The sequence below is a fragment of the Jeotgalibaca sp. A127 genome, assembly GCF_052266745.1.
Taxonomy (GTDB): domain Bacteria; phylum Bacillota; class Bacilli; order Lactobacillales; family Aerococcaceae; genus Jeotgalibaca.
Genome location: NZ_JBQPRC010000013.1, coordinates 1 through 43,287 on the forward strand (window position 1 = coordinate 1; position 43,287 = coordinate 43,287).

The window sequence follows — 43,287 nt, forward strand, 5'->3', positions numbered from 1 at the left end:
CCCAAAACATGATGAAGAACCGGAAACTTTCCCGCTCCATCGCGGACGCCAGCTGGGCGATAATCAAGTCCATGCTGGCATACAAGTGCGCGTGGTATGGAAAGAACCTGGTCCTGGTTAACGCGTCTTACACGAGCCAGGATTGTTCTGCCTGCGGGCGTCCGGACGGAAAGAAGCCGCTCCACATCCGCGAATGGACCTGTCCGGGATGCCACGCGCATCACGACCGGGATATCAATGCTGCAAGGAATATCCTTGCCAAAGCGTCCGCCGGACGGTAAACGGCACGAGCCGGGGACTGGCTCTGGTCAAGAGACGTACCCGCTGCCCGTTGGAAACCCATCGGGTAAGGCAGCGTTGTTCCCAGAAGCTCGGGCATTCATGCCCGAGTAGTTCACGTTTATGTTTGGTAGCGACAAAAAGGCTCCAGTTTTGATTAAAAGATTGCGCGTGGTTATAATGGCATTGAGAAAGCGGTTGCTCGTCTGGTAAGTGAGAAGGGTGAGTATGGTGAATGATAAAAAGATAATTTTTCATATTCAGCTGTGGTTTCTATTGTTGGTTCTATTGGGGGCTTGTGGCCCAACTCAAAACGAAGCCGAATCTTCTGAAGTGGTTATTTCTGAAGAAATGACTGCCATTCCGATGAATGAAGAAGTAACGGTCGCGAAGATGATGGTATTGGTTTCATCTGCTTATTCTACCAATATATTCATCAATAGGGAGTTTGGAATGGCAGGTCAACCACTGGAAGAAGTCATTGATGGTACTTATCTTTTCATGAATGTGAAAGTGACCAATTATTCTGATTCAGAGCTTGAATTATCACAGAGATTTGGGGTCTTAGGGGTCCCTGAGGATGGTTATATTTGGCCAAAGTTCGCTGACATGACGGAGCAGGTAAATAAAAATGATGTAACTTATCATCTGGATGAAGAATTTTATGATAAAGATATGACACTGGGAGCAGGGAAAACAAAAGAAGTGCAGCTGTTTATTGCCTTATCAACGCGCGCGTATCCCGTCTCTCTAGTTCTATTTGACCCCGAGAGTGGGGAACCGATAGAAATGATAGAAATCATCTCTACAGAAGAATGGTATGTCATAAGTAACATGGAAGCCCAAGAATTGATTGAAGAACGTTTCCCTAGCAGTCGTATTGTGGCGAAGGAAATAATGGGTTATCAGTTCGAGGACGAAGCGGAAGGTGGTTTCTATTATCCTTTCGAAGTCACCACTGACGGAAATGTGTCCTATTACTTCGTCAAACGCGATACGAGCGAAATCTATTCTGCAACGTTTGATGAAAGATATGCTGATTATCCAGCTGTTCCGGGAGAAATTGTTAAGTGACAGATTAAGAGGATAGTCTCTAAGGAGGGAGTGGAAGAGATGGGCGAAAATCCGAAAGAAGTTGAAACATTACACCTTATTCTCTTGGCTTTGGTATTCGTCGCTTATGTTGTATCTGCCATTAACCCTTTAGATCGTTTCGCCTGGATTGGACAGACAATTGGTGCTGTATTACTCATCGTATTTATGGTTATTCTTTATCCTCGGTTCCGCTTTTCGAATTTCGCCTATATAATGGTTGTTCTGTATGTATTGTTATTGTTTTATGGTGCGCACTATACCTACTCCCTCAATCCCTTGTTTAATCAATTGAAAGAACAGTTTGGATGGCAACGAAATTATTTCGACCGCGTTGGTCATTTTTCTCAAGGGTTCGTACCCGCTTTTTTATTTAAAGAATTGTACTTAAAAGGTGGCTACGTGAAACGAGGAAAGATGGCAACCTTCATCGTCATCATTTCATGTTTAGGCTTGAGTGCCGCTTACGAATTGGGAGAATTTGCATTGGTTAAAATTTTAAATGTACCGGTTGATGCTGTCATGGGAACGCAGGGGGATATTTTCGACAGTCATTGGGATATGGTTTGGGCTTTGATTGGAGCGAGTTTGGCAACGATTGTATTGGGGAACTTCCATAATAAAAAAATGAAAATGTGATTGAAAGAGGGATGAATAAATGAAAGAGCCTGCCAAGAAACTTCAGCTCCGTTCCAATTTAGGATGGTTTTGTTCGATGCCACTTCCAGGCGAAGAAGTTGAACAGCAATTAATTCGTGAATCTATTGGGATTCCTAGTCGGTTTGTTTTTGGTGGCGGAACGCCTTCAGACCAGATTGAACGTGTATATCTGGAATTCGATGATGAGACTGTGATGATTGATCGCAAAGGTGGCAGCTTGGAGTATGCCAAGCGGAAGAATTCACAGAAGTTTTTTTATCATCTGTATCAAGATTCAAATGAGGTAAGTAAATTGCTAGATGCTTTGGGACTGTCGAATGTGCCTAAGGATAGTGCAGAAAATTCCTGTAAGTTGACGATCGACTATTATGCTGAAAACCAGCGTATGATTAAAGGACATCTCGAAGGTGAGAACTGGTTTTCTTTTTTGGAAAAAATAAAAGACTTCATTGTCTCCCAGGAAGGCAACCAAGTGTTGTTTAAGTGAATTCAGCTCATTCTGTGATGGTTAAAAGCGATAAGGAGTGTTTCAAATGGCAGAAAAAATAAAAGTAGCAACGATGGTCGATGCACCTATGAAAACTGTTTGGGAAACATGGAATGATCCCAAGCATATCGTAAAGTGGAATCAAGCATCCGAAGATTGGCATACCACCGAAGCTAAAAACGATTTGCGTAACGGAGGGAAATTCCTTTCCAGAATGGAAGCAAAAGATGGTAGCGTAGGCTTTGATTTTGAAGGGATTTACGATGAAATAATTGAACATAAAAAAATCAGTTATACGATGCCGGATAAGCGACAAGTTGAGATTCGTTTTAGTGAAGCAGACGGTAAGGTAAAAATCGAAGAATGGTTTGACGCTGAAGACGAGAACCCCGTGGAAATGCAAAAAGCCGGGTGGCAAGCAATCATGGATAGTTACACCCATTATACTGAAAGCATATAAAAAAGCGCAGCGCAGCGCTTTTTTATAGTTGCGTATTAGAGCTTGTGTTCTTTTTTCCAATCTACCTCAAAGTAATCATTACCTTGTTGGATGAAGATAGGATAATTGGTCCGGTAAATACTTCCCTCTGAATCCTGTTCCAAGTACATGACAAAATTCTTGGGATAAAGTGAAATTAACTTAGAAAAGACATGATCTTGATCAATAATGATTGTTTGAATTTCTTGATCACTTTCAAACCAGTCTGTTTTCAGATGGAAGTAAGCACCAGGAGCAATTTTCGTTTCATAACAGCAAATAGTCAATACCGATTGAGTCATAATAAACCATCCTCTCCAATTATTTATCATTTTCCGCACAACTCCCTAAAAAATCAAAAAAGTTGTGGACTGTTTCTGCTTACGCTCACTCTGAATCATGTTGGCTTCCCCAACCGAATTTTAATTGGTAGGGATTCAAGTTAATTATATCACATGAATGTCATGAGGATACATATCTATCTCATCATTACGCGGAATGTAAAGAAGGAGCTACAAATGATGGAAACCAAAAGACGATTGCTTGTATTGGCGGTAATGGAGCTTGTTTTGATGACACTCGCCGTACTGTATGACTTTCTCATGCCAACTATTGTTGTTTCGGCGATTGGGGCTCTCTTCATCTTCCTAAGAAAAGAAAAATTCGCGAATATGGGCTTCAAAAGGCAGCAGGACTTTCCCAAAATGTTGCTTGGTATTTTTGGGATGGCATTCGGTTGGTCATTCGTGAATTTCGGATTCTTTCTTCCCGTATTGAACAAGGTTTGGAGGGTGTCATAACTACATTTATCGATGCACTGTTCTTCAGTTACATCCGGTATAAGTATGATAATCTGTGGGTAGCTGTTTTGGCACATGGATTTTTGAATTCAAACGGCATCATTACTTTCTTTTTCACCGGACCGCTCTACGGACTATGGTGAATTAATTAGAGAAATGCTGGATTTACTCAGTGTGGAATGGCTACTTTTCTGTACATAAAGGCTTGACTAAAGGTAAAAAAATGTATAATAAACCCAAAGACAGATGGAGGTAATTTATGAACTGGAGTAAAATGAAACAACAATTGGAGGGTTTCCTCTATCCGGCCTTAGCGGGCAGAGTGGCATATATCGCCACCAGCTACCGCTATACACCGGAAAAAGCTGGTCAGTGCTACCTCACTGTTGATAAGAAGAAAGTGTTCAACATGAAAGATGCAACAACCGGGATTCGTTGGTTCCAATCAGAGCAAGAGATAAAAGGCGATTCTAACCTAAACATTCCTGTCAGTCAGGATGATATTGAAAAGGTCAGAAAAGATATGGGTGAAAAAGTACCCGAGGAACGTCTGGTCGTGATTGCCAAAGACCGTAAATTGCAGAGTTATGCAAAAGAAATGATTGCAGCCCAGACAGCTTTAAGCAAAGCTGATTTCAATACGGTTGCGAATACTTTCTTGACGCGGTCCATTGAAGAGAGTCTTGCGAGCCAGGATATTCTGTTAAATGTTTTGGCTTTGGTTGACAGGCGTGTCGGAAAAAAACGAATTTTGGACATGGAGAATAAGATGAAACTGAAACATCCTATCGTACAGTACTTTTATAAGCTTCGCCGCAATGCGCTTTAGAAAATATTTGTTTAAGAGAGTCATCCTAGCAGTTCCGATAGGGTGGCTCTTTTTCGAGTGGAGTAAGTGTCTGTATGGTATAATAAACATGTGAAAGTAAGCGGTTGCAACAGTGTGCAGATTAGGATAAAGTGTTGAATGAAAATAAATAGGAAAAGAGAAGATCACATGGAAAAAGTATTGTTTATAATAGCGCCAGATGACTTTCAGGATGAAGAGTTGTTCTGGACACAACAGGAACTGAAGGATTGCGGTTATGAGACATGGATAGCCAGCCACAAAGCGGACACCTGCAGAGGTGTGAATGGCGGCATCGCTCAGTCGGATATGGTGTTGGAGGATGTCGATACCAATGATTTCGAAGCCGTCATTTTTGTTGGCGGAAAAGGCAGCCGCGTATTTTTCTCTGACCCTCATGCCTATAAAATCGCCCAAGCCATGCATGGACTGGGAAAAACAATTGCGGCTATTTCCATTGCTCCGGTTATTTTAGCTAATGCGGGTATCTTGAAGAAAAGATATGCGACCGTTTCAGAGAGCGAAAGTAAGACGCTTGAAAGCAAGGGAGTCCATTATTCGAATGAAGGAGTTGTCGTGGATGGGAACATCGTTACAGCGGCTGGTCTTAGAAATGCGAAAGAATTTGGGCAAAAAGTATGTGAACGATTGAGTAAACGTGACTAGCAACGGGCCTTGCTAGATAAAGGCCTAAGGGGGCGAGAAAATGCTGACAAAAAGAATGAAGATTTGTGTTGCAACAGGTGCTATTTTGGGGATTATCTGTATCATCGGTGCCCAACTGCGTTCAGGGTTTGGCAGGGATGCTGGCTATTTGTTTGCCTTCTGGTATAACCGGTTGCTCATGAGCATCGTCATCGGATTGCCTATAGGGAAATTGGGTTTGCCCAAAGCCCTGGGTAGGGGTGCCTTTTTGGGAACCATGATTTCTTTCGCCTTTTACGGTACTACTGGATTCGATGATTTGGTCGGTTTCCTGGCTGGAATCGGCTACGGTATTATTATTGAGTACGTTGCGGAAAAATATGTTGCGTAGCTAGAAAGTAGGGATTACGAATGCGAAATAAAATAGGTAATAACAGTGTGGCATCTAAACCTAAACATCTACTCATTTTTTGGATGCTGCTACTGGTAGTTTTATTTTTGTCCGGTTGCGGCACCTCCAATTCCAGTGATGCGGAAAAATCCAGTATCGAAGAATTGGTAAAGGTGGAAGTGACCGAATACGAAGGCAAAGACCTATCTTCGATTGCTGATTTCAGGGAAAATTCTATCAAAGGACCTCAATATATTGATATAAGTACCTATAGACTGAAAATAGACGGATTGGTTGAGAAAACAACCGAATGGACCTATGAGGAAGTATTAGACAATAAGCCCTACAAGAAATTGGTGACGTTGAACTGCGTCGAAGGATGGAGCGTCGACATCCTCTGGGAAGGCGTCTTACTCCAGGATTTATTTGCTACGGTCGACGTCAAGGATAGCGCCAATACTGTCATCTTTCATTCCGAAGACGGCTACACCACTTCTTTACCCCTGCAAGCCATTCTGGACAGGGAGATGTTGCTTGCTTACAAAATGAATGATGTCGTTCTGCCTCCGGAAAGGGGATTTCCTTTCCAATTGGTTGCAGAGGATAAGTTGGGATATAAGTGGGCCAAATGGATTACGCGCATCGAACTATCGGATGATGTGAACTACAAGGGATATTGGGAACAACGTGGATTCGATAATGACGCAACAATCAATTGACAAAATGACAAACGTATAATTTTAAAAGGGGGAATTATGAAAATCCACAAATGGCGAAAGAAGAAAATGCTGATGGTGATATTAATGATCATGGGATTCGTTGCTGCTGGAGTGGGTGGATATATCATTTATAGTTCCTATAAAATCAATGAATTATCAAAGATGACTTTTGAGGAAATGCTTGATTTTACAGTCAAAAATAATAAAGACGCGATCATTACAGTAGGGATTATCCAGAACGGCAAAACGACCTATAAGGTGTACGGTGAAAATGGCATGGAATTACCCCAAGAGGAACATATTTATGAAATTGGGTCTGTTACCAAAACATTTACAACCTCCCTGCTTTTCAAATCGATAAGTGAAGGCAAGGTTAGTCTCGACGACTCCATAGATGAATACTTGGATCTCCCAGAGAAGTCCTATTACCCAACAATTAAAAGGCTAGTAACGCATACATCCGGCTATAAAGCATCCTATTTTGAAATGCCCATGGTAGCTAATTTTCTGCAAGGGAAAAATGATTTTAATGGGATTTCCGGGACCATGCTGATAAACAGACTCAGTAAAATCAATTTGAACGATTCGGATTATTCATACCGATATTCCAATTTTGGGATGGCAACTTTGGGAGCCGTGCTTGAACAGATACACGAAGAGGATTATACAGCATTAATGAATGCGTTTATCAGAGAAGATTTAAGACTTTCAAATACAAAAGTTTCAGAAAGCTCGGGTGATCTGGATAACTACTGGGAATGGTCAGAATCAGATGCCTACATTCCTGCCGGTGGAATCCTGTCGACTATCACGGATATGCTGGCGTATGTCCAGACCCAGTTGAGCAATCGTTTAACTTATTTGTCTTTGGCGCATGAACCGTTGACTGATATAAATGCTTCAAGTGAAATGTATCAAAAAATGGGAATACATATGGACGCAATAGGAGCGGGCTGGATGATTGATAATGGAAATAACATTATTTGGCATAATGGCGGAACGGGAAATTATAACAGCTATGTCGGATTTGATAAAGATAATCAAATAGGTGTAGTCATATTGTCAAATTTGCCACCAAACTATAGAATCCCGACAACTGTAATGGGTATTGAACTCCTGACCTCATTGCAAAACTGACTATCTCTGTAGCTTAAGGTTGTATATTTAGAACCTTAGAAGGAGACGAACAACATGACATATATAATCGAAATGGTGGAAACACAGGAACAACCGACATTGGTGCTGAAAAAAAATACTTCCGCTCAGGAATTGCCCAAAATATTGGGCGATTCCTTCATGGCTGTCCTGAATCATGTCTGGGAATTGGGTGAACAGCCAACTGGGCCAGCGTTCGTAGGTTATTTTAATTTGGACATGGCACACTTGCAGTTGGAAATTGGTTTCCCGGTTTCTAAAAATCTTCCGGGAAAGGGTGAAGTCCTTGCTGGGACGATTCCGTCTGGAAAACAAGTGACGTGTCTATATAAAGGCCCCTACATGCAGATGACATCTGCCTATCAAGAAATAGAGGACTGGATAGAGAAACATGGCTATACAACACTTGGTCCTGTGTACGAATTTTATTTAAATTCCCCGGAAGAAGTGCCGGAAGAGGAATTGCTGACAAAAATCGTTTTTTTGGTGATATAATTTATTCATTTGTTGGCTTACATTTGGATCTTGTTAAATATAGGCATGATGGCGCGTTATGACACAACGGGGTAACATTTAGGGAGTGGACAAATGGACAAAGAAATTATTGGTGGGGCTGATGGGGCAACAGAAATGTTTGTATCATCACCTGTTAATTGGTTTTTGATTGCGGGAATCGTAACGGTAGCTGTGGGTCTTATTTTATGGGTAGTCGGAAGGAATAAAAAATGAAGCGGGTTTATCTTGATCGAACCGCTCACTCAGGGGCGGTTGGAGTAATAGTACCGGATGCCCAAATTATTCCCGTAGGTACCACGATATATTACATGCCAATCGCACTGAAGAGTGAAGAATATGATAATTTTGCGGACAAATATGGTATCCATTTTATCTTCGCGGATGATATTCCGGAAATAGATTTCTATACGGTGCCACATATAGATATTTTTGCCACAGATGGAAAAGGTGGTTTCTTGGGAACAGTGGGAAATACGTCGGATTTAGAAAGTGATTCGCCTATCTGTTTTATTTCCAAAGAAAAGATTTGTTATTTGCTGTTTGAGAACGGTAGTGAATTTTTGGAAAAAGTTGAGAATTGGCAAAAGCAAATGAAATTATATGAGGGTATTAAATTTTATAACAACAGGACAGACGCTGAAGAAGAACTGGAGTTTATAAACTAAAAAGTATGGCAGAAAGGGTTCATCCCATCTGCCATACTTTTTTAGTTTAGATTTTCTTCACGAGTTCTGACTTCAAGTACATGCGGCCAAAGCCGTCAATTGTACACTCGATGTCATGACCATCAACAGGGTCTTCTAAAATACGGAGATTTGTTCCTCTAGTACCTTGTTTTAACTTGTTGGCACCTTTCAACTTTATCTCGCGCACAACAGAAACATTGTCACCATCAACTAATTCAGTACCATTTGCATCACGGACAATTTGTGCTTCTAAAGCAGCAGCTTGTTCTGCTTCCGTCCATTCATGACCACACATCGGACAAATCATCAATGTTCCGTCTGTATAGGTCAAATCACTGCCACACTCAGGGCAATTTGGCAAACCACTCATTCTTATTACCTCCCGTAACCTAATCCCAAAAGGGTCTAACTCCATTGTACCTCTTTCTAAAGTTTTCACAATCCCATATTTGGCACCTTGTAGAATGAAAGTTATAATAGATGGAAAAGGGGTTGAAGTAATGGACGGGAAAAATAGAAGTAATATTAAAGTAGGCACAAAAGTACGTGTTGTACAAAAACAAGATCAACGAACTGGCAAGCTAACGGAAGGGACTGTTGCACGTTTGTTGACAAAATCGCCTAATCATCCACACGGCATCAAGGTTATGCTGGAAGACGGGATAGTTGGAAGAGTGAAAGAGATTATTTAGCGTTACAAAAAATTATAAATGAAATTAAAGGAGTCTTTAAAAAAGGATGATAAATGACCTGATTATTCGAAAAGTAACACCAGAAGATTTGGCTATTGTTACAAAAGTAGAAAAGGAGTGTTTCCCTGAAGCGGAAGCTGCAACAAAAGAATCTTTTGCAGAACGGATAGCAACTTTTTCAGACAGCTTCTTTTTAGCGGAAATAGAGGGTGAAGTCATCGGTTTCATCAACGGAAATGTAACCGATGAAACAGTTATTGCCGATGAAATGTTTGAAGATGTCACATACCATAATCCTGAAGGGGCCTACCAGGCAATTTTTGGATTGGACGTTATTCCTAAACACCAAAAGCAAGGAATCGCGGCCCGGTTAATGAACCATCTAATTGAAACGGCACGTGAACAGGGAAGAAAAGGTGTCATCCTGACTTGTAAAGAGCGTTTGATTCCTTATTATTCGCGCTTTGGTTTCAAGAATATGGGACGCTCCGCTTCAACACATGGTGGCAGTGTTTGGTACGATATGCTATTGGAATACAAGGATTAAAAAAGCCTCCAACGGTTAGATTAAAACTAACTGTTGGAGGCCTAACTTTTCTTTCACTATAGACGCCGTCTCCGCCAATTTTTCTGGAAGATTGCTATCATTGCCACGGTTGATATTATCACTAAATCAATGTCGCGTCTATTGATAAGGGTTGCGGCAAGCGAATGAATGGTTCCACAAAAGACAAGCGCAAGAAATGAAAACAATGCGACACAATATTAAATACCGACATTGAAATGAAAGTATATGGGTGGTAAAATTAATGTCAGCAATTGCGTTGTGTTTTTTATTTACGTTTATATGTGATTTAAATCACAACTATTTTGCTGAACAATTTAATTACTGCTATGGGAACCGAAAAGTTCTTGATAGTCACATATATAGGAATGGATTGTGAGGTGCAAAGTGGGACAAGAAAGTAAAATCATCCGTTTGATGGGGACGGTGATTGAAGTAACGTTGGAACATGATGCTCCAGAGATTATTATTGCGAATGTTGAGCAAAAGCTAAAAATGTATGAGCATCGCTTTAGTGCAAATAATCCAGCTTCAGAGTTGGGGCAAGTAAACCAAGCAGCAGGGCTTCACCCTGTAAAAGTGCATCCAGATTTGTTCAAACTCGCACAAATAGGAAAGGAGCATAGTTGTGCTTCCGCCAGTAATTTGAACGTTGCCATAGGGCCTCTGGTACAAACGTGGCGCATTGGTTTCGCGGATGCAAAAGTTCCATCAGCAAAAGAAATACAGGAACTCTTGGCCATCACCGATCCAGAAAACATTGTTCTGGACGAAGAGGTGCAGACGATTTATCTATCAAAACCAGGGATGAAATTGGATCTCGGGGCTTTGGCGAAAGGGTACATCGCGGACCGAATCATAGAGTATTTGAAAGAAGAAGGCGTCACTTCGGCACTCATCAATCTCGGTGGCAACCTGGTAGTTTCGGGAAATGCTCCGCACCGCGAAGATGGTTATTGGCGCATTGGTATTCAGAATCCTGCCAAAACACGGGGGGATTCCCAAGTTGTTCTCAAGGTTTTAAATCAATCGGTGGTAACCTCGGGTATTTATGAACGTCACCTGGAAAAAGACAGTCGATCCTACCATCATATTTTGAATCCTGATACGGGATATCCCCTCGAAACGGAAATAGCCAGTCTAACCATCGTTTCCGATTTATCCATTGACGGTGAAATTTGGACGACACGATTATTTGGGAAACATGTTTCCGAAATAATGCAACAAATAGAATCATTACCCGGAATTGAAGGTTTGATTATCACTCAGACAGGCCAACTACTCCCATCCAGTGGTTTGAAAGAGATGTTAGCTTAAGGCGCAAGCGTCAGAAAGGATTGTATAAAGATGAAAAAATTAATCGGATTAGTAGGTACAAATTCAGATAAATCTACAAACCGTCAGTTATTACAATATATGAGCCGTCATTTCCAACATTTGGCAGAAATTGAATTGGTGGAAATAAAGGAATTTCCAATGTTCAATAAACCGGATAGCCAAGAACTGCCTACAATCGTCAAAGAAGTTGCTGCAAAAATCGAAGCTTCGGATGGGGTTATTATTAGCACACCGGAATATGACCATACCATTACAGCAGCACTTTCAAATGCCTTAGCTTGGTTGTCTTATGGTATTTATCCGTTTGTCGATAAAGCGGTCATGATTACCGGAGCATCATATGGGAAATTGGGATCTTCCCGTGCGCAACAACATTTGCGTCAAATCCTTGATTCTCCTGAGTTAAAAGCCCGTATTATGCCAAGTTCTGAGTTTTTGTTGGGCTATTCTTTACAAGCATTTGATGAAAATGGCGATTTGGTGGATGCAGAAAAAGCAGAACAATTAGAACGTATCTTTGATGATTTCTTGTTCTTTATATCCATTACCAGTCAATTGATGGAAGCGCACGCTGCAAATAAAAAAGAAGCTGAAAACTTCTCTTGGGATAAGAAATAGATAAGGAGAAACATCACTATGAAATTAATCGGTATTGTAGGATCAAACGCGGAATTTTCATATAACCGCCTTCTATTGGAATTCATTGCTAAAAAGTTTGGAAATTTATTTGAGTTGGAAGTTATGGAAATCAAGGATGTTCCACTTTTCAATCAAAGTGATGATCAAACAAACAACCCGGTCATTCAAAAATTCAATCAAAAAATTATGGCTGCAGATGGGGTTATCATCGCAACACCCGAACACAATCGGACAACGACTCCAGCTTTGAATAGCGTCATTGAGTGGTTGTCGTTTAAGATTCATCCAATGGACAAAAAACCCGTTTTAATCGTGGGAGCATCTTGGTATGACCAAGGTACTTCAAGAGCACAATTACACTTGCGCCAAATTTTGGAAGCACCTGGGGTTGGAGCATTTGTATTCCCGGGGAACGAGTTCCTCTTGGGAGAAGCAAAAGAAGCATTTGACGAAAATAACAATATCAAAGATGAAGGTACAGTTAAATTCTTGGGCACAACGCTTGAAAAATTTATTCGTTACGTAAATTTGATTAATGAGTTGGAAAAACCAGCTAAACCTGTAGCAAAACCAGAGGATCTATATGCAACAGGTAAAATTGATACAACCATCGAAGGCGTGGATATGTACGCGGAAGACTGGGTCGAACAAGCCGCAGCGAAAGTGAATGCGGTAGAAGGCAACACTTACGTGAAATTAGACCGTGGTATTTTGACCGTGGATCAACTGAATCACTTTTTGAATTCCATGCCAATGGAACTAACATTCGCGGACAGCAACAACCAATTCCTGTACTACAATCATACAAAACCAGCTGAAGAAATGCTGGCTTCTCGTACACCGGGGCAAGCAGGTAATCCTTTGGCAAAATGCCATCCAGAAAGTAAACATGGAAGCGTGCAATGGGTTATCCAACAATTACGTTCAGGTGCAACCGATGTAATACGCGTTAACGTACCAACACACGGACCGGACAAATATGTTGTCCATAACTATCAAGCAATCCGTGACTATGAAGGTAATTACGTTGGAATCAACGAGTATATTCACGACTTAAAACCAACGATTGACTGGTACTTAAAAACAACTGGTCAGGAACTTGTAGGTGGGAAAGCAGATGGTGTTTCAGGTGCATCCGCACATGACAACACAGCTGACAGCGTATCGGGTGCCACTGCACACGATGCCCACGCAGAAACAGCTGATAGCATCTCAGGTGCCTCTCAAACAAACCCGGTTGAAAAAATCGATAGCGTCTCAGGCGCTTCCGAGAAATATTAACACCCTTTTTGTGAAGAAGCCTATTTCTGTAGGCTTCTTCTTTTTTGGGTTAAAATAGGCTGTAAGGAGGGATACTATGAACGATGTTTATCAAGAATTTAAAGCAGCTATCATGAAAGACCCAGCCAATGCATCCTTTACCGAACAAAACATCGAACCATTATTTTCCGCACCCAAAAATGCCAAAATAGCCATTATCGGCCAAGCTCCAGGAATCAAGGCACAAACAACCGGTAAATTTTGGAACGACCAGAGCGGTGTCCGTTTACGTGAGTGGATGGGCGTAACGGATGAACAGTTTTACGAAACGGATCTCTTTGCGATATTGCCCATGGATTTCTATTATCCTGGCAAAGGAAAATCCGGCGACTTACCACCGCGTAAAGAATTCGGATCCAAGTGGCTTCCCAGGATTTTTGCAGAACTTCCTCATATTGAACTCGTTATCCTAGTTGGTAGCTATGCCCAGAAGTTTTACTTGAAAGAAACAAAATACCGAACATTAACGGAAACAGTCGCGCATTACCGCGAATATTTACCGGAATATTTTCCAATCGTGCATCCATCTCCGCTCAATGGTCGTTGGCTGAAGAATAATCCGTGGTTCGTTGAAGAAGTCGTGCCGGACTTAAAACAAACCGTAAAGAGCATAATCGATTAATAGAAAGCATATTAATTTCAATATCTTACAATTTTTTAAAAATTAGACTTGCATTAAAAAATATCTCGGGTATAATTTGGATAATTTAATCCTTTAACTTGCGTCCAGAGAGACGAAGAAGGCGAAACCGTTACGGAATCATGTTATCTATGAGGCCCCTTCTTTTTGCGCGCAAAGAGAAGGGGTCTTTTTCAGGAGGGAAAACATGGGAAAAGTAATCATGAACGAAACAGAAATGATGCGCGCTTTAACACGCTTGTCCTACGAAATCATAGAGAGAAACAAAGGCGTCCAGAATATCCTTTTGATGGGTATCGAAACACGGGGTATTCATTTGGCGCGTCGCCTTGCTGATAAAATCGCCCAAATTGAGGGAACCGTAGCAGTAGAAAGCCTGGATATCAAGCCTTACCGGGATGACTGGGAAGGTGAGTCCCCAAAGCCAGCTGTTTCCAAAGACCTTACTGGAAAAAAAGTAATTTTAGTAGATGATGTTTTATTTACCGGACGCTCCATTCGTGCCGCACTTGATGCTTGTATCGATCGCGGTCGTCCCACCGAAATTTCCTTAGCTGTGCTAGTAGATCGTGGGCATAGGGAATTACCGATTCGTCCAGACTACATCGGCAAAAATATTCCAACCTCCCGCAAAGAGCATGTGAGTGTTCACGTTGTGGAAGTGGAAGGATACGATTCAGTCGAAATTGAATAAGATAATTTTGTGATTTCACTTTAAGTGGTTCAGAGAGACCAGAAGCGAGAACACCTTCTTAAGGTGCGCTTGGTCTCTGGACCAGGCGCATTTTTATATAGATGTTCCAGGCAATAAACGTTGACACGATTTGGGAGGAAAAACATGAGAAATTTTTTATCGGTAGAACAATTCAACAACGATGAGGTTATGCACTTACTTGAACGTGCATGTGCATTCAAATCAGGCCAAGACATGTTCAAAAGTGGTGCGACTGTCGTCAACATGTTTTTCGAAAACAGTACCCGAACCAAACACAGCTTCGAGATGGCACAACATAAAATTGGCATGACGCCATTCAATTTCGATGTGGGCAGTTCTTCTGTCAAAAAAGGTGAAAGTTTGTACGACTCTGTTTTAACCATGCAAGCACTGGGGGTGGATATTGCGGTTATTCGCCATCCTGACAGTAACTACATGGATCAGCTCGTGAACCTCAAAATTCAAGTTGTAAATGCCGGTAGTGGGAATGGACAACACCCCTCGCAGTCATTTTTGGATATCATGACGATTTACGAAGAATTCGGTAGTTTCCAGGGTTTGAAAGTGGCCATTATTGGTGATATCGTCCACTCCCGAGTAGCAATGAGTAACATGACCTTGTTGAATCAGCTCGGAGCCCATGTCATTTTTGCCGGACCGATGGATTATTTTGATCCCACTTTTGAACGCTACGGGACGTTCATGACCATGGATGACGCCATACGGGAAGCCGACGTGGTGATGATGTTGCGCGTGCAACTTGAACGCCACGAAACGGAAGAATTGGAACGCTTTTCCAAAGCATCCTATCACGCTGAATACGGCTTGAATCGTGCACGCTATGAAACGATGAAAGACCATGCCATCATTATGCATCCTGCCCCGGTCAACCGCGATGTCGAACTGGATAGTGAACTTGTCGAATGTGAAAAAAGTCGCATTGTACAACAAATGAGCAATGGTGTGTATATGCGAATCGCGATTTTGGAATGGATATTGGAGGGACGTTACGAATGAAAATGATACTTAAAAATGGGCAACGCATCGTGAAGGACAACCAACTGGAACGGATTGATATTGCCATCGAAAATGGGAAAATTATTGAAATTGGCACGGACTTAACGGGCGATAAAATCATCCACTTGGATGGAAAACTGATTACTCCTGGCTTGGTTGATGTTCATGTTCATTTCCGTGAACCGGGTTTTACCGATAAAGAAACAATCAAAACGGGTGCGCAAGCTGCTGCACGTGGTGGTTATACAACCGTCTGTGCGATGCCGAATACCAACCCCGTTCCCGATACAAAAGAAAAAATCGAAGCCATTCGTGAAATTATTAAACGCGACGCCTGTATTGACGTGCAAACTTACGCCCCCATTACCCGTGGCCTCAAAAGTGATGAAATAGTAAGAATGGATGAAGTGGATGCTTTCGCATATACAAACGATGGCGTCGGTGTACAAGACACGGGTACCATGTTCTTGGCAATGACTCAGGCAGCCAAATATAACCGCCCAATCGTCGCACATACCGAAGAAGATAGTTTGTTATTTGGAGGGGTTATGCATGAAGGTTTCAAGAGCAGGGAACTGGGGCTTCCGGGTATCATGGGCATTGTCGAAAGTGCACAAATCGCCCGCGATATTCAACTGGCTAAAGAAACCGGTGTGCATTACCATGTTTGTCACGTTTCTTCCAAAGATTCCGTTGCCGCCATTCGCGAAGGCAAGCGTCAAGGCGTTCACGTAACGGCAGAAGTTGCCCCGCACCACCTGATTCTCAATGAAGGGCATATTCCAAGTGATGACGCTACTTATAAAATGAACCCTCCGTTGCGGAGTGAAGAGGACCAGCGGGCGCTTCTGGAAGGATTCCTTGATGGGACCATTGATATCATCGCAACGGATCACGCGCCCCATACTGAAGAAGAAAAAGAGGGTGGGTTCTTGCATGCACCGTTTGGCATCGTGGGTATCGAAACAGCTTTTGCCTTGCTTTACACGCATTTTGTTAAACCAGGTATTTTTACTTTGGAATTTTTGATCAATCGTATGAGTACCATTCCATCACGCATGTTTAACTTAAGACAATCCGACCTGCGCGTTGGCAGTGCGGCTGATTTGGCCGTTTTTGATTTGGATACGGCTTACACCATTGCAAAAAAAGATTACCTATCCAAATCTTCCAATACGCCCTTCAACGGCAAAACAGTACATGGCATGTGTGCCTTGACTCTATATGATGGTAAGGTGGTTTGGACAAATGCAAATTGAATGGTTGGAAGTAGTTACTAATAAAGAAGTTGCCCATAACATTTTCGAATTAACGCTAAAAGGGAAAATGGTAAGCAACATGAACCGTAGCGGCCAATTCTTGCACATCAAAATGAAGGACCCAAGTCTCGTGTTGAGACGTCCTATCTCCATCGCATCCATTGACGATGAAACTTGTACCTTACTTTACCGCGTTGTGGGAAAAGGAACACTGGAAATGACCGAGTGGCAACCAGGCGACTTGGTGGATACATTAGGCCCTTTGGGAAATGGGTTCCATCTTGATTTTTTGAAACGAGAGGAAGAAGTTTGCATTATTGGTGGGGGAATCGGGGTGGCGCCTTTGTATGAACTGGGCAAGGAAGTGCACGCACGCGGGAATAAAATCACGTTCATTCTCGGATTTGCAAATGCTGACGATATTTACTACCTCGAAGAATTTAAGCAGCTCGGTGCTGTTATTTTATGTACGGATGATGGCTCGGCAGGGTTAAAAGGCCATGTGGGGGTTGCGTTGGACCAAGTGAATCCAACAGCAGTTTTCGCATGCGGACCTACACCATTATTGCGATTGGTGCAAAGTCACTTCAGTCATCTGGAGCATGTCTATTTATCGCTTGAAGAGCGTATGGCGTGTGGCATTGGTGCTTGTTACGGTTGTGATACGAAAGATAAAAAGAAACGGGTTTGTTCAGATGGCCCGGTATTCCAAAAAGATGAGGTGATGGTATGAGTCGTTTAACAGTAACTTTACCAGGTCTAGAATTAAAAAACCCAATCATGCCTGCTTCAGGATGTTTTGGTTTTGGTGAAGAATATGGAAAGTTTTATGATTTAGGTCAGCTGGGTGCCGTGATTGCAAAAAGCGCGACATTAAATGAGCGGGTAGGGAATCCATTGCCGCGTATTGCCGAAACACCAAGTGGTATTTTGAATGCCATTGGTTTGAAGAATCCTGGTTTGGATGTTATTTTGTCAGAAAAATATAATTATTTGGATCAATTTGATGTACCCGTCATTGCGAACGTAGCTGGTTCAACTGAGGACGAATATATTGAAGTGTGCCGTCGTATCGGGGCAGCATCCAACGTGAAAGCAATTGAATTAAACATTTCTTGTCCAAACGTTAAAGAGGGCGGGGTGGCATTCGGAACCGATCCAGAAGTTGCTGCACGCTTGACCCGTGCATGTAAGGCCGTAACAGATTTACCGATTTACGTAAAATTAAGCCCGAATGTGACGGATATTGTGGTTATCGCGAAAGCAGTTGAAGCAGCGGGCGCCGATGCCATCTCCATGATCAATACCATTACGGGAATGGCTATTGATATCAAAACGGGAAAACCCATTCTAGGGAATGTGACCGGGGGATTATCTGGTCCCGGAATCAAGCCCATTGCACTGCGGATGATTTATCAAGTATCACGCGCGGTAGATATTCCAATTATCGGCATGGGTGGAGTTTCCAGCGTGGATGACGCTTTGGAGATGATAATGGCCGGCGCAACAGCCGTTGCGATTGGAACAGCGAATTTCTCCGATCCAATGATTTGCCCTAAAATTATCGAAGGTCTGGAACCACGTATGGATGAATTGGGCATCGAATCGATTCAGGCATTGGTTAATAAAGTACGGGAAAGCAGATAATAACAGTAAAAGCCAGGCGGCCGCCTGGCTTTTTTACAATAATTCTTTTACGAAAAACTCGGTTACTTTTTCCATCGTTTTGGTACGCACAAGATGCGCTTCTTCTTCGTCAAGGAAAGTGATGTTTGGTGTATCTTTCTGTTCCATCATGAATTCCGCAACGTGATCATAGGGAACGACTTTATCCTCGGTACCATGCCAAATAAGTAGGGGGCGACCGGCTAAGGTTTCGGGGTTTAGCGAAAGGTCATAGGCTGGAAGCCAGTTCACTAATTGGTCATAGTCCGCTGGCAAGTAACGACCGTACTCCGCTGCAAAATGTTTGATACGCTCTTTGTAGGCAACGGGTTTGGGAGAACCCATCACGCACGCGGCGGCCTTGATTTCGGGGTGATGGGTGAGTAGGGCACAGGTCGTCATACCTCCCATAGATGTACCACCAACCCCGATAACATCGCCAACCACACCAATTTTACGGAAGTGGTCAAGGATAAAACCGAACTCAAATAAATTTGATTGAATACTTTGCCAAAAAGTCAGGGATGGGATTTTGGATATGGGTTGCTTGCGATCCCCATGATTCATGGCATCGGGCAAGAGCACCCGAAACCCTTCGCGCGCCAGATAACGGGCTTGGGTTAGATTCAATTCTTTGGACGATTGCCAGCCATGATAATAAATGATCAACGGCAATTCTTTGTTGCGATTTGCATGTTCAACGACCTCCAGAATGGGAAGCGTTCCTAATACTCTTTTGCGAACAGTCATTTTCACTGCTTTCACCTCATGAATATAATAGCAAATGAAGCAGGCAGTGACTATTAAGTTGTTTGGGAATGCAACGGATGATTAATCGTCGTCATCATCATGATCATCGTCGTACTCATCATCAAAATCGTCATCGTCGAAATCATCGTCATCAGAATCATCGAAGTCGTCATCGTCAAAGTGTGAAGCATTGTAATGGTTAGATTCAGCATGGGAATCACTGACGTCGTCGCCTTCATTGCTGTCATCATTAAGGTGCGATTCACTAGAATGGTTTGATTCGTCATTCGAATCATCGTGTTCATTCACAACGTCCGTTTGTTTCACTTCTTCAACTGGAGGAGAAGTTACCGGAGCCTTCCAGCCTTGATTACTTACTACGTCGCGTACATCTTGAACGATATCACTCAAGAAATCGGTACTTGGTAGAATAGAGCCGCGTTCAAGTTCAATGGTAACCTTACGCGCTTTACCTTCAACTTCTTCTATGAAGTAACCCGCTTCACCAATGGTTGAGACAAGTTGCATGACCACATCACGTACTTCCAGACCTTCAAAGGCCGCTAATTGTTCCACGATTGTTGTACCATCATCATTTTTACCGGAAAGCGCGGTTACTTTGCCTTTTTCATCATAGTAAACCGCGACCTCTGGGTTAACACGTACGTAAAGGACGCCTGTCTTTTCAACCTGGGACTCAGAAACAGTAGCTACAGACTCACTTTCTGTAGTTGGGGATTCATTGGCGCATGCCGCCAAACCTCCTGCCACAAAAATAATGAGTAAAACCGCCGCAACTTTGTTAAGCCATTTATTAATCATCTTCTTCACTTCTCCTTTTCTATATAGGGTCTATATAGAGAGATTACGGATTAGTAATGGCAAAAGTGGGGTCGAGTTAAATTTTTTTTAATCGTCGTCCAAATCATCATCACTATCATCGTCCTCGGTATCATTATCGTCGTCCAAATCATCATCGCTTTCCGATTCCGGGGCAACGTATTCAGGTTCTTCAAAAACATTTCCACCATCGTTTAAGTCATCATCCAAATCGTCGCTTATATCATCCGCTTCATCCGATTCAACCGGCTGGGAAGGGATGGAAATATCGAATTCCATCGTTGATTCTGTTGTTGGAAGTATTGGTTCTTCTGGTTCCTGTTCTCGATTTTCTACGGTAATCTTGAAACGATGCTGGAAGTTTTGATCCAATTCAGCCATCAATCGATTTTCCGTTGCGTGTATCCATTTATCATCATCCCCAACCACAGTTAAATGAATTTCGTCGCCATTCGAAAGGAAGCCAAGTTCAAGCGCGCGTTCGGTCAATGCATTAGAAACTTCATCCACGTCGCGGCCGAACGTTTGAATATCCTTGACCAACACATCACCATCCGGATTCAAACCATCCAATCCAATCACGTTATCAAAACGGTTTACAGTCATTTCCACATCTGGGTTGATTTGCATCCTGACTGTTCCAATCGAATGGAAGAATAGCGGCCAAGAACCCACAAATAATAGGAAAACGCTCGCCACAGCGAACAGGATATGTTTCACTTGTCGGTTCATGGGAAGGGGTGTCACTTTCGTATCTCCTGCTTCAACAACGAAGTCAACTTTTTGCCCTACCTCGTAACCTAAGTTCGCGACTTTCAAAAAACGCCCCTCATTATCTAAAACGATTGCATAGCTACGCTGTATTTCCATTACGAGATAGCTCATTCCGGTTGCCCTCCTTTCGGAACAATTTGTTTCAAATGGCCCCTGATAATTTCAAAGCCATTCGTATAGGCTAATAGTATGGCAATCATATATCTCCTGTGCCTTTCTAGGGTTTTCTTGCTGACATCCGCACCGTGCGATAATTGTCGGATAGGTAGTTTTTTCGTCTCAATCAATGCCTCAAAAATCATAGGGTTTGCTTTCGCATATTCAAGAGCTTGATGACAAGCTTTCAAGGTACGCTTTTGCTTAGGGCAGTTGTCCGCGATGTCAGTTAAGTTCAAATCGTAAGCGTTCAATTCTTCCGCAAAATGGTCTATTTCGTTTTTCGCGACATTTCGTTGTGCGTACTCTGCCACATTGTTCTCGCTAAGGCCCGCTTTTTCCATCATGGTCCGGTCGTCATCATCATTGTTAGAATCATCCAACGGAATCAAGTTCATATGCCTTTTTTCGCGACGGCTGAAATCAATCAACCGATTGCGGATCGCGCGCGCCGCAAAGGGTAAAAACGCCCCTTTTCCTTTTTGATAAGCCACCGTCGCTTCATGAAAAGCAAACATTGCAATCGACAACTCGTCATCATAGCCTTCCCGAGCTGGGCGTTTGATGAATTTGGCTGTTTCCGATTTTATAAAAGGTAAATACTGGCTTAACAGTTCATCTGCGGCCGTATTGTCTTCTTTCGCTGCATAAACCTTCGCAACAATCTCATGTTCTTCACTCATCCTTAAAAGTCACCACCTCTACTCCCTATATAAATAGATTACGAAAATGGCTGTTCATTTTCGGGGTCGGGAGTCCTAATTTTATTTCTTCTATCATAACTTCTCAGCTAATTAGAAGCAAATTGAGTCGAATATAAGGAAAGTAGGAATTATAATCACTCATTTTCATTTATAATTCCGAGTATTTCTAAAAGTCGGAATTAAATAGGGGAAAAACAACTTTTACTTCCGATTTCGCATCATTTCTCTTTTCATTTAGTCACATGCTAAACTAGAGAGAGAATAATCAAAGTGGGGAGTTGGTGCCATGGAAATTAGGGAAGCTGCCAATCGCGATATCCCGGCAATTGTAGAAATGGCCAAAGTTTTGTTTGACGAATCAGACGGCGATATGCTTCAACAGGAATTCCAGCAATTCCTGCGCAATGAAAATGATGCTCTTTTCGTTGCTACCGTCAGTGGTATTTATGCGGGTTTCTTGCATATGTCGCTCCGGCATGAATACGTTGAAGGTGCGGTTCGTTATCCGGTTGGTTATATGGAGGGGATTTTTGTGGAACCAGAATTTCGCCACCAACATATTGCCCAAGCGCTAGCTGAGGTAGGGCAGACCTGGGCTTTGAAAAAAGGTTGTTACGAAATGGCTTCAGATGCCGAACTCACAAATACCGCGAGCCAAGCATTCCACCAAAAAATAGGTTTTCAGGAAGCCAATCGCACCGTCAACTATATTAAAACAATCAGAAACGGGGAATAAATCATGATTGAAACATTCATTCAAAATCTCTCTGAAGAGAGAAAAGGCCCCTTTAAGAAAATTCGCCAAACGATTCTAGAAAACTTACCTGAAGGATTCGAAGAAATTGAAGCGAATGGCATGCTCTCGTATGTCGTTCCTCATTCTATTTATCCAAAAGGCTACCATACTAATCCTGACCAGCCGTTACCTTTTATAAGTCTAGCTTCGCAAAAGAAACATATTGCGGTATATCACATGGGGCTTTACGGGTCGCCTGAACTGCTGAAATGGTTCGAGGAAGAATATAAAAAACAAGTTTCCACTAAATTGGATATGGGGAAATCATGTATCCGCTTGTCGAAAATGGAAGCTATTCCTTATGAACTTTTAGGAGAACTTTGTCAAAAGATGACACCACAAGAATTCGTTGCTCAGTATGAATCATTCATTAAGAAATAAGGAGCAAAACCATGCGCACTGAAAAAGAAATGTATGATCTTATCTTGGATTGTGCCAAGAGTGACGAACGCATCCGCCTCGTCACCTTGGAAGGATCGCGTACCAACCCGACCATTCCAGATGACGAATTTAAGGATTACGACATCTCTTATTTCGTAACGGATATGGATTCGTTCCAATCCGATGACATGTGGCTAGATTATTTTGGTCCCAGACTGATGCTTCAAAAACCAGAAGCCATGACGCTTTATCCACCCACCTTAGGCAACTGGTTTTCCTACCTCATACTTTTCGAAGATGGTAATAAGTTAGACCTGACATTGATTCCGATTGAAGAAAAAGACACCTACTTCACCAATAGCGATGGTTTAGTCGCTATTCTTTTAGACAAAGACGAAAACAATCCCGAAATCACACCAACCGACGAACAATACTGGATTCAGCCACCAACCTCAAAAACTTACGATGATTGCATTAATGAATTTTGGTGGGTCAGTACTTATGTTGCTAAAGGACTTGTCCGGGACGAAATCCTGTTTGCCATCGACCATCTGAACAGCATCATAAGGCCAGCTCTCCTGCAAATGATGGCTTGGGAAATCGGAAGTCGTCAGGGGTATACCTTTAGCCTTGGTAAAAATTATAAATTCATCGATAAACATTTACCCGCTGAACAATGGCAACAAATGCTTTCGACATATCAAACGCGCACCATCACTGAAACCTGGCAATCCTTATTCACGGTGCAAGAGCTGTTCCGAACCTACAGCCATAAAGTTGCAACGCAAAATAACTTTGTCTATCCCGATTATGATGAAAAAATCACCCCGTATATTCAATCGTTATTTATCAAATCTGATGTACAATAGAAATAACGATTGAGAAAGGGGCAAGATTAAATGACAGTAACAACTTTTGGCGAAGTGATGATGCGCCTAAAACCACCAACAAATGAAAGGATTTTACAAGCCCATTCCTACGAGGCAACTTACGGAGGGGCAGAAGCGAACGTCGCAACTTCCCTTGCACTCCTGGGTGACACTGTTTCATTTATAACCAAACTACCGAATAACTTACTTGGCGAAGCAGCCCTGTCAACACTGAGAAGATACGGCGTCGGCACACATAATATTATTCTCGGTGGCAACCGACTTGGTTTATATTTTTTTGAAAAAGGGGCAAGCGTTCGCGCTACAAATGTCGTTTACGACCGGGCAAACAGTGCGTTTGCTACAGCGACAGCTGACGAATTTGACTGGCCCACCTTACTGAAAGGCACCAAAGTTTTCTATTTCTCCGGCGTAACCGCAGCTGTTTCCAAAGAACTGGCTGAAGCGATTCTTTCTGCCTGTCATTATTGTCAGGAAAATGATATCCAAGTCGTATGTGATCTCAATTACCGCGGTAAAATGTGGACGCCGGAAGCATCCCAAGCTTTCATGAATGAAGCCATGCAATATGTGACCATTTGCCTGGCACATGATGAAGATTTCGAATCTTCCCTGGGAATCAAGGCTTTCGATGGCGACATGACACACGGCATTGCCCAAAAAGACCAATACGAAGCGGCAATGAAAGAAATTACTACCCGTTTCCCCAATTGTCACACTGTCGCAAGTGTCTTGCGGAATATTCATTCTGTCGAAGACAGTGAATGGATGGCCATGCTCTATCGAAACGGTACTTTCTATGAAACGAAAACGTATCAGATGCATATTATGGAAGGAGTTGCCTCGGGCGATGCTTTTGGTGCCGGCTTCGTTCACAGCTTGCTTCACAACTTCGATCCCCAAGAAACAGTGCAATATGCCCTGGCAGCTTGCGTGTTAAAACTGACGATTACGGGCGATTTAAACTTGGTTTCCGATGCTGAAATACGTGCCATAATGGGCGACGGTGACGCGAACGTCAAACGGTAATTTAAAGAATGGGAACTGGAAGAAATGAGGAAATATAATGAACAAAGATACACTATTCGAAACATTAAAAACCCGTTTTGAAGAAAACATGCATCGTCATGAAAATACGAAATGGGTGGATGTAAAAAAACATCTCGAAGCGAGCCCAGATGCAATTAAGTCCTTGATTGCGATGGAAGAGACCGGGGGCGAACCAGATATAGTCGGAGATGACTTCACCTTCGTTGATTGTGTCAAAGAAACACCGGCTGGCCGTCGCAACACGTGTTACGACCGTGCTGCCTGGGAAAAGCGTAAGAAGAATAAACCCGAAACGGATGCCATGACGATGGCGGAAGAAATGGGAATCGAAATGCTGACTGAAGAGGAGTATCGCAAACTTCAAACTTATGAAGAATTTGATGTAAAAACATCCACATGGGTTAAAACGCCAGAACACATTCGCAACAAAGGCGGGGCCATTTTCTGCGACCGCCGTTATGACACGGTCTTTACCTACCATAACGGGGCGGATTCCTACTACTCATCGCGCGGATTCCGCGGAAAAATAACCATTTAATAGGGGTGGGAAAAATGGTGTTTGATTTTAAAAAAGAATACAAAGATTTATATCAGGCGAAAAAGAAACCGACCATCGTGGATGTACCCGAAATACCGTACCTTGCTGTACGGGGCCAGGGTGATCCGAATGATGAAAAGGGCGAATACTCGCAAGCCGTTTCTGTTCTTTATGCGATTGCCTACACGATTCGCATGAGTCATAAGAGTGGAACAAACCTCCCGGGCTATTTCGAGTACGTGGTACCGCCCCTGGAGGGAATGTGGTGGTTGGCGGACGGATCCCCAGGGATGGATTACGGGAATAAAGGCGGACTTGCCTGGCTTTCCTTGATTCGCTTACCGGATTTCGTGACGCCCGAAATAGTTGAGTGGGCGAAAACGGAAGCGATCCAGAAAAAGAATGTCGATACATCCAAAGCAGAATTTTTGAAGATAACGGAAGGCTTGACCGTTCAAGTTCTTCATCAGGGGCCGTATGATGAAGAACCGGAAACGGTTGAGGCGATGCATGCATTCCTGGAAACGACCGAATACCAAATCGATTTGGGGCCAACCCGTCACCATCATGAAATTTATCTGAGTGACCCACGTAAAGCAGCACCCGAAAAAATGCGGACCATTATTCGGCATCCAATTAAAAAACGCTAAATTCTTATTCCAGAAACTACTCCAAATCGGGGTAGTTTTTTTATGTTGCTCTCACATTGAAATATATTGTTATTTTGTGTACAATCTATAATTGTTAAGATAATTACAAAAGAATGGGTGGAGCGATTGAAGAAAGAAACTGGAATGAAGCTACTATTGTTGCTAGCCAGTTTGGGGTTATTACTTTATTTATTTTTTAATCTTGATTTTAACACGCGAACGACGTCCTTAAATCAGGCTTGGGAAACCACAGCTGAAATGAATCAAATTAAGGATGAACGGCAAGAGCGAGCTGAAACCATAGAACTAGACATTTTTTTTAATGAACAACAACTTATTTTCGACAAGCAATCCCAAACCTATTTCTATCCTATAATTGGAGAGAGTGAAAATGCTGCAAATCCAAAAGTTAGTTCACAAGCACATAACGGGAATGATTATCGGATTTTATTTGAAGGCGAAGGAATCAGTCAGGAAACAATTGGACAAAATAAACAGCATAAGATTTTGGTGTATGGAGATGAGTGGTACCAAGAATTCAATTTGGTTGTGACTACCCTCCCTATTTTTTCGATTGATTTGGATGATCCGTTTATCAACAAGGGAATTGGGGATCATGATAAAGATGCGATGGTCACGCTCTACGATACCGACTCACAAGCAACACCATCACAAAGGAAAATCGTCTCCAAAGCCCAAGTACGCTACCGGGGAGCATCCAGTCGTATTTTTCCCCAAAAACAAATTCGGGTTTCTTTAAAAATCATGTCTCTTGGTAGAAACATCCGAAATAATCATCTCTCATTGCTGAACATGCGTGAAGATGATGACTGGATTTTGTACGCACCTTATAACGATCCGGAAAAAATGCGCAATACTCTATCGAACAATCTTTGGTACGACACAATGGCGGACAATAACCGCTTCGCCATCAAAAACGGGACACAAGGCCGTTTCGTTGAAGTGTTTATCAATGGCGATTACTGGGGAATCTATACTCTAATGCACCCGATTGATGCGAAACAACTGGAATTGGAAGAGAACGAGGATCCGCGCAAGACGGATTATTATTACCGGATGGTATCCAATCATCCGATTGATTACACGCAATTTGATGGTTCGGTAAAGGATAACGTCATTCTCCCCGTGGAATTGCGCTTCCCAGAGAAAAATACGGACCATAAAGCCAAATGGGACCCTGGCATTCGCCATTCCGTCCTGATGCGTCAGTTTTCGGAAGAATCGCAGGCATATCTGTATGAACAAACGGATATTGGTAACCAAATTGATTATTGGCTTTTTCTTACACTGACCCGAGCGGTTGATAACTACCGTAAAAACCGCAACTATATTGCAAAATATGATGGAGAACAGCATGTGGTACTGGAATCGCCTTGGGATTTGGATTTGACTTGGGGACACAATTGGTCTGGTGAAGAAGAATTGCGGGCTATATTTGTGGATCAAGTCAATCAATACACCATGTTTTATCCATCTTTTATTTCCAGCAATGTGGACCAAAACAACCAGGAAATAATCAGAATGATCGTCGAACGTTACACAGAATTACGTCAAGGTGGTTGGTCGGATGAAGCAATGGCGCAAAGGCTGGATGAAATGATTGCAGATATCTATGGATCCGGTGCGATTGAGAGAAACCATGATCGTTGGGAGCGTTCGGCTTACACAGGTAATCCTGAACCATTCAAAGACTATGTCTTACAACGGCTTCAAGGCATGGACCAATTCATTTATGAACAAATAGGAGGCAGTGAATGAGTCAAAATAATCAAAATGTCGTTTTACGAAACGAAATGAAATTTCTGTGTCACGACTCTACTCTGCAGATTATTCGGCAAAGGCTCCAGCCTCTCTTGCGTATGGATGATTACACCGATAAGACGGGCGGATTTTACCAAGTGAACAGCCTTTACTTCGATGACTACGACAATACTTGTTTTTATGATAATGAGTATAGCTTGGGCGAAAGACGGAAGTTTCGCGTACGGACTTACAATGACAATGGACAATTTATCAAATTAGAGAAGAAGGCGAAAGATAATAACTTGAGCCAAAAAACGAGCTGTACCGTCTCGGTAAGTGAATTCCAACAGTTATTCAGTGGGGACGTAGGTGCATTGTATTGGCAGGCGGATCGCGAGCTGTTGCAGGAATTTTGTCTGGAAGTCATGACAAAACTGTTCCAACCTAAAGTAATTGTCACTTACGAACGCACGGCATTTGTCGATTTTCCCGGCAACGTCCGTGTGACATTGGACCGAAATATAAGTGCTTCCTACCAAAAGGACCGTTTTTTGACGAATGATTATCTGAAAGTGCCGGTTTTAGATGCTGGAATGAATCTTCTGGAAATAAAATTTGACGAATTTTTGCCCCAATACATAAAACAAGCCATTCAAATGGATGGTTTAGAACAGACTACTTTTTCAAAATATTACATGGCACGATCAGCTGTACAAACTTTTGGAGGGAACAAATGGGACAACTAATAGAAATGCTTCAAAGAATAGAGGCAGGTTTCAATAACACGCAAATCACCACGGTATCAACGATTACCATGCTCAGCATGGTTGCAATCTTTTCTCTTTACGAATTTTTAGTCTACCGCTTTATCTCAAAACGCAGCTTCTATTCCAAACAATTTAACATGGCTCTCGCGGTTATTCCTTTCTTTATTGCAACCATTATCATGTCGTTGCAATCCAATTTGGTTATCACGCTGGGAACAATCGGAGCTTTAGCTATTATTCGGTTCCGGACCGCCATCAAAGATCCACTGGATATGGTTTACCTTTTTTGGTCTGTCCACACAGGAATTGTCTGTGGGACTGGGCTGTACGAAGTCGCTCTTTTAACGTCCATTTTCGTTACCATCTTTTTGATTATCCTGGATTTTGTACCACTCGGACGGGCGCCGTTTCTTCTAGTCTTGAATATGGCGGACATGGACCAGGAAACGGAAATTTTAACGACCGTAAAAAAATACGCACGTAATAGCAAAGTTCGATCACGTAATTTTTCTAAAAATGGTCTGGATATGATCATCGAATTACGAACAAAATCAGAAAGCCAACTAATCAAGGATATAACGGAAATCCCATCCGTTCGCAATGCAGCATTGGTTGCCCATGATGGTGAAAAAGAGTTCTAGACTTAAGAGTGGGAAAAAAGGCGTTTAGCCCCGAACCTTCTAACGCATACCATATCCGTAAGCTACTAAAGTAGCAACGGCTATGGCAACTGGAACGAATAAGCACAGGATGGTCGTAGACCATCTGAGCATTATTATGGAGGCACTGTGGGCTACTCCCAAGTGTATCATGCTTGTAAGCTGCTGAAGCAGCAACAACCATGACAAAGTGGCGTCGGAGCTGCCTTTTGAGCACGTTTGCGTTAAAGTTATTCTTAAATAGATAAAGGGCTGGGGGAAAACTCCCAGCCCTTTATTGAACGGAATTGTAACCCTTTTCATTATGCTTTGACAGACAGCTATCTAGAACGTATCATAGAAGCATCAGGACTTAAATTGATTAATCATAATACAGGAGGATCAAGCATGAAACCAGATGTAGTGTTAGATTTTCAATACCCCAATCCCATAAATTTCGTATGGCATGCGCTGACGGATTCGCAGATGCTGGAAAGATGGATATGGGAAAATGATTTTCGTGCGCAACAAGGTTACTCATTTCAATTTCATGCCAAGCCCAATGAACATTGGGATGGTATCGTGAAGGGTGAGGTTCTGGAAGTAGATGAACCAAACCGGTTGTCCTATACGTGGTCTAGCGCAGGTGAAAACACTATTGTTACATGGACTTTGCATTCTGGTCCGGAAGGAACAAAACTTCATCTGGAACAGTCGGGATTCAGTGAAGAAATCAAGGCCTATGAAGGCGCCTTACAGGGTGCAATTGATAGTTGGACGGCATTTGCCGAGAAACTACGTGAAGTTTTGAATTAAGGAGGGTATGATGGAACAATTTGATCACTTTCTAGAAGGGGTCGAAAATCCCAAAAATCGTGAAAAATTGAAAGAAATCCTTGAATGGACAAATGAAAAGTTCCCACAGCTGGAACCGATTGTTAAATGGAACCAGCCCATGTTTGCTGACCATGGTACTTATATCATCGGTTTTAGTGTTTCCCAAAAACACATCGCTGTTTCTCCCGAAGTTGCTGGGATGAAGCATTTTACCGAACAAATAAACCGAGCGGGTTACACGCAAACAAACAATATTTTCCGTATTGGTTGGAATGACCCCGTTGATTTCGAATTGCTCAAAGAAATGATTACCTTCAATATCATCGATAAGGCCGAAGCCACAAAGTTTTGGCGGTAAGAAAATGGATCGTGAGATTGACAAGTGCCACCATAAAGGAATAGAATGCTATTGACGGGAATGAAGTTCTCCCATGGCAAAATGCCAGAACCGCTTATTAATTTATAAGCTGATGACTTCTACGATTAAACATCGTAGGGGCATTGGCTTTTTTTGTTTTCTACGATTAAAGGAGAAGAGACATGTTATTTTCACTGGCAATTATATTTTTAGAAGGTAGTGTGTTAGGGAATGTTTTAGAGCGCTTTAAGTTACCACGTTTGATAGGAATGCTCTTGACGGGGGTTTTGATGGGGCCCTATGTAGGGAATATAATCGATCCGTCGATTTTGGACATTTCGGCTGACTTAAGACAAATCGCCTTGATTATTATTTTAACAAGGGCGGGGCTGAGTCTGGATATTAAAGATTTGAAGAAGGTAGGACGACCTGCCCTGTTGATGTGCTTTGTTCCAGCTACGTTCGAAATTATTGGGGTGATGGTATTGGCTCCGAAATTGTTGGGAATCAGCCTTTTACAAGCTGCCGTTTTAGGGACGGTCGTGGCTGCTGTTTCGCCCGCGGTGGTGGTGCCAAAAATGTTGGGCCTGATGGAAGCGGGATATGGTACCAAAAAAGGTATCCCGCAAATGGTGTTAGCAGGAGCGTCGGTTGATGATGTTTTTGTCATTGTACTTTTTACTGCCTTTACGGGATTGCTTGCAGGTGGTAGCGTACATGCGACGGATTTTCTGACGATTCCGGTTTCCATTGTATTGGGAATTATTGTCGGCGTTGTGACGGGTTATGTGTTAACAAAGGTATTTACCCACTTTCATATGCGTGACACTACGAAAGTAGGAATCATCTTATCAGTTGCCTTTTTAATGGTGAGTATGGAAAAAGCACTGGCCGGTATTGTTGGTTTTTCCGGATTGCTGGGGGTGATGGCAATGGGTGTTCTCATTCAACAACAAAAAAGCGAAGTGGCTGTGCGTCTTTCCAATAAGTTCTCCAAACTATGGGTAGGTGCGGAAGTTTTGCTATTTGTTTTAGTGGGTGCCACCGTCAATATCGACTATGCCGCAAAAGCTGGTCTAGTGGCGGTAGTCTTGGTGCTGGGTGCGCTCGTATTCCGGATGGCAGGAGTCTTTACGAGTTTACTGAATACCCAACTTTCTCCAAAAGAAAAAGTATTTACGGCCATTGCGTATATGCCAAAAGCAACCGTTCAAGCCGCAATTGGTGGCTTACCTTTAGCCATGGGACTTCCGGGTGGGGAAATCATTTTGACAGTTGCGGTCGTTGCGATCATGGTTACTGCTCCAATTGGTGCTTTGTTAATCGACAATAGCCATAAACGACTACTGACAAAATCGGTTTAGTTGCATATAATAAACGGTAAAAGTATAAGTAGGTGAAGCATGAACGAATCAATCACAATCAGGCCAGCAACAGCAGAAGATGCCAAGGATTTACTGGGAATTTATGCACCATACGTCTTGCAGACGGCGATAACGTTTGAATATGAAGTGCCGACCGTTGAAGAATTTTCAAATCGCATTACCCATACATTACAAAAGTATCCTTATATCGTGGCGGTAGAAAACAATGAAATCATCGGTTACGCCTATGCTTCGCCATACGGAACGCGGAAAGCCTTTGATTGGTCCGCAGAAGTCAGTATTTATCTGGATTCAAACCAACGTGGCAAAGGGTTGGGCGGGAAATTATATACAGCTCTTGAGGAAATGTTATATAAACAAAACATCATTAACGTATATGCCTGCATTGCGGAAACAGATGAAGAAAGTGACTATTTAAACCATGCCAGCCAACGTTTCCATACAAAACGTGGCTATAAAAAAGTCGCACATTTCAAAAAAGCCGGCCATAAATTTAAAGAGTGGTTCGATATTATTTGGATGGAAAAACAATTGCGTGACCATCCAGATGAAGCCCAATCAATCATTCCCTTTTCAAAATTATAATAAACAAAACTTCAGTGCTTCTAGCTGGAGTTTTTTTATTATCCAAACTTGACGGTGGTCAAGGTTTAACATTCCGCACCAGCCTATACTTATAAGTGTAAAGAGGAACAGGAAATGGAGTGAGAAATCATGATGAAAGCAATTATAACCTTGGAAAAAATGACGTGTCCTTCTTGCCTGCAAAAAATAACCGATGCATTTAGCAGCATAGAGGGTGTCAACGCAGATAGTGTCAAAGGTTTATTCAATTCCCGTAAAATCATGACTGTTTTCAATGAAAAACTTGTTGTGATTGAAGAAGTTGAACAAGCCATCGCAGACCTTGGTTACGCTGTAGTCGGTTCAACCTTAAAAAATGAGACGGAGGAATAAATCATGCAAAAAAAAATACTGAGTAGTAAAAATCAAATCACCATAATGAGTGGAATCTTGATCCTCGTAGGGGTGTTCGGACATTTTATTTTACATAATACCCTGGTGTTCAACACTTCCTTCATTATTGCATCCATCCTGGGAGTCGCACCGATTGCGATTCAAGCTTATCAAGCGTTAAAAGTGAAAGTCGTGAGTATCGATGTACTCGTTACGATTGCCGTTATTGGAGCGTTCTTGATTCAAAACTACGAAGAATCCGCAATTGTGACGTTCCTGTTTTTGTTCGGTGGTTATTTGGAACAACGCACCTTGAATCAAACGCGTTCCGCAATCAAGGAACTAACGGAAATGGCTCCGGAAAGTGCGTTGTTGTTAATGGATGATGGTGAGTTTGAGGAAGTTGAAGTAGATGATGTTGACGAAGGGGACATTCTGCTTGTAAAAACAGGCGCAAAAGTACCCGTTGACGGAACTGTATTGTCGGGCGAAGGGCATATCAATGAAGCAAGTATTACGGGTGAGTCGGTGCCGGTTACTAAAATGGAAGGATCCGGCGTGTTCGCAGGAACCATCCTGGAAAATGGGACCATTCAAATCCGGGCGGACAAAGTCGGGGAAGACACGACATTCGGGAAAATCATCGAATTAGTGGAAGAAGCCCAAGATTCCAAATCAGAAGCGGAACGTTTCATTGACCGTTTTTCTAAGTATTACACACCGGCTGTTTTGGTCATCGCATTTGTAGTGTGGTTTTTGACACGAAATGTGGAACTGGCCATTACGATTCTCGTGTTGGGTTGCCCGGGTGCCTTGGTTATTGGGGTACCGGTCTCTAACGTTGCTGGTATCGGGAATGGTGCCCGCCATGGGGTTCTTTTAAAAGGGAGCGAAGTAATTGGAGACTTCAGTAGAGTGGATGCAATCGTTTTTGATAAGACGGGTACGCTGACGGTCGGTAATCCGGAAGTGGCGGAAAAAGCGTTCTATGGTGAAAACGTGGATATTGCGTTAAGTTACTTGGCAAGTATCGAGAAAGAATCGGATCATCCGCTGGCCAAAGCGGTGTTGAATGAACTTGGTGTAGTTAAAACGTTGCCGGTTGAGGATACGAATGTCGTAAAAGGTGGTGGGATTGTCGCGACTGTGGCAGGTCACCGGGTTGCGGTCGGGAACGTCGCATTGATGGAAAAAGAAAGCGTTCTGTTTGATGCGAAGGCAAAAGAAGATGTCCACCTTTTTGAAAAAAATGGCAACTCCTTGGTTATGACGGCAGTGGATGGAGAGTTGAAGGTGTTGATGGGAATTCGCGACCAGGTACGGCCAGGCGTTAAAGCTGATTTACAAAAGTTGAAAAAACTGGGTGTTAAAAATTTGGTGGTGCTATCTGGGGATAACCAGGGGACGGTTGATTTGGTTGCCCAGGAACTTGAATTGACCGAGGCGCACGGACATATGTTACCGGAAGATAAAGCGGCATACATCTCGGAATTACAAGCAGCGGGTCAGATTGTCGCGTTCGTTGGGGATGGTGTGAATGATAGTCCATCGTTGGCGCTTGCTGATATTGGGATAGCGATGGGAAGCGGGACGGATGTGGCGATTGAGACATCCGATGTGGTGTTGATGAATTCTGATTTCAGCCGCTTGCCCCACGCCTTGGGGTTGACGAAAGTGACAGCTTCGAATATGAAACAGAACATTGGGATTGCGGTTGGTGTGGTTGCCGTTTTGTTGGCAAGTTTGTTGTTCAGTGAGTGGATGAATATGTCGATTGGGATGTTGGTGCATGAAGGAAGTATTTTGGTAGTAATCTTGAATGGTATGCGTTTGTTGAAATATGACTTAAGTCACTAGAACTTGACGGTGGTCAATTTTTTATAACGGGTTTGGGCTTACAATAGGAGTAACAAAAGAAAAGGGAGCGATAAAATTATGTATAAAGCAACGATTCAGCTAGAAAGTCTGGCTTGTCCATCATGTATGCAAAAAATCGAAAGTGCAGTAAAGGGCCTGGATGGTATCGAACAAAGTTCGGTGAAGGTGTTGTTTAATTCCAGCAAGGTAAAAACGGATTTTAATGAAGAAGTAGTGAAAATAGAAGAAATCGAAAAAGCGATCGAAGACTTGGGGTATCCAGTCATTAAGTCAAAAGTGAAAGCAGTTTAAATTTAGGGGGAAACGTCTGTGGCAAAAATTAACGAATATATTAATGATAATCATGAAAAATTGGATTTGTTTACGACCGCGATTACGCGTGCTCATGGTAAGAACCATCCGGAAGCGTTCGATGTGCGGGAGCTCTACTCGCGGCTTCAAGAAAAAGTTCAAGATGCAGGCGATGAGAAACCGGATTTAGATACGGAATTTGCGCAGTTGCGCGAAGTGACTAGCGACTACGCAGTTCCGGGTGATGTGTGTGGTACTTATGAAGCAGTATATAACATGTTGGAAGAGGCGGATAAAGTTTATTCGGATTGAGGATTGGTAGGGGGTGATTACTCAGAGGTAAAGAGGTTTTTGAGTAATCAGTTTCAGGGCTAAAGTGATTACTCAAAGGCCACTTTCTCCTTTGGGTAATCACTTTTTCCAAATAACGATTACTCAAAGCTGGAAATCAATGTGAGTAATCACCCCAGATACCAAAAATAGCGTATAATAAGGATGTAAGCAGTTACAAAAAGAGGAGGAGTAGACAGTGACAACAAATAAAACGCCGCAAGAAAAATACGAGGAAGAATTGAAGCAAGAAGAACACGACCATCATCACAACCCTACCCCAGGGGCGATGACAAATCATATTCTCGCCAATATCCACACGTTACATGTAAAATTGCACCAATATCACTGGTACGTAAAAGGCCCGCAATTCTTCGCGCTGCATGAAAAATTCGAAGAGCTTTATGATGAAAATGAAGAATGGTTCGATCGACTAGCTGAAGTTCTTCTTTCCAATGGTCAGAAGCCAATTTCCACAACCGAGCAATTCCTGAAATATACCTTGCTGAAAGAAGATGGGGCAGACAAATACCTCTCCGCTGAACGCATGGTCGAGAACCTGGTTGACGACTACCGTGCCACCAGAGACCTCACAACGCGCACCATTGCTATGGCTAATGAGGCGGGCGAAGATGTTTTGGAAGATGCGCTTATCGGCTACAAAGCCACAATCGATAAAACCATCTGGATGCTTCAAGCTTTTGTTGGCAAAGAAGCCCACGAAGATGATCCGGCTTTTGAAGACGAAGAAGATGACGAATAATCAACATACAAAAAGAGCTCCGGAATTTTTCCGGAGCTCTTTGTCACTATAGGCTCAAATCCAACTCAGGTCCAAACGGTACAACCCCGTTTGGATTAATTGTTTTATGACTGCGATAGTAGTGTTCTTTAATATGTTTGAAGTCCACTGTCTCCGCTACACCTGGGTAATTATACAACTCTTTTGTATAGCGCCACAAGTTTGGGTAGTCAGTCAAATTGCGGATGTTACATTTGAAGTGGCCATAATACACACTGTCAAAACGAATCAACGTTGTGAACAAGCGCCAGTCCGCCTCCGTAATTTTGTCGCCGACCAAATAAGACTGGCTTTCTAAAAGTTCTTCCAGCTCATCCAGAGTCCGGAAGACGTTTTGCACTTCTTCTTCATAAACTTCCTGCTTCGTCGCAAAACCGGCTTTGTAAACACCATTATTTACATTATCGTAAACTTTAGCATTGATAGCATCAATTTCGGGCAACAATTCTTCCGGTGAATAATCACCCGCGATTGCACCCAAGTGGTTAAATGCCGAGTTCAGCATCCGCATAATTTCTGAAGACTCATTATTGACGATTTTATTGGTCTGTTTGTCGTATAATACAGGTACCGTTACGCGACCAGAATAATGTGGATCCACATGTGTATATACTTGGTGCAAGTAGTCCGCATTCAACACCGGATCCGCAATCACGCCTTCGTCTGGCTCAAACGTCCAGCCATTTTCAACCATCAACGGGTTCACAATCGACACCGAAATCATATCTTTCAAACCCTTGATGCTGCGCAAAATCATTACCCGACTTGCCCATGGACAAGCCAAGGAAATATACAAATGATAACGTCCCGCTTCCGCTTTGAAGCCCGCTTCACCCGTTGGACCCGCGCTCCCATCCGGTGTAATCCAGCTGCGGAATTGCGAATCTTTCCGCACAAACCGACCACCTGTGCTCTTTGTATCGTACCACTTATCGTGCCACTGTCCATCAACCAATAATCCCATGCCATTCATCCTTTCTGCTGCTCAATGTAATCATTATATCAAACTAAACCTGAACGGAGGTATTATATGAACCGCAACATCACCATAACCGGCGTCGGCAAAGCCAGCGTCAAACCCGACCTCATCGTCATCACCATGAATCTCGAAACCATCGATTACGAATACGAAAAAACGATGCAGTTAGCGACCACCGCCATTTCTAAATTGAACGAAGCCGTCATTTCGGTAGGTTTTGGGAAAAAAGACCTAAAAACCACCCGCTTCAACATTGACACTTACTATGAAAATTACCGCGATAAAAACGAGGACTACAAACGGCGCTTCGCTGGGTATAGCTGCCAACATAGTTTGAAGCTTGAATTCGACTATGATTCCGATCAACTTTCCAAAGTTTTGTCCGCGGTGGCTAAATCGGAAGTGTTCCCGGAAATCACTATCCAGTTCACCGTCAAAGACTCAAGTGCGGTTAGCGAACAACTCCTGATTAATGCGACCGAAAATGCGCACCACAAAGCTGAAATATTGGCACGTGCAGCCGGCGCGAAACTGGGAGAATTAATACAAATCGACTATAGCTGGCATGATATATATTTCCATTCTGAAACTTCCTACAAACGCGACAGCCGCATCATGATGGAAGTCGCTGCACCCGAAATCGAACCCGAAGATATCAACGTCCAGGATTCTGTTTCGTTCAAATGGGAAATTATCTAAACGTTTCAATAGCAGCATCAAGGTCCGTGTTAGTAGTGATGGTCTCAAAGAAACCCATCATTTCCTTGTAAAAAGATAACCGTACAGGAGAAGCGGCTTCAAGCTTTTTATACAGAGTGCGTGAAATGCGCTCCGGACTGCGACTGACAGCCTCCATCACCATCATGATTGTACATGTCCGAATCACGTCCTTCATTTGGTTGCGTTCAAGAGGGGCATTGGTGGCATAAATAAATTTGAGCAATTGACGGACTTCCTCATCCAGTAAGCCTTCTTTGGCACTGAAGAGAGTGAAGTGGCCGTCTTTTTTGTCTTCATCTATGTCCTGTAGATCATCAAGCAGTTGCAGGAATGCCCCATACTCAAAAGCAAAGCGCATTTCCTCTTTCGTGAGGGTTCCTTTGACCAAGAAAGCATCAGCCAATACCGATGCGCCACCTTTCATGAAACTGAGACGAAGGATTTCCTCTTTTTTAAGCGTACCATGTTGGTGAAGGCTGGCAATTTGAGCCTCATGGATAAACGCAATACTTTCGAACACTTCCGGAAACTGTTCCCGTGGGAAATGACCTTCAATCATGGCGAACAATTCTGTAAGGCGATCGGGATAGGTTGGTTCGCCCCTTAAAGCACGGCTGATATGTTCATTGAATTCCTTTTTCTCCTCCAGGGAAATATCCGGATTATCTAGATAGTTGTCCGTATAAGGGTAGAGCATGCTATAGGCATAAACAGGTGAGGTCAGTTCGAGTGGCAAATCCCAATATAACTGCAAACTATTCATAATCCAGACATTACGCATGGCTTGATAAACTTCCCAGGTTTTCAGTTTGCCATCCATTTCGGCGGCTTGATTCATAAATTGTTCAGCAACGTCCAAATAGCCCTTTTCCAGGAAATATTTCAGGAAAGGGCGCTCGAATAGAAGTTTCTCTTCATCTAATTTCAAAAGAAAAGTTGTTACAATCATTTTTATCTCTTCCCGGTCATCAGTTGAATTCAGATCCGATTGTAGTTTAGTGGCATACTGTTTCAGCTTCCGCTCGTTTTTCAGTTTGCGGAAAAAAGGAACGGACTTCAGTGACACTGGCGCTGCCGTCAGAAACATTTGGAACGCCTCTTCGAAGAGCTGGTTTTTAGGAATCATGGTTGTCATGGCCTCCTTTAATGGTTACAGTGATTATATCAGAAAAGACGAATGACAGTAGGAGTGGGACAATGTCAAAAAGCGAAGCAGCAGTGTTTACCAATATGTGTATGATTCAGGATGGACGAGGGCGGCTCTTGGTGCAGGACCGGAAGAAAGTGGACTGGCCTGGACTGACATTCCCAGGAGGGAAAGTCGAGAAGAACGAATCGTTCGTTGCCTCGGTGATTCGCGAGGTCAAAGAAGAAACAGGGTTGACGATTTTTGATCCGGTATTGTGCGGCATCAAGCAATTCCAGGATAGCAAAGATGCCCGCTACGTGGTTTTATTTTTCAAAGCATCGGTTTTCGAAGGAGAGTTGCAAAGTTCCGATGAAGGCGAAGTTTTTTGGATCGAACGCCAGGAAATCATGAGTCATTCACTCGCCCCGGATTTTGCAGCAATGCTGGAAGTTTTCGAAGATGACAGTTTAAGTGAATTTTACTATCATGGTGAAGAGTGGAAGTTTCAGCTTTATTGAGGAAAGTTTTGTGATTTTTTCTATTAATTTTTTGCAAAAATCGTGATATGATATGCAGTGGAGACTTACTCAAGAGGCTGAAGAGGACGCACTCGAAATGCGTTAGGCGTCGGAAGGCGTGCAGGGGTTCAAATCCCCTAGTCTCCGTAAATAATAATCCCTTTAAAATGACTTAGTCGCTGTTTTTGGTGACTAAGTCATTTTAAATTTAAACAAAGTGACTTAGTCAGGTAAAACTACCGAGTAAATCACTTTAAACGATTTTAAAGTGACTTCCATCCCAGTGAGTCACTTTATCGCCATTCCAAACTTCAAAAACCACGAATTCATTTAAGTTTCGAGGTTTATTTTTACCTCACAGTGGTATAATTATCCTAACTAAAGAAAAGTAGGTGACTTTATTTGAATTTGAAATTTTCTGAGTACAAATATGAACGTCCTGATTATGAGGTTTATAAAGCTGAAGCAACAGCAGCGATTGAAAAATTAAAAGAAGCACCCGATGCAGATGAAGCGGTGGCAGCAGTCATGACTATGACGAATCTGTTGAATGAAGCGGATAAGTTTGGTCAATTGGCCTATATCCGCCATTCCATCAACACAAAAGATGCATTTTACCAAGGGGAACAAGAATATTGGGATGAGTATATTCCTTTGTATTCGGAAATTAACACCCAATACTATCAAGCAATCCTTGATACTCCATACCGAGAAGAATTGGAACAAGTTCTTCCAAAGCAATACTTCAAGATGGCTGAATACAAACTAAAAGCATTCAGTCCAGAAGTAATAGAACTCTTACAAAAAGAAAATGAATTGGCGAGTGCCTATGACAAATTAGTCGCAAGCGCACAAATCGAATTTGATGGTAAAATCCTGAACCTTTCCGGATTGGGACCTTACCAACAATCAACTGACCGCCACATTCGTAAAGCGGCATCAGAAGCATATTTCAAATTTTTCCAGGAAAACGAAGAAAAATTCGATGACATTTACGACCAACTGGTGAAATTACGCGACAAAATCGCGAAAAAACTTGGCTTCAAAGATTTCGTCGAACTGGGCTACATCCGCATGGAGCGTTATGACTACAACCGCGAAATGGTCCAAACGTACCGTGAAAACGTGTTGAACGATGTCGTTCCGGTGGCGCAAAAACTTTATGAACGCCAAGCGAAACGTATCGGTGTGGACCGCATGAATTACTATGATTTAAACCTTGAGTTCCTGAACGGCAACGCCACACCAAAAGGCGACGCCGCTTATATCATGGAAATGGGTCAAAAGATGTACCATGAACTTTCCAAGGAAACGGGTACGTTCATTGACTATATGTACGACCGTGATCTTTTGGATTTGGAAACGAAAGACGGTAAACAAAGCGGTGGGTACTGTACGTTCATTCCCGGCTACGATTCACCCTTCATTTTCGCAAACTTCAATGGAACAAGTGGCGACATCGATGTGCTGACACACGAAGCGGGTCATGCATTCCAGGTATTCCAATCCCGTTGGATCAAACAACCGGAGTTGGTATTCCCGACCAGCGAAAGTGCTGAAATCCACTCCATGAGTATGGAGTTTTTCACTTATCCATGGATGGAGCTATTCTTTAAAGAAGAAACTGAAAAATACAAATACAGTCATTTGGGCGGAGCCTTGCAATTTCTTCCTTACGGTGTCTTGGTTGATCACTTCCAACATGAAATTTATGAAAATCCGGAAATGACACCGTCAGAACGGAAAGCAACGTGGCGAAAATTGGAGAAAATGTATAATCCGCATAAAGATTATTCCGAAAATCCATTCTTGGATCAAGGGACGTTGTGGTTCCGCCAAGGACACATTTTCGATACGCCTTTCTACTATATAGATTATACGTTGGCGCAAGTATTGGCATTCCAATTCTGGAAGCGTGCAATTATCGACAAGGATGAGAATGCTTGGGATGATTACTTGGCAATCTGTGAAGTGGGCGGAACAAGTAGCTTCCTCGAGCTTGTTAAATTGGCGCATTTGAAATCACCGTTTGAGGAAGGTTCGTTGACGGATGTCATTCATGCCATCGATGCAGAACTTTCTGCAGTGGATGACAGTAAATTATAAAAAAAGGAAGAGCGGAAGCCGCTCTTCCTTTTTTTGATAAATTTCGTAAATATAGTACAATAGAAAGTGAAGTTAAAAATCAAATCAGAAAGAATGTGTATAGTTCAATGTCGGAGGGAATAAGGAACAGGATTGCTTTTAAGAGTGCCATTAATAAAGATATTATGAATATCGCGTGGCCCGTGCTGATTGAATTGGTGCTAGGTTCGGTTTTTGGGATGATTGACATGATGATGTTGGGGAATATTGCGGACACAGGTTATGCGGCTGCGGCAGTAGCCTCGGTTGGGGTTGTAAATCAACCGCTGTTTCTGGGACTTTCGGTTGTTCAGGCGTTAAACGTCGGGGGAACGGCGATTATCGCACGGTATTTTGGAGCTGGTAAGAAGGATCAGATGGAAAATGTCACAAAGCATGTCCTAATAATCAGCATGACATTGGCCTTGCCACTTGCAATTTTAGCTTTTATTTATGCCCGTGAAATTATGGCCTTTATGGGAGCGGAGCAGGCAACAATTGATATCGGTATCAGCTATTTCCGGATTATTTGTGTCAGTTACTTATTCCAATCCTTTAACTTTGGGGTGACAGGGTCCTTGCGTGGGATTGGTGAAACGAAAGTACCGATGAACATCAATATCCGGGTTAACTTTATGAACGTAATCGGGAATGCCATTTTGATTTATGGACTTTTGGGCTTTCCGGAACTGCGGATTGCCGGTGCGGCTATTTCAACGGCCTTGGCGAATTTCACGGCCAGCATCTTTATGGTTCGTTACTTGATGTCAGGAAAAAGTGATTTACGTTTCTCGTTCAAGAATAAATTTAACTTTTCCAAACGTACATTGAAAAATTTGATTACGATTGGTTTGCCGTCAGCGATTGAACAATTAGTGATGCGAACGGGTATAATTTTATTTGTGCAGGTTGTCTCAAGTCTAGGCACAGTGGTCTTTGCAGCGCATCAGATTGGAATGAGTATTCTTTCACTGTCGTTTGTAATTGGGCAGGCATTCGGTATCTCTGCGTCGGCATTGGTCGGAAAAGCGCTCGGTGCCAAGAAATCGGATGACGCAGAAAAGTATGCCCATAACAGTTCCATGATGGGAAGTGCCAGCGGGATAGTGGTGGGAATGGTGATGTTCCTCTTTGCGGAAATTCTAGTCGGTCTTTATTCGAATGATCCGGCTATTATCGAAAATGCCTCATCGGCTTTGCGAGTTGCGGCTGTGATTCAACCTTTCCAGGCGAATCAGTTAATTGTAGCTGGTTCCTTGCGTGGGGCAGGAGATACACGTTTCCCACTGGTTTCAACATTTATTGGGGTTTTGGGAATACGGGTTATCTTGGCAAATATCTTTATTCAGGTATTTGGTTTTGGTTTGATAGGTGCTTGGCTAGCGATAGCAGTAGACCAGTTTGTGCGCTGGATACTTATTCGTTTACGTTTCCGCTCCGGCAAATGGAAAACAATTAGTTTGGCTTAATATAGTAGAACGCTAGCGGATCTTGATGAACCGTTGGCGTTTTTTTAAATAATATAAAAAAACACTTGACCGTGCTCTTTGCAGATGCTATTATATAAAAGTTGCCGCGAGCACTTCATGGAAAACACGAAAAAAGAAATTTTAAAAAAGTGTTGACAAAGAGTTGCGCAGGTGATAATATTAAGAAGTTGTCACGAACGGAACATC

General features: G+C 42.6%; 56 protein-coding genes, 1 tRNA gene and 1 riboswitch. Of the genes, 49 read left to right on the forward strand and 8 right to left on the reverse strand.

What is annotated here, in order from left to right:
- The 5 genes from ACTVAI_RS10350 to ACTVAI_RS10370 form a co-directional block, all read left to right on the forward strand.
- Positions 1 to 281 (forward strand): RNA-guided endonuclease InsQ/TnpB family protein (locus tag ACTVAI_RS10350; RefSeq protein WP_443486609.1); only part of this gene is annotated, 281 nt, incomplete at its 5' end.
- A gap of 226 nt (positions 282 to 507) precedes the next feature.
- Entirely contained in the window at positions 508 to 1,353 is an 846-nt protein-coding gene (locus tag ACTVAI_RS10355; RefSeq protein WP_443486610.1) for a hypothetical protein, read from the forward strand.
- A gap of 39 nt (positions 1,354 to 1,392) precedes the next feature.
- Entirely contained in the window at positions 1,393 to 2,010 is a 618-nt protein-coding gene (locus ACTVAI_RS10360; protein WP_443486611.1) for a DUF2238 domain-containing protein, read from the forward strand.
- Positions 2,011 to 2,029: 19 nt separating this feature from the next.
- Positions 2,030 to 2,518, forward strand: a complete 489-nt coding sequence (locus ACTVAI_RS10365) for a hypothetical protein (protein WP_443486612.1) — start codon at positions 2,030 to 2,032, stop codon at positions 2,516 to 2,518.
- Between the two features lie 46 nt (positions 2,519 to 2,564).
- On the forward strand, positions 2,565 to 2,978 hold the full coding sequence (locus ACTVAI_RS10370; RefSeq protein ID WP_443486613.1) for an SRPBCC family protein: 414 nt from the start codon (positions 2,565 to 2,567) through the stop codon (positions 2,976 to 2,978).
- 35 nt (positions 2,979 to 3,013) lie between these two features.
- Here the strand turns inward: ACTVAI_RS10370 and ACTVAI_RS10375 are convergent, their stop codons facing one another.
- Positions 3,014 to 3,298 (reverse strand): hypothetical protein, encoded by a 285-nt coding sequence (locus ACTVAI_RS10375; RefSeq protein ID WP_443486614.1) that lies wholly within the window; start codon positions 3,296 to 3,298, stop codon positions 3,014 to 3,016.
- Between the two features lie 216 nt (positions 3,299 to 3,514).
- Here ACTVAI_RS10375 and ACTVAI_RS10380 point away from each other — a divergent pair, with 216 nt between their 5' ends.
- The 10 genes from ACTVAI_RS10380 to ACTVAI_RS10425 all read left to right on the forward strand — a co-directional run bounded on the left by ACTVAI_RS10380 (position 3,515) and on the right by ACTVAI_RS10425 (position 8,734).
- Entirely contained in the window at positions 3,515 to 3,796 is a 282-nt protein-coding gene (locus ACTVAI_RS10380; protein ID WP_443486634.1) for a hypothetical protein, read from the forward strand.
- Complete coding sequence (locus ACTVAI_RS10385; protein WP_443486633.1) at positions 3,781 to 3,939, forward strand: CPBP family glutamic-type intramembrane protease; 159 nt, start codon at positions 3,781 to 3,783, stop codon at positions 3,937 to 3,939. Before ACTVAI_RS10380 ends, ACTVAI_RS10385 begins: the two co-directional genes overlap by 16 nt.
- A gap of 116 nt (positions 3,940 to 4,055) precedes the next feature.
- The gene (locus ACTVAI_RS10390) at positions 4,056 to 4,625 is read left to right on the forward strand and encodes an SF0329 family protein (protein WP_443486615.1); all 570 of its coding nucleotides are present in this window, start codon (positions 4,056 to 4,058) and stop codon (positions 4,623 to 4,625) included.
- A 168-nt stretch (positions 4,626 to 4,793) separates the two neighbouring features.
- On the forward strand, positions 4,794 to 5,309 hold the full coding sequence (locus ACTVAI_RS10395; RefSeq protein WP_443486616.1) for a DJ-1/PfpI family protein: 516 nt from the start codon (positions 4,794 to 4,796) through the stop codon (positions 5,307 to 5,309).
- Between the two features lie 40 nt (positions 5,310 to 5,349).
- Positions 5,350 to 5,679 carry a hypothetical protein gene (locus tag ACTVAI_RS10400; RefSeq protein WP_443486617.1) on the forward strand — a complete coding sequence of 110 codons (330 nt, stop codon included), beginning with the start codon at positions 5,350 to 5,352 and terminating at the stop codon, positions 5,677 to 5,679.
- A gap of 20 nt (positions 5,680 to 5,699) precedes the next feature.
- Positions 5,700 to 6,398, forward strand: a complete 699-nt coding sequence (locus ACTVAI_RS10405; protein WP_443486618.1) for a molybdopterin-dependent oxidoreductase — start codon at positions 5,700 to 5,702, stop codon at positions 6,396 to 6,398.
- A 36-nt stretch (positions 6,399 to 6,434) separates the two neighbouring features.
- Complete coding sequence (locus tag ACTVAI_RS10410) at positions 6,435 to 7,535, forward strand: serine hydrolase domain-containing protein (protein WP_443486619.1); 1,101 nt, start codon at positions 6,435 to 6,437, stop codon at positions 7,533 to 7,535.
- Between the two features lie 54 nt (positions 7,536 to 7,589).
- Entirely contained in the window at positions 7,590 to 8,048 is a 459-nt protein-coding gene (locus ACTVAI_RS10415) for a GyrI-like domain-containing protein (protein ID WP_443486620.1), read from the forward strand.
- 93 nt (positions 8,049 to 8,141) lie between these two features.
- Complete coding sequence (locus tag ACTVAI_RS10420; RefSeq protein ID WP_443474409.1) at positions 8,142 to 8,282, forward strand: LPXTG cell wall anchor domain-containing protein; 141 nt, start codon at positions 8,142 to 8,144, stop codon at positions 8,280 to 8,282.
- Entirely contained in the window at positions 8,279 to 8,734 is a 456-nt protein-coding gene (locus ACTVAI_RS10425) for a hypothetical protein (RefSeq protein ID WP_443486621.1), read from the forward strand. Before ACTVAI_RS10420 ends, ACTVAI_RS10425 begins: the two co-directional genes overlap by 4 nt.
- Positions 8,735 to 8,780: 46 nt before the next feature.
- Here ACTVAI_RS10425 and ACTVAI_RS10430 read toward each other — a convergent pair whose 3' ends face one another.
- Positions 8,781 to 9,125 carry a zinc ribbon domain-containing protein YjdM gene (locus ACTVAI_RS10430; protein ID WP_443474407.1) on the reverse strand — a complete coding sequence of 115 codons (345 nt, stop codon included), beginning with the start codon at positions 9,123 to 9,125 and terminating at the stop codon, positions 8,781 to 8,783.
- Positions 9,126 to 9,255: 130 nt separating this feature from the next.
- Here ACTVAI_RS10430 and ACTVAI_RS10435 point away from each other — a divergent pair, with 130 nt between their 5' ends.
- From ACTVAI_RS10435 to ACTVAI_RS10485, 11 genes are all read left to right on the forward strand, one after another.
- The gene (locus tag ACTVAI_RS10435) at positions 9,256 to 9,447 is read left to right on the forward strand and encodes a YwbE family protein (RefSeq protein ID WP_443486622.1); all 192 of its coding nucleotides are present in this window, start codon (positions 9,256 to 9,258) and stop codon (positions 9,445 to 9,447) included.
- Between the two features lie 46 nt (positions 9,448 to 9,493).
- Entirely contained in the window at positions 9,494 to 9,994 is a 501-nt protein-coding gene (locus tag ACTVAI_RS10440) for a GNAT family N-acetyltransferase (protein ID WP_443486623.1), read from the forward strand.
- Between the two features lie 435 nt (positions 9,995 to 10,429).
- A complete protein-coding gene (locus ACTVAI_RS10445; protein WP_443474424.1) occupies positions 10,430 to 11,329 on the forward strand; it encodes an FAD:protein FMN transferase in 900 nt (299 codons plus the stop codon).
- Between the two features lie 30 nt (positions 11,330 to 11,359).
- Positions 11,360 to 11,968, forward strand: coding sequence for an NADPH-dependent FMN reductase (locus ACTVAI_RS10450; RefSeq protein ID WP_443474404.1), 609 nt, complete (start codon positions 11,360 to 11,362; stop codon positions 11,966 to 11,968).
- A gap of 18 nt (positions 11,969 to 11,986) precedes the next feature.
- Complete coding sequence (locus ACTVAI_RS10455) at positions 11,987 to 13,270, forward strand: NAD(P)H-dependent oxidoreductase (protein ID WP_443486624.1); 1,284 nt, start codon at positions 11,987 to 11,989, stop codon at positions 13,268 to 13,270.
- Between the two features lie 76 nt (positions 13,271 to 13,346).
- Positions 13,347 to 13,931, forward strand: coding sequence for a uracil-DNA glycosylase family protein (locus tag ACTVAI_RS10460; protein ID WP_443474402.1), 585 nt, complete (start codon positions 13,347 to 13,349; stop codon positions 13,929 to 13,931).
- A gap of 205 nt (positions 13,932 to 14,136) precedes the next feature.
- Entirely contained in the window at positions 14,137 to 14,643 is a 507-nt protein-coding gene (gene pyrR / locus ACTVAI_RS10465) for a bifunctional pyr operon transcriptional regulator/uracil phosphoribosyltransferase PyrR (protein WP_443486625.1), read from the forward strand.
- A 144-nt stretch (positions 14,644 to 14,787) separates the two neighbouring features.
- Positions 14,788 to 15,681, forward strand: a complete 894-nt coding sequence (locus tag ACTVAI_RS10470; protein WP_443474400.1) for an aspartate carbamoyltransferase catalytic subunit — start codon at positions 14,788 to 14,790, stop codon at positions 15,679 to 15,681.
- Complete coding sequence (locus ACTVAI_RS10475) at positions 15,678 to 16,940, forward strand: dihydroorotase (RefSeq protein WP_443474399.1); 1,263 nt, start codon at positions 15,678 to 15,680, stop codon at positions 16,938 to 16,940. Before ACTVAI_RS10470 ends, ACTVAI_RS10475 begins: the two co-directional genes overlap by 4 nt.
- Positions 16,930 to 17,673, forward strand: coding sequence for a dihydroorotate dehydrogenase electron transfer subunit (locus ACTVAI_RS10480; protein ID WP_443486626.1), 744 nt, complete (start codon positions 16,930 to 16,932; stop codon positions 17,671 to 17,673). Before ACTVAI_RS10475 ends, ACTVAI_RS10480 begins: the two co-directional genes overlap by 11 nt.
- On the forward strand, positions 17,670 to 18,587 hold the full coding sequence (locus tag ACTVAI_RS10485; protein WP_443474397.1) for a dihydroorotate dehydrogenase: 918 nt from the start codon (positions 17,670 to 17,672) through the stop codon (positions 18,585 to 18,587). Before ACTVAI_RS10480 ends, ACTVAI_RS10485 begins: the two co-directional genes overlap by 4 nt.
- Before the next feature lie 33 nt (positions 18,588 to 18,620).
- Here ACTVAI_RS10485 and ACTVAI_RS10490 read toward each other — a convergent pair whose 3' ends face one another.
- The 4 genes from ACTVAI_RS10490 to ACTVAI_RS10505 form a co-directional block, all read right to left on the reverse strand.
- Entirely contained in the window at positions 18,621 to 19,361 is a 741-nt protein-coding gene (locus tag ACTVAI_RS10490) for an alpha/beta fold hydrolase (protein WP_443474396.1), read from the reverse strand.
- A gap of 75 nt (positions 19,362 to 19,436) precedes the next feature.
- Positions 19,437 to 20,177: an anti-sigma-I factor RsgI family protein gene (locus ACTVAI_RS10495; RefSeq protein WP_443486627.1), complete on the reverse strand. Its 741-nt coding sequence runs from the start codon at positions 20,175 to 20,177 to the stop codon at positions 19,437 to 19,439.
- Positions 20,178 to 20,264: 87 nt separating this feature from the next.
- Positions 20,265 to 21,080: an anti-sigma factor domain-containing protein gene (locus ACTVAI_RS10500; protein WP_443486628.1), complete on the reverse strand. Its 816-nt coding sequence runs from the start codon at positions 21,078 to 21,080 to the stop codon at positions 20,265 to 20,267.
- Positions 21,077 to 21,808: a sigma factor gene (locus ACTVAI_RS10505; protein ID WP_443474393.1), complete on the reverse strand. Its 732-nt coding sequence runs from the start codon at positions 21,806 to 21,808 to the stop codon at positions 21,077 to 21,079. Before ACTVAI_RS10505 ends, ACTVAI_RS10500 begins: the two co-directional genes overlap by 4 nt.
- 307 nt (positions 21,809 to 22,115) lie before the next feature.
- Between ACTVAI_RS10505 and aac(6') the strand changes: the two genes are divergently transcribed.
- The 18 genes from aac(6') (at position 22,116) to ACTVAI_RS10595 (ending at position 36,102) form a co-directional block, all read left to right on the forward strand.
- Positions 22,116 to 22,565 carry an aminoglycoside 6'-N-acetyltransferase gene (gene aac(6'), locus ACTVAI_RS10510; RefSeq protein ID WP_443474392.1) on the forward strand — a complete coding sequence of 150 codons (450 nt, stop codon included), beginning with the start codon at positions 22,116 to 22,118 and terminating at the stop codon, positions 22,563 to 22,565.
- Between the two features lie 3 nt (positions 22,566 to 22,568).
- The gene (locus tag ACTVAI_RS10515; protein ID WP_443474391.1) at positions 22,569 to 23,006 is read left to right on the forward strand and encodes a DUF1801 domain-containing protein; all 438 of its coding nucleotides are present in this window, start codon (positions 22,569 to 22,571) and stop codon (positions 23,004 to 23,006) included.
- An 11-nt stretch (positions 23,007 to 23,017) separates the two neighbouring features.
- Positions 23,018 to 23,875 carry an aminoglycoside 6-adenylyltransferase gene (gene ant(6) / locus ACTVAI_RS10520; protein WP_443474390.1) on the forward strand — a complete coding sequence of 286 codons (858 nt, stop codon included), beginning with the start codon at positions 23,018 to 23,020 and terminating at the stop codon, positions 23,873 to 23,875.
- Between the two features lie 30 nt (positions 23,876 to 23,905).
- Complete coding sequence (locus ACTVAI_RS10525) at positions 23,906 to 24,925, forward strand: PfkB family carbohydrate kinase (protein ID WP_443474389.1); 1,020 nt, start codon at positions 23,906 to 23,908, stop codon at positions 24,923 to 24,925.
- A gap of 37 nt (positions 24,926 to 24,962) precedes the next feature.
- Positions 24,963 to 25,484, forward strand: coding sequence for a DUF4256 domain-containing protein (locus ACTVAI_RS10530; RefSeq protein ID WP_443474388.1), 522 nt, complete (start codon positions 24,963 to 24,965; stop codon positions 25,482 to 25,484).
- Between the two features lie 14 nt (positions 25,485 to 25,498).
- On the forward strand, positions 25,499 to 26,134 hold the full coding sequence (locus ACTVAI_RS10535; protein ID WP_443474387.1) for a GyrI-like domain-containing protein: 636 nt from the start codon (positions 25,499 to 25,501) through the stop codon (positions 26,132 to 26,134).
- Positions 26,135 to 26,260: 126 nt separating this feature from the next.
- The gene (locus tag ACTVAI_RS10540) at positions 26,261 to 27,913 is read left to right on the forward strand and encodes a CotH kinase family protein (protein ID WP_443486629.1); all 1,653 of its coding nucleotides are present in this window, start codon (positions 26,261 to 26,263) and stop codon (positions 27,911 to 27,913) included.
- Positions 27,910 to 28,644 (forward strand): polyphosphate polymerase domain-containing protein, encoded by a 735-nt coding sequence (locus ACTVAI_RS10545; protein WP_443474385.1) that lies wholly within the window; start codon positions 27,910 to 27,912, stop codon positions 28,642 to 28,644. Before ACTVAI_RS10540 ends, ACTVAI_RS10545 begins: the two co-directional genes overlap by 4 nt.
- Positions 28,632 to 29,306, forward strand: a complete 675-nt coding sequence (locus ACTVAI_RS10550) for a DUF4956 domain-containing protein (protein WP_443474384.1) — start codon at positions 28,632 to 28,634, stop codon at positions 29,304 to 29,306. Before ACTVAI_RS10545 ends, ACTVAI_RS10550 begins: the two co-directional genes overlap by 13 nt.
- Positions 29,307 to 29,711: 405 nt before the next feature.
- Complete coding sequence (locus ACTVAI_RS10555; protein WP_443474383.1) at positions 29,712 to 30,119, forward strand: SRPBCC family protein; 408 nt, start codon at positions 29,712 to 29,714, stop codon at positions 30,117 to 30,119.
- 10 nt (positions 30,120 to 30,129) lie between these two features.
- A complete protein-coding gene (locus ACTVAI_RS10560; RefSeq protein WP_443474382.1) occupies positions 30,130 to 30,498 on the forward strand; it encodes an iron chaperone in 369 nt (122 codons plus the stop codon).
- A 47-nt stretch (positions 30,499 to 30,545) separates the two neighbouring features.
- Positions 30,546 to 30,627, forward strand: a riboswitch (Fluoride riboswitch).
- 53 nt (positions 30,628 to 30,680) lie between these two features.
- The gene (locus ACTVAI_RS10565; protein ID WP_443486630.1) at positions 30,681 to 31,862 is read left to right on the forward strand and encodes a cation:proton antiporter; all 1,182 of its coding nucleotides are present in this window, start codon (positions 30,681 to 30,683) and stop codon (positions 31,860 to 31,862) included.
- Positions 31,863 to 31,901: 39 nt separating this feature from the next.
- Positions 31,902 to 32,468: a GNAT family N-acetyltransferase gene (locus tag ACTVAI_RS10570; protein WP_443474380.1), complete on the forward strand. Its 567-nt coding sequence runs from the start codon at positions 31,902 to 31,904 to the stop codon at positions 32,466 to 32,468.
- A 129-nt stretch (positions 32,469 to 32,597) separates the two neighbouring features.
- A complete protein-coding gene (locus tag ACTVAI_RS10575; RefSeq protein ID WP_443474379.1) occupies positions 32,598 to 32,840 on the forward strand; it encodes a heavy-metal-associated domain-containing protein in 243 nt (80 codons plus the stop codon).
- A gap of 3 nt (positions 32,841 to 32,843) precedes the next feature.
- Positions 32,844 to 34,697, forward strand: a complete 1,854-nt coding sequence (locus tag ACTVAI_RS10580; RefSeq protein WP_443474378.1) for a heavy metal translocating P-type ATPase — start codon at positions 32,844 to 32,846, stop codon at positions 34,695 to 34,697.
- A 78-nt stretch (positions 34,698 to 34,775) separates the two neighbouring features.
- Positions 34,776 to 35,009, forward strand: a complete 234-nt coding sequence (locus ACTVAI_RS10585; protein WP_443474377.1) for a heavy-metal-associated domain-containing protein — start codon at positions 34,776 to 34,778, stop codon at positions 35,007 to 35,009.
- An 18-nt stretch (positions 35,010 to 35,027) separates the two neighbouring features.
- Entirely contained in the window at positions 35,028 to 35,321 is a 294-nt protein-coding gene (locus ACTVAI_RS10590; RefSeq protein ID WP_443474376.1) for an iron-sulfur cluster repair di-iron protein, ric, read from the forward strand.
- Between the two features lie 217 nt (positions 35,322 to 35,538).
- A complete protein-coding gene (locus tag ACTVAI_RS10595; protein WP_443474375.1) occupies positions 35,539 to 36,102 on the forward strand; it encodes a Dps family protein in 564 nt (187 codons plus the stop codon).
- Positions 36,103 to 36,148: 46 nt separating this feature from the next.
- On the opposite strand, the gene ACTVAI_RS10600 is transcribed toward ACTVAI_RS10595, so the two are convergent.
- A complete protein-coding gene (locus ACTVAI_RS10600) occupies positions 36,149 to 37,105 on the reverse strand; it encodes a glutathione S-transferase family protein (protein WP_443474374.1) in 957 nt (318 codons plus the stop codon).
- Positions 37,106 to 37,171: 66 nt separating this feature from the next.
- Between ACTVAI_RS10600 and ACTVAI_RS10605 the strand changes: the two genes are divergently transcribed.
- On the forward strand, positions 37,172 to 37,819 hold the full coding sequence (locus tag ACTVAI_RS10605) for an SIMPL domain-containing protein (RefSeq protein WP_443474373.1): 648 nt from the start codon (positions 37,172 to 37,174) through the stop codon (positions 37,817 to 37,819).
- On the opposite strand, the gene ACTVAI_RS10610 is transcribed toward ACTVAI_RS10605, so the two are convergent.
- Positions 37,812 to 38,966, reverse strand: a complete 1,155-nt coding sequence (locus ACTVAI_RS10610) for a hypothetical protein (protein WP_443486631.1) — start codon at positions 38,964 to 38,966, stop codon at positions 37,812 to 37,814. The two genes, ACTVAI_RS10605 and ACTVAI_RS10610, sit on opposite strands and share 8 nt — an antisense overlap.
- Before the next feature lie 71 nt (positions 38,967 to 39,037).
- Between ACTVAI_RS10610 and ACTVAI_RS10615 the strand changes: the two genes are divergently transcribed.
- The 4 genes from ACTVAI_RS10615 to ACTVAI_RS10630 all read left to right on the forward strand — a co-directional run bounded on the left by ACTVAI_RS10615 (position 39,038) and on the right by ACTVAI_RS10630 (position 43,080).
- Positions 39,038 to 39,487 carry an 8-oxo-dGTP diphosphatase gene (locus tag ACTVAI_RS10615; protein ID WP_443474371.1) on the forward strand — a complete coding sequence of 150 codons (450 nt, stop codon included), beginning with the start codon at positions 39,038 to 39,040 and terminating at the stop codon, positions 39,485 to 39,487.
- Between the two features lie 59 nt (positions 39,488 to 39,546).
- Positions 39,547 to 39,634 (forward strand) — tRNA-Ser (locus tag ACTVAI_RS10620).
- A gap of 261 nt (positions 39,635 to 39,895) precedes the next feature.
- On the forward strand, positions 39,896 to 41,593 hold the full coding sequence (locus ACTVAI_RS10625) for a M3 family oligoendopeptidase (protein WP_443474423.1): 1,698 nt from the start codon (positions 39,896 to 39,898) through the stop codon (positions 41,591 to 41,593).
- Positions 41,594 to 41,700: 107 nt separating this feature from the next.
- Complete coding sequence (locus ACTVAI_RS10630) at positions 41,701 to 43,080, forward strand: MATE family efflux transporter (RefSeq protein WP_443486632.1); 1,380 nt, start codon at positions 41,701 to 41,703, stop codon at positions 43,078 to 43,080.
- Positions 43,081 to 43,287 lie beyond the last annotated feature (207 nt).

Excerpts from the sequence above, each read along its gene's own strand:
- ACTVAI_RS10495 (WP_443486627.1), bottom strand. The coding sequence starts at position 20,177 with ATGATTAATAAATGGCTTAACAAAGTTGCGGCGGTTTTACTCATTATT.
- ACTVAI_RS10570 (WP_443474380.1), top strand. The coding sequence starts at position 31,902 with ATGAACGAATCAATCACAATCAGGCCAGCAACAGCAGAAGATGCCAAG.
- ACTVAI_RS10450 (WP_443474404.1), top strand. The coding sequence starts at position 11,360 with ATGAAAAAATTAATCGGATTAGTAGGTACAAATTCAGATAAATCTACA.
- ACTVAI_RS10365 (WP_443486612.1), top strand. The coding sequence starts at position 2,030 with ATGAAAGAGCCTGCCAAGAAACTTCAGCTCCGTTCCAATTTAGGATGG.
- ACTVAI_RS10445 (WP_443474424.1), top strand. The coding sequence starts at position 10,430 with ATGGGGACGGTGATTGAAGTAACGTTGGAACATGATGCTCCAGAGATT.
- ACTVAI_RS10395 (WP_443486616.1), top strand. The coding sequence starts at position 4,794 with ATGGAAAAAGTATTGTTTATAATAGCGCCAGATGACTTTCAGGATGAA.
- ACTVAI_RS10545 (WP_443474385.1), top strand. The coding sequence starts at position 27,910 with ATGAGTCAAAATAATCAAAATGTCGTTTTACGAAACGAAATGAAATTT.
- ACTVAI_RS10575 (WP_443474379.1), top strand. The coding sequence starts at position 32,598 with ATGATGAAAGCAATTATAACCTTGGAAAAAATGACGTGTCCTTCTTGC.
- ACTVAI_RS10460 (WP_443474402.1), top strand. The coding sequence starts at position 13,347 with ATGAACGATGTTTATCAAGAATTTAAAGCAGCTATCATGAAAGACCCA.
- ACTVAI_RS10400 (WP_443486617.1), top strand. The coding sequence starts at position 5,350 with ATGCTGACAAAAAGAATGAAGATTTGTGTTGCAACAGGTGCTATTTTG.
- ACTVAI_RS10415 (WP_443486620.1), top strand. The coding sequence starts at position 7,590 with ATGACATATATAATCGAAATGGTGGAAACACAGGAACAACCGACATTG.
- ACTVAI_RS10455 (WP_443486624.1), top strand. The coding sequence starts at position 11,987 with ATGAAATTAATCGGTATTGTAGGATCAAACGCGGAATTTTCATATAAC.
- ACTVAI_RS10405 (WP_443486618.1), top strand. The coding sequence starts at position 5,700 with ATGCGAAATAAAATAGGTAATAACAGTGTGGCATCTAAACCTAAACAT.
- ACTVAI_RS10390 (WP_443486615.1), top strand. The coding sequence starts at position 4,056 with ATGAACTGGAGTAAAATGAAACAACAATTGGAGGGTTTCCTCTATCCG.
- ACTVAI_RS10480 (WP_443486626.1), top strand. The coding sequence starts at position 16,930 with ATGCAAATTGAATGGTTGGAAGTAGTTACTAATAAAGAAGTTGCCCAT.
- ACTVAI_RS10605 (WP_443474373.1), top strand. The coding sequence starts at position 37,172 with ATGAACCGCAACATCACCATAACCGGCGTCGGCAAAGCCAGCGTCAAA.
- ACTVAI_RS10475 (WP_443474399.1), top strand. The coding sequence starts at position 15,678 with ATGAAAATGATACTTAAAAATGGGCAACGCATCGTGAAGGACAACCAA.
- ACTVAI_RS10610 (WP_443486631.1), bottom strand. The coding sequence starts at position 38,966 with ATGATTCCTAAAAACCAGCTCTTCGAAGAGGCGTTCCAAATGTTTCTG.
- ACTVAI_RS10435 (WP_443486622.1), top strand. The coding sequence starts at position 9,256 with ATGGACGGGAAAAATAGAAGTAATATTAAAGTAGGCACAAAAGTACGT.
- ACTVAI_RS10485 (WP_443474397.1), top strand. The coding sequence starts at position 17,670 with ATGAGTCGTTTAACAGTAACTTTACCAGGTCTAGAATTAAAAAACCCA.
- ACTVAI_RS10470 (WP_443474400.1), top strand. The coding sequence starts at position 14,788 with ATGAGAAATTTTTTATCGGTAGAACAATTCAACAACGATGAGGTTATG.
- ACTVAI_RS10615 (WP_443474371.1), top strand. The coding sequence starts at position 39,038 with ATGTCAAAAAGCGAAGCAGCAGTGTTTACCAATATGTGTATGATTCAG.
- ACTVAI_RS10425 (WP_443486621.1), top strand. The coding sequence starts at position 8,279 with ATGAAGCGGGTTTATCTTGATCGAACCGCTCACTCAGGGGCGGTTGGA.
- ACTVAI_RS10380 (WP_443486634.1), top strand. The coding sequence starts at position 3,515 with ATGATGGAAACCAAAAGACGATTGCTTGTATTGGCGGTAATGGAGCTT.
- ACTVAI_RS10355 (WP_443486610.1), top strand. The coding sequence starts at position 508 with ATGGTGAATGATAAAAAGATAATTTTTCATATTCAGCTGTGGTTTCTA.
- ACTVAI_RS10580 (WP_443474378.1), top strand. The coding sequence starts at position 32,844 with ATGCAAAAAAAAATACTGAGTAGTAAAAATCAAATCACCATAATGAGT.
- ACTVAI_RS10530 (WP_443474388.1), top strand. The coding sequence starts at position 24,963 with ATGAACAAAGATACACTATTCGAAACATTAAAAACCCGTTTTGAAGAA.
- ACTVAI_RS10375 (WP_443486614.1), bottom strand. The coding sequence starts at position 3,298 with ATGACTCAATCGGTATTGACTATTTGCTGTTATGAAACGAAAATTGCT.
- ACTVAI_RS10440 (WP_443486623.1), top strand. The coding sequence starts at position 9,494 with ATGATAAATGACCTGATTATTCGAAAAGTAACACCAGAAGATTTGGCT.
- ACTVAI_RS10410 (WP_443486619.1), top strand. The coding sequence starts at position 6,435 with ATGAAAATCCACAAATGGCGAAAGAAGAAAATGCTGATGGTGATATTA.
- ACTVAI_RS10360 (WP_443486611.1), top strand. The coding sequence starts at position 1,393 with ATGGGCGAAAATCCGAAAGAAGTTGAAACATTACACCTTATTCTCTTG.
- ACTVAI_RS10555 (WP_443474383.1), top strand. The coding sequence starts at position 29,712 with ATGAAACCAGATGTAGTGTTAGATTTTCAATACCCCAATCCCATAAAT.
- ACTVAI_RS10560 (WP_443474382.1), top strand. The coding sequence starts at position 30,130 with ATGGAACAATTTGATCACTTTCTAGAAGGGGTCGAAAATCCCAAAAAT.
- ACTVAI_RS10370 (WP_443486613.1), top strand. The coding sequence starts at position 2,565 with ATGGCAGAAAAAATAAAAGTAGCAACGATGGTCGATGCACCTATGAAA.
- ACTVAI_RS10565 (WP_443486630.1), top strand. The coding sequence starts at position 30,681 with ATGTTATTTTCACTGGCAATTATATTTTTAGAAGGTAGTGTGTTAGGG.
- ACTVAI_RS10420 (WP_443474409.1), top strand. The coding sequence starts at position 8,142 with ATGGACAAAGAAATTATTGGTGGGGCTGATGGGGCAACAGAAATGTTT.
- ACTVAI_RS10505 (WP_443474393.1), bottom strand. The coding sequence starts at position 21,808 with ATGAGTGAAGAACATGAGATTGTTGCGAAGGTTTATGCAGCGAAAGAA.
- pyrR (WP_443486625.1), top strand. The coding sequence starts at position 14,137 with ATGGGAAAAGTAATCATGAACGAAACAGAAATGATGCGCGCTTTAACA.
- ACTVAI_RS10600 (WP_443474374.1), bottom strand. The coding sequence starts at position 37,105 with ATGGGATTATTGGTTGATGGACAGTGGCACGATAAGTGGTACGATACA.
- ACTVAI_RS10550 (WP_443474384.1), top strand. The coding sequence starts at position 28,632 with ATGGGACAACTAATAGAAATGCTTCAAAGAATAGAGGCAGGTTTCAAT.
- ACTVAI_RS10500 (WP_443486628.1), bottom strand. The coding sequence starts at position 21,080 with ATGAGCTATCTCGTAATGGAAATACAGCGTAGCTATGCAATCGTTTTA.
- ACTVAI_RS10630 (WP_443486632.1), top strand. The coding sequence starts at position 41,701 with ATGTCGGAGGGAATAAGGAACAGGATTGCTTTTAAGAGTGCCATTAAT.
- ACTVAI_RS10430 (WP_443474407.1), bottom strand. The coding sequence starts at position 9,125 with ATGAGTGGTTTGCCAAATTGCCCTGAGTGTGGCAGTGATTTGACCTAT.
- ACTVAI_RS10525 (WP_443474389.1), top strand. The coding sequence starts at position 23,906 with ATGACAGTAACAACTTTTGGCGAAGTGATGATGCGCCTAAAACCACCA.
- ACTVAI_RS10535 (WP_443474387.1), top strand. The coding sequence starts at position 25,499 with ATGGTGTTTGATTTTAAAAAAGAATACAAAGATTTATATCAGGCGAAA.
- ACTVAI_RS10515 (WP_443474391.1), top strand. The coding sequence starts at position 22,569 with ATGATTGAAACATTCATTCAAAATCTCTCTGAAGAGAGAAAAGGCCCC.
- ACTVAI_RS10585 (WP_443474377.1), top strand. The coding sequence starts at position 34,776 with ATGTATAAAGCAACGATTCAGCTAGAAAGTCTGGCTTGTCCATCATGT.